Origin of the sequence: Congregibacter sp. (assembly GCF_047617445.1) — a bacterium.
Lineage (GTDB): Bacteria > Pseudomonadota > Gammaproteobacteria > Pseudomonadales > Halieaceae > Congregibacter.
Genome location: NZ_JBLGBE010000012.1, coordinates 1 through 56,246, shown reverse-complemented (window position 1 = coordinate 56,246; position 56,246 = coordinate 1). Strand labels below are relative to the sequence as shown.

Sequence of the window (56,246 nt, the reverse complement as noted above, 5' to 3'; positions counted from 1 at the left end):
ACTGACCTGCCAGGTAATGTCCAGGCCGATAGCGCTGATTTTTGGAACTGCGGCCGAGAACACCTGCGCTGCGGCGTGAGGATCCACGATGATGTTCCACTCTGTCGGACCCCAGGGCGTTGGATAACCAGAGTACTTGCCACCCATGATGACCAGCTCTGCCAGTAGCCCTGGAATCTCGGGATCACGGCTAAAGAGCGTTGCTATGTTGGTCAGGGGTCCTATCGCCAATAGAGTGATTTCCTGAGGGTGCGCGCGAATTGTTGCCCGCAGAAAGTCTATGGCCTGGTCATTGGCGAACTGAGGCTGCGAACCCTTGAGACGCCGCGTTTGTGGCGCTTCGGTCTGCATGGACTCGACAACTAGAGGCGACTCTATTCCGGCATAGATAGGCACGTCGATTCCGGCTGTGCGACAAAGCGCTGCAGCCAGTTGAGCGCGTCCCTGGGCATCTCCCGTCACCGTAGTAATGCCCAGCAGTTCGCAGCGGGGCTGGCGCAGCAGATAAGCCAGCGCTACCGCGTCATCGATGTCGCTGCCAATATCGGTGTCTAGAAGAATCTTACGATGACCGCTGTCCACGGCCACAGACCCCGCAGACGAACTGAATCCGCTTAATAGGGGCAGCAGTAAGCTGGCGTGAGTGAACTGACGTCGTCTTAGCGCCATCTCAGCGAAATACCCTCCAGGTTTTAGTCGACTTAAAGCACGGCTAATAAAAGTCAGTAACGGTGATTTCTATTGCAGCAGTATAGCGGCGGCTCCTTTTCAGGAAAAAGAGTTAAGCTATTCTTGTACAGTGCCTATACCAAATAAGAGGGGTTTCCCATGTGTGGACTAATGAACGGCAAGAGTGTGCCATTACCTGCGGCCAAAGCGTTTGCGCTTGCGATGTTGATCACCGCCATGGCGGGAGCGACTGCGACTGCCGCTCAAGACAGACCGGAACCTGGAGAAGAGGGGATTGCGTCGGCGCTGGCGGCAGGCTTCGCACCACCCAAACTGGCACCGCTTCGAGGTGATGAAGCTCAGGGCCCTTTTGATCGATTAATCATTCAAAACGCGATGCTGGTTGTGGGTGACGGGGCGCCGCCGAGAGGACCCGTGACCATCGAGGTTCGTGGGGACCGTATTTACTCTATTGGCGGGGGACATTCGACCGATGCTGAGATTGCCGGCGCCGAGGTCATCGACGTTAAAGGTGGCTATGTACTGCCAGGCTTTGTGGATGCGCATACGCATCTTGGAACCCCCGGGCACGCGCAGGCCGGGGCACTTACGGACTCAGAGTACGTTCTGAAGTTGTGGCTGGCACATGGCGTGACGACCGTTCGGGATGTGGGCGCTGTGATGGGCCTGGGTTGGACACTCAAACACCGGGAGCTCGCCGCGGCAGGAGAAATCAGCGCGCCGAGGATGCGCGTTCATGCGATGTTTCCGCCCTCGACCGCTACGGCGGACGAGGCTCGAGACTGGGTCAAGGCGGTGCGCAAGCGCGGTGCCGACGGGGTGAAGTTTCGGGGCGCGCGCGCGGAACCCTTTGCCGCTGCCATGGAAGAAGCCAAGCGTCTGGGCATGAAAACCTCTTATCACCATGCGCAGTTATCAGTGGTACAGACCAACGTACTTGATAGTGCGCGTTTGGGCTTGGACAGCATGGAGCACTGGTACGGACTCCCGGAGGCGATGTTTGAAGATCGCGTGATTCAGGGCTACCCCCATGATTACAACTACAGCAATGAGCAGGATCGTTTTGGAGAGGCGGGGCGTTTGTGGATGCAGGCGGCAGCACCGGGCTCTGAAACATGGCAGAGAACGATTTCAGAGCTTGTGGATTTGGACTTTACGCTGTCACCGACGTTCACCATCTATGAAGCTAATCGGGATCTGATGCGAGCGCGTAACGCTGATTGGATGGACGACTATGTACCGTCCTATATGGCGCGGGCTTTTGATGCGAACCCGGACATTCATGGGTCCTACTTCTTCGATTGGACGACCCAGCGAGAAATCGATTGGAAACAGAATTTTGGTCGCTGGATGGAGTTTGTAAATGATTACAAGAATGCGGGCGGGCGTGTGGTGGTGGGCTCGGATGCTGGCTTTATTTACAAAGTGTATGGATTTGCTTATATCCGGGAGTTTGAACTGCTTCAAGAGGCTGGCTTTCATCCTCTTGAGGTGATCAAGGCGGCGACACTGGATGGGGCAGAACTTTTGGGTTTGGATCAGGAGATTGGCAGCGTCGAAGTGGGCAAAAAGGCCGATCTTGTGATCATGGACGAGAATCCTTTAGCCAACTTTAAGTTACTGTATGGCACGGGGCATAGGCGACTAAACCTTGAGACAGGATCTGTGGAGCGCGTAGGAGGTGTTCGATACACCGTGCGCGACGGCATCGTGTTTGATGCCAAGATGCTCCTGGAGGACGTTCGTGAGTTGGTCGCTGCAGAAAAAAGTGGACGCTAGCGGATTTTTGTCGTCCGACAGATAAGGGCTTTTGTTACGTAGAAGCTTAAATCCCGCTTACTACGGAGTTTTGCTATGTGTTCGACTCGTGTTCATGCCGCCCTGATGATGGTGCCCTTGATGTTTCTGGGCGCCTGTACAACCACCGATGAAGTCATCATCGACCGAAAAGGTGTAGACATGGCGCGCTATGCAGCAGACAAGGCAGAGTGCGAAGTGTATGCCGACGAAGTACGTACGGGTGAAAAGGCCGCTCGGGGCGCTGCATCCGGTGCGGTCGTTGGCGGCGCTGTGGGGGCCATCGTGAGAGATAGCAGCGAAGGTGCGCTGCAAGGCGCTGGCGTTGGCGCCGTCACGGGCGGCGCTCGGGGTATTTCCCAAGGCGAGCGCGACAAGGTCCGCGTGGTAAAGCGCTGCCTCAGCGGGCGGGGCTATCGCGTACTTAACTAGTCGCGTTCAAAGAGCTTTTTAAACAGTTTTCCTGCCTCGTCTGTGGCTTTACGTTTGATTTCGCCCTCGGCCAGATCTTTGATGATTTCACTGGTATTAACGCCACACCAACTCGCCGGGTCGCCAGCTAGGTTGCCCTTGCACTCAACCGGCCAGCGTAAATCGGCGTAGCGCTCGTTGATTCTGCAGGCAGGATCGAGCTCGCCCAGTGCGGATGACAGCTGGGCTCGGAAACTTGCGCGAAGATCCTGGGACTCAATGCTCAAGGTACCGTTGCCCTGTAGTCCCACGGCGGCCAGCTGGGCAGTTAAGGGGTCTAGCGTCGCTATGCCGTTGGCTAGCTGGACCTGGGCCTCCAGTGCATCAAAGCGGGTATCTACCGGGAACTCAGCGCTCAGTGAGTCTTGATTCACCAAGGCAACGCCCTGGCAGAACATCTTCTCCATAGCGATTCCTTCCAGAGTGATGTCCTGAGTGGTAAAGCTAATCGGCCCTGTGAGGGACTGGCTTAGGGTGTTACTAGTCTTGCCGGCTCCATTGAGCGACCACTCCAGATTCGCGGCGCCTCGGGCCTGCATGCCAAGCTCCATAGCTGACACTGCTTGGGCAATGTCCAGTCCCGTGACACCGCCTTGGGTGCTAAGGGTGGCGAGATTGTAGCGACCGTTAAACACCGCCTTAAAAGCAATATCGCCACCATGCACCTGGGCCGAAACCGGGTTCAAGGTGGCGACGCCGTCGACGATACGCAAAGAAGCGCTGACGTCGATGAGTTCATGTGCGTCGAGCACCACCTTGTCGATTTGCAGTTTGGCTCGGGTGTCGATCATGCGTATGGCATGCAAGGGTAAAGGCATGTCGGGCCCTGATTCTTCAGTGCTATCGGCGATTTCCGCACCCGCCTCGGGCCCGGCCAGCACCAGCAGGGCAGGATTGAGTTCGGTGAGCGCCAGGTTTGCATCAATCTGAGGGCTTTCAAAACTCGCGTAGCGGACGGTGCCGCTGCCTGTTAGCTCGCCAGTCTTCAATTCGAGACTAAGATCGGCGATCTGGGTATCCAGCGCGACTTCGCCACTCAAGCCCAGCGTGAGGGGAGCGGCGGTGGCGCCGGTGACCCGAACATTCAGGCTATCGAGGCTGAGGGTTTCCGCATCCAGATCTGTTCTGAACTCCCCTGCCAGAGCGATCTCTATAGGCGGGGCATCAGTGTTTGAGGGGATCACGATGTCTATAGTTAAAGGTACGGCACGACCGTCGAGATTCAGGTCACTTGCCGTGAGCTGTCGAAGCTGTAGTTCGCTAATGGGCGTGCCGGCGCTATCTACGGTGATTACGCGAATGTTTCGCAAAGAAATTTCGCCGACTTCCAGTGCCAGGGGGGCCGCCACCACGCTAGCGGCAGCTTCTGCCTGAGCTTTGACCCGGGCCTGAGCTCGCAGGGTATAGAACTGGTCCAGCTCGGATTCACTGAGCTTTGAGGTGCCCATGGCGGCAACTTTTGCGGCTTCCTCATCGGCGGCTTCGGTGGTGAGCGTCAAACCGTCAACCTTAATACTGTCTATTTCGACGCTGCTACGAAACAAAGGCATCAGCGCCACCCCTGCGGATAGGGATTCTGCAACTACCCGCGTTTGACTATCAGGAATCTCAAGAATAACGTCGCTGGCCGCGAGAGCCAACTTGGGGAATAGCGAGAAAGATACGTCGCCATTAACTTCCAATTCAACCCCGCTCTCCGCTTTGAGTTTCACCGCTACGATATCGACCAGTGCTTGTTCGTCCAAAAACAGTGGTACAAGCACCGCCGCTAAAATCAGCAGAACAACAGGAATTCCTAGCACCCAAAGAATGACGCGCATGACTTAGATCCTTAGCTTAAAAAATGCAGTGAACTTGAGCCTAGCAGAGACCTAGTCGGATCGTTAGTTATGCTTTTCTGTACTCGCCTAGAGCGTAAAGGCCGGTTCGCAGACGATCATCTGATGTCGACCTGTCTTCGTCAGTCGCGGCGGCGGTACTATCCCGCATCGGCTGTTCCAGCCTTGCGAACTGTGCTTACCCGATCTGGCTAAGCTATTACAGCGGGCACGTAGCTTCTGGCCCCGTGCTGTTTTCCCAGACGCGGATTGGCCGGTTTATCCGCAAAGCCTCGATTGATGAATTACCCCAGTTATGGAATGTGTGGGTAGGTGAGATGTCTTTTGATGAGCAGGTTCAACTCGATATTCGTGACATCCATAAACGTTCTTTATGGCTGGATATCCGCTTGTTGTTCGCGACGGTGCCTGCCGATCTGTTGGCCCGAGGGGCTTACTAAGCTTTGATCTCCCGCCACTGCTAGGCGGGCGGCCAATGAGGGTTAGCCGGAGAGTCTTTCAGCCTGGCGGCATCCACAACACATCGCCGTGACTGCGATACGCCCCTGGATGGGCAATACTGCAGAAGTTGTAGCCAGCGCGAAGGTCGTGGTGATTTGCACTTCACTGAGGCAGCGACAGACATTCTCGGCGATGTTGCTACTCGGGACTCCCGGGTGCGGCGTACGCTGTCCCCACTATTGTTCCGCCCTGGTTTTTTGAGCGCAGAGTTTAATGCGGGCGGGCGCATGCGTTACATGCCGCCATTTCGACTGTACATCGACGACACTCGAATCAACAGAGGCTCCGGATGCTCGATCAGTCGTCCAGGATGCCTTGAAAAGAAAGTTGGCAGCGAAACAAGCCGCTGGCGATGAAGAAGCGGTCCGTGTCATTCAGGAGCTGGAATCGGCCATAGATCCAGATGCAGACGCTGATGGATTTAACATTAGCCTGCTGGACGGTGGGCCACCCTGGATGTAGGAACTTGAAAAGCGCATCAAAGCGAATGCGTTACAAGTCAAAGAGGACCCTAGAGGCTACCTTGATGATCTCCGGGCGCATCTGCCGCAGGCTATGTTCGTCATGCTGCCCTTGTTTGCTCTATTGTTAAAGCTGGCCTACTACTTTTCGCCCTACCACTACTTACAGCATCTGGTCTTTGCGCTGCATTACCACACCTTTGTTTACCTTCTCTATTTGATTTCTACGGCGGTTGAGAAAATTAGCTGGGACGTAGACGGCTTGTTTTCACTGTTACTGATTGTTTATCCGCCTTTGGCACCGCGCCGCTGTTATGGCAGTAGCTGGGGTGGTGCTATCGGCAAATCGTTGTTGCTGCTGCTGAGCTACGGAATCGCCTTGTTTATGGGCATGGTGGCCCCCGCTGTCGCAGTGTTGGCGGCTATGTAGCGCCCCAGCAGCGCTTCTCAATGTGGCACGACAGGAGACGTAGTGGTAGGCGAAGAGGCAAAAGGATTCGCAATACTCTCGCCGCTAAAACCGTCCAGGAGCACGCGCTCACTGCTGCGCAATGATCGAATGGCGATGCGATAGGTGTCTCGATCAAAAACTAGCGGGCTGCCTCGTTTAGCTGCCTGACGAGCGCGATCTCGACGCTCATAGGTCCCTAAATACGACCAGTGATGCAGCAGGTGAAACTGCCGTCGCGGCTGGATCGCACTGCCTTGACCGCTGTAGTTGCTCGAGCGCTCGTGCTCTTCTGCCAGCAGAATAGGGCCTGCAAAGGGCCAGGCAGCGATACGTTGTTGCTCAAGCGCAGCGAGCAGGCGAGAGTTATGATCCGTGGCGCTTTCTTTGCCCGCACAGCCGCCGCTGCAGCGTCCGATCTGATGTTGAAAGCAAGCGCCTTGTCCGCGCTCGGCCCCCAGAATGCGTAAACACAGGGAATATTCCCGGGCAAGATTTCGCAGAGCATCGTCTATATGACGACGGGAGCGAAACAAGCCAAACACCGACTCGAAGCGCTCGCCGGCGGGACAAAAGTCACTGGGGAAGATCTGTAAAAATCCATCGACATTTTCCTGGAGGCGCTGCGTCCAAAGCTTGCGGCTCCGGCGCTGCCGCCGGTTGTACAGCGGTGCCTCGGCTTTGATCGCTGCATTTTCGATGAGCAAAGCACCAATCTCTCCAGCGGTAAGTTGGCAATCGACACGATCGACTGCCGCCATCATGCGTTGCTGACGCCCGGGCTCCCGAGCATCGGCAAAGTGACTGTTTAGACGAGTGCCGATGTTGACACTTTTACCGATGTACAGCAGAGCATTAGCTTCGCTGTAGAAACGATACACCCCGGGACAGCGGGGGGCTGCATCTAACGCCTCTCCGTTGCAGCTAAATCGCGTTTTCTGACGATCGATGAGCATGACTTTTACGGTCTTTTCTTTCTTAAGGCCTTATGATGCAGGAATTCCTCTGGCGGAGAAGAGGCCGAGTCGCCTGCGTCCACATTTTGTCAGTATGGTCGCAGATTGAAGTCTTTTTCCTGCCGATTTAGAGACAAATTTTGAGTCTAATCGCGGCACACTGTCGTTTTACGCGGCATGTAATAGGTGGATTCCATGAAGGCAACGCTTAAAGACCTGCGGTCTCTGCAGCTTGATCGTATTGTTGTCGAGTCTGTGGATCTCAGCCTGTACATCGCCCATGCGGATGTACAGGGAGAGCGGCGGTTGATTGTGGGTGGCGACGGCAAGTCGCTAAAGACGCGCAACCTTTTGGATATGAAGTCCGCGTTGTCCAGTTTGCGTAATGTGGAGATGGTGCTCATTCAGCGCAGCGCCTACGACGAGATGGTGGGTCAGTCCTTCGCGCCCACTGACAATGCGATGGAAATCATACTGGCACCGGGATTTGAAAGTCTGCCCGCCTGGCAGCACTGAGGCCATTGCTGAGCCTCAAGGCGACTGGTCGCCCACGCGCTTAGTCCTGAGGGTATTGGCGAAGAGTCAGCGTACTGCCGCGCTGGGTAAATTCAATGTATTTGAGAAAGCTCATACCCAGCAGCACCTCTTGCATCTGTAGACCCGGCGTAATCGACGCTTCTACGTTTTGTAGGCGGATATCTCCCACAGCCACTTCCTGAAGTCTCGTCAGATAGCTGCGGGTACTTCCATTGGCCGTGTTTGTGAGTATTGCTCGCCCGCGGGGAAGCGATAGGCGTTCCGCAAGCGCTGCAGGTATAGCAACACCGGTAGCGCCGGTGTCGAGGAGAAAAACGACGTCTTCGCCATTAATCGTACCTGCGCTAACGTAGTGGCCCATGCGATTTCGGCGCAGCTCCACCTCTCGCACGCCCTCGGCGGTCACTGCCGTATCAACGCTGCGATTGGGGTTGCGCTGTCGATCCAGTACATCTCCGAAATACAGCATTAGCAGCGCCATTACTGCCAGCCAGGCAAAGACCTGCATTGTGCGACCCATGCGTCGACTCTCATGCTTTTGATCATTCACCGGGACCTACTACCTCTTGAGTGTGTTTGGATTGTTACGTGTCCAGTACAACATAGACCAGAGTACTCGCGCATAGTTGCCGTCCCGCAATTGTCTTTCGGCTGGTATGATCAGCCACGAACTGTTCGACACGATGCATAATAAAAACCAGCCGCGCATCCCGCGAAAAAAAAGGGCGTCCCTATGACAAGCCAGCTCTGGCAGAATTTGAAAACGAGCGAGCGCGTCATCGCGGTACTGGATGTCGCCCATGGTGTCGAGCAGAACGAGCTCGAACAGTTTTTGCGCAACTCAGTTGTCGAGCATGCTATTGGCGCTGAGATTCTCGAGTGCGTGCTACCCATTGTGCGCGATCGTGAGAATCCTGCGGTCACGGCCTTGTTGCCGCTACTCGATTTGCCCGGCGATACGCTGGTGCTTCCCTTGCGCGTAGTATGGCGAACGTCGTTACAAGAAAAAAGCGCCCGACCTCGCCCCCGGGATCTGCTTTTTGGTAACCCTCGACGACCGGGTCCATCCCGGGCACGACGCATACTGCGTCAGCATCCTGAGCGAGTGGTATGTATCGCGGGGGAGCCGGCGACCATCGATCAATTGCGAGATCGCTTACAGCAACTTCAGGGCACCGACGTGGATACCAGCGCTCTGGCGTCTTTTGTCGCGGGACAGGCAGGGCTGGCCTTGGATGTGGCGGAGCGCCGTTTACAAGGCAGTCGCTACAAAGTGCCTCGCCGGGTTGCAAACATCCTGTTGGCTAGTACGAAGTTTCGCTCTGCGGTAGAGCTGGTTTCTGCAGAGACCGGTCGTGGTATGGACGACCTCATGCACGAGTCCGAGGAGATTATGCGCGAGCTTATCTCCCGACCTCAGCCGTTTTGGCTCGATGTGATGGCGCAACTGAATCACTGGGTTATGCGCCTTGGCTACGACGCCGACGTAGTGATCGACCAAGAGGGTCTTGAGCGAGTTCGCCAATGGTCTCGAGAGTACCCCACAGCGTTGCTGTGGACGCACAAGACTCACGTAGATGGCTTTGCGGTTAACGCGATGTGCGCCGATAACGACTTTCCGGCACCCCATATTCTCGGTGGGGTAAATATGGCCTTCGCGGGCTTGGGATTTGTTGCCAAGCGTGCCGGGGCGATTTTTATTCGCCGCAGCTTTCAGGATGACTTGCTCTACAAAGCGGTGTTACGTCAGTACATCGGTTACCTGATGGAGAAGCGCTTTCCTTTGTCCTGGGCTTTCGAAGGCACCCGCTCCCGGGTCGGAAAATTGATGCCGCCGCGCTATGGCCTGCTTAAGTACGTTATGGATGCTGCGCATGCTACGGGTGCTGAGAACTTGCATTTCATTCCAATCTCCATCAGCTATGACATGATCGGAGACGTCAAGGATTACGCCGCCATGGAGTCCGGGGGAACCAAAAGACCCGAGAGTCTGCGTTGGTTTATCGGCTATTTGCGCGGCTTGCGTCAGCCCATGGGTAAAATTTACTTCAATTTTGGCGAGCCGGTAGTACTCCCGGAGGCACCGTCCCCCGACGACCCCAGAGAATTGCAGCGCGTGGCATTTGCTGTCGGCGTAGCGGTTAACAAAGTCTCTCCCATCACACTGCCATCGGTTATCAGTATGGTGCTTTTAGGTTCAGCGCCTCGAGCGCTGACCACTGATGAGTTGCGTTCCGAGGTTGTGGCGCTAACGGACTGGGCACGCAAGCGAGGTATTACTCTCACCCGCGACCTTGATGAGCAGGATCCTACGCAGGTTTCTGATCTTACGGGCAAAATGATCGCTAGCGGGTTGCTCACGCGTTATGACGATGGCCCGGAGCAGGTGTACACCATTGCCGCTGAGCAGCATGGCGTCGCCAGCTACTACCGCAATATGGTGATTCATTACTTCCTGAATAAGTCCATTATTGAGTTGGTGCTGGTGAATATGACGCAGCTTGAGCAGACTGGCAGTGATGCCTTTTGGGAAGAGGCGGAGCGCCTCCGGGACTACTTTAAATTTGAGTTTTTCTACGCGCCCAAGGAAGAGTTTCGTCGCGATGTTAGTGAGGAACTATCTCGATATCAGCCTGCCTGGGAGGCGGCGCTGGATGAGCCCGGTGCACCGTTGGCGATTTTCGCACGGCTTCAGCCGCGCATGGCACACGCTGTGTTGCTGCCTTTTGTTGAGGCCTATCGTGTGGTCGCCGACGTCGTCGCAAGACAGCCTTCGGATGATCCGCTGAGCGAGAAAGATTGCGTGCAAAAGTCGCTAGCTTACGGCCGCCAGGCCTACCTCCAGCGGCGGATTAGCTCTGAGGCATCTATTGGCAAGGTACTGTTTGGTAACGCCTATCGGCTTTTGGACAACCTCGATCTGATCAACGGTGAAGGCGGCGACCTTGCGGAGCGTCGTTTACAATTGGCGCAGAACTTCCGTGAATTGCAGCGCCGTATCGAGCGCGTTCGAGCCGCTGCACTGCCCTGATCATCGCACAAACAACCAAGGTCTAAACGTATGCACCAGCTTAGTCCACAGGATGCACAGTTTCTCTATGCAGAGACCGAGCACAACCTTACCCATGTGACCAGTGTTGCGATCTACGACCCGTCGACGGTTCCCGGTGGAGAGACAGTGCGCTACACCGATATCATCGCTCATACAAGAGAGCGACTTGCCTACAATCCGGTGTTTTCCCGTCGTCTCTTGCGGCTTCCTTTAGAGATCGACTATCCCTATTGGGTCGAGGACGAGTACTTCGACCTTGAATACCACATGCAGCATGGTCGCTTGCCGGAGCCGGGCGATTGGCGGCAGTTTTGTATTCATATGGCTCGCTATCACAGCCGACCTCTTGATATGAACCGTCCACCTTGGGAAATGTTCGTTGTCGAAGGCTTGGATCACGTCGACGGACTGCCTAAAGGTTGCTACGCCATCGCGACAAAAATCCACCATGCCGCGGTCGATGGTGCGTCTCTAATGAAGTTCTTTTCGAGTATGGCTGACGGTGACAATCTGGGTACGCCACTGGTGCCGCTAGAGGAGGTGGTCGTGGGCTCCGGCGAAATCCCCGCAATGCCCGCGCTGATTTCCCGCGCATTCAGGAACAATTTTCGTTCACCGCTACGCATTGCCGAGACCGTCATGCGGGCTGCGCCGAGTCTAGTGCAGGCCGCACAAGACTCCGTTGCAAAACGCGATGAAGACAAACATCCGGTGCCACCCACGCGCTTTAACGTGGATCTATCCCCGCACAAAATGTTCGATGCCCGGGTAGTAGCCCTGGATGATCTCAAACGTATCCGCCAGCTGCAGCCAGGCGTGACGATTAACGATGTTGTGCTGGCGATTTGCGCCGGAGCCTTGCGCCGTTATCTTTCTCATCATGGCGAATTGCCTGATGAGTCCATCATTGCCTGGGTGCCCATCAATGCGCGACCTCGCGGTAGCGATGGCAATGATTTACCCGGGAACAACATTTCGGCCATGACCACGCCGATCTTCACCGATGAGACGGATCCTCTTAAGCGGCTCCAGCGAATCCAGCAGTCCACGCGAGCCAGTAAAGAAGCACGCTCAGGTATTTCGGCGCGTCTCATGACCGATGTGACCCGGCATGTGCCTGCGGCCACGCAGGTATTAGCCAGTCGTCTGCTTTTACGCAGCGGCGTGGCTGCCAAAATGTGTAACTTGTTTATCTCGAATGTGCCGGGACCACAGATCCCCATGTATATGAACGGCGCGAGAATGGTTCGCAGTGTGGCCCTTGCGCCGCTCGCCGATGGCATGGGGCTGTTTATAGGCACGCCGAGCTACGATGGACAGATGAGTTTCAACGTTATTTCGACCCGGGAATTGCTGCCGGATATCGAATTTTTTATGGATTGCATTGAAGCTTCGCTCGCTGAACTGCTGGGGCTGCTTGATGCAAAGCCGGCAAAATCGCCTAAAAAAGCTGCCACTAAAACAGCCGTCAAATCGCCACGGGCAAAAGCAAGGCCTAAGACAAAAGCCCGACCAAAGACAAAAGCTAAATAGGGTCTTCTAGGCTTAAGCATTGTTTCTTGAGCTAGCTCAAGAAAACCCCACATAGCGTTGTGATCGTCTGTTCACGCGGTAGTCAGTGCGTATGCTGAAGTATTCCAATGTTTGGATATGGCCATGCACCAGGACGAGTTTTCTCTGGCGATAACTGGCTCTGGCGGAGCCGGGGTGATGTCCGTGGGCGAGTTGCTGTTGCAAGCCTGGGCAGAGGCGGGCGGTCGGGGCCTGCTGCGCAAAGCATTTGGCCCGCAAATTCGTGGTGGTGAGGCCGTGGCGCTGCTCAAACTGACCTCGCATCAGCGCTATACCGCGGCTTCGACGCATAACTTGCTTCTAGCATTCGATTGGAAAAACGTCAGTCGTTTTGGCGATGAGATTAGTCTCGAGGCAGACAGCATCGTCCGCTGTGAAACCACGGCCAATATGCCGGAGTCGCTGCTCGCGCTGGAGCCGAAGATCATTTCGCTCCCCTTCAATGAGCTGGCCCGGAATGCGCATCCGGAAGGCCGAGTGAACATGTTGGCACTGGGTATTTTGGGCGCCTTGCTGGGTATTCCCGTTGAGACACTCAAGTCCCTGGCGACACATAAACTTGCCGATAAAGCCGAGGATTACCGAGATGCCGCGGTGGCCTGTATTGATGCGGGTGTTCTCGCTGCGCCGGACCTTGCTCTGGCTCTCCCTGCGGCTAATGTAGAAAAGGGTTGGTACATTAGTGGAAATCAGGCAGCGGCCTACGGCGCGCTGCACGGGGGCGTGCGTTTTGTGGCGGCCTATCCCAACACCCCTGCGTCTGATGTGCTGGAATATTTGGCGATACCCCTGGAACGATTAGGCGGTGCGCTGGTTCAGGCCGAAGATGAGTTGGCAGCTATTAATAGCGCTCTGGGCGAAGCCTACGGCGGAGTGCCAGCTTTTACTGCGACCTCGGGGCCCGGTGTGGCTTTGATGAGCGAGAGTATCGGCCTGGCGGTGGCCAGTGAGACGCCGGTAACGGTTCTGGACGTCATGTGCGGAGGCCCTTCTAAAGGGATTCCCACAAAGTCTGAGCAGAGCGACTTGAACATCGCGCTTTATGGACTGCATGGTGATGCGCCGCACCTTGTATTGGCGCCTTTGTCCATTTCGGACTGCGTGTTCACTTGTGCCTGGTCCGTACAGCTTGCACAGCGATTACAGACAGCAGCGATTGTTCTTTCAGATCAGTTTTTAGGCCAGTCCACCGCCATCGTTGATCCGCCCCGAGGGCTGCAAGAAAGGGATCCGCTTCCGCCTGACCCGCAGACAGACCACTATCTGCGTTATGCACTTGTCGATAACGGAGTCTCTCCTCAGTCTGTCCCGGGAGATAAGGATCAATGCTTTACCGCCGATGGTCTTGAGCACAATGAGCGCGGCACGCCCAGCGCCGGAGCCCTGAATCACCAGCGACAGTTGGATAAGCGCGCTTGCAAGCTCACGGCGTTAGATCCCGGGGATGACTGGGAGGAGACTCATGGCAAGGGTAGTGTGGCACTCATTTGTTTTGGTTCCGCCGCTGCGTCCGTGGTCACCGCTTACGATCACCTACTGTCCGCAGGCATTGCTTGTCGGGTCATAGCGCTTCGTCTGCTGGCACCGTTGCCGGTTGAGCAGCTTTTAGACGCATTGGATGGATGTGTTCGGATCATTGTTATCGAGCAGAATCACGGGGCCCAGCTGCTGCACTATCTTCGAGGACATTTGGAGTTTTCGGGTACGTTCCACAGTGTCGCTACCCCCGGTCCTGTGCCCCTCGCGCCGGCGACGATTGTCGCGGCCGTCGACAATGTTCTCGATGATTAATGAATTGCTAACGATTAAACCCCGGGACTACAAATCCGATATTAAACCTATCTGGTGTACTGGCTGCGGCCATTTCTCGGTGCTCAATGCAATCACCAAGGCCGCTGCCGCCTGTGGCCTTGCCAAAGATGACACTGTGCTTGTGTCGGGCATCGGTTGCTCTTCGCGTCTTCCGGCTTACATCGACAGCTATGGTTTTCATGGTGTGCATGGCCGGGGCCTGGCGGTCGCCCAGGGCCTTAAGGTGGCGCGTCCAGATCTTACGGTGATTGCTATTGGAGGAGATGGCGATGGGTTTTTCATTGGTGGTAACCATTTTATGCATGCCTGTCGAAGGAACGTAAACATTACTTACATCGCCATGGACAATGAGGTCTACGGCATGACCAAAGGCCAGGCTTCTCCGACAAGCCCGCGAGATTGGACCGGCAGCAAGCTCACACCGCATGGACCGGGAGCGCGTCCGTTTAAGCCGGCGGCTATGGCGCTGGCATCCGGTGCACCCTGGATAGCGCGAGGCTACTCAGGTAACTCTAATCAAATCGCGAGACTGTTGGCAGAGGCGCTTGCTTTTCCAGGCTTCAGCTTTCTTCATGTCTTGTCCCAGTGCATCACTTTTTGTCCGCAGCAGACTGACTGGAAGGCGATTGTGACTGACTTTGAGCAGGAGCCCTTGAGTCGTGCGGACGAGGCGGCGGCACTGCTTTTGTCCGAGGATGGCTTTAAGACGGGACTGCTCTATTATGAGCCGCGATCTATCTGGCCAAGCGAGGCAGCGCCGACAGAGAATGCTAAGCTGGTACTTGATGATTTAGCTTCGGCATATCAGCGATGATGACAGACGAATTCGTGACCTTTCTTGCCTATTCCACGGAGTTGGAGCAGGAGTCCCAGGAGCGTTATCTGGAAATAGCCGAGTCTATGGAGACTCATGGTAATGAGGAGGTCGTCAGGTTCTTTCATCGCATGGCCGATGAGGCTGGGAGTCACCTGGCTGAGGTCAGTCTGCTTTGTGAGGGGGTAGAGCTTCCTCAAATTAAGGCCTGGGAATTTAAATGGCCCGATGCCGAGCCGCCGGAAACTACCAGCTACGAGGCTCTGCATTACCGCATGAGTCTGCACGATGCGATGGCTCTCGCTTTAGCGAACGAGCGCGCTGTAGAACAGTTTTATCGTGATTACGCGCATAACAGCACTGCCCCCGAGGTTATTAGCACGGCGAATGGGTTTGCCGAAGAAGAAAAATCCCACGCCCAGGCTTTGGAGTTAATACTTGAAGACGTGCCGGAAGTGAGTGAGCTTGCCCGTGATGAAGATGACCCACCCATGATGCCGGAGTAGGTGCAAGCCCATGTTTGACAGTCGTGCCCGATCACAGTTTCTTGTCGCATCCCAATGTAGTCGCGTCGGCGCGCTGATGCTCGCGATGTGTCTATGTTTGCCCGCGCTTGCCTGGTCACAGAACTTGCGACTGACGCTTGCGGCCCAGCCGCCCACCAGCGGCCAGATCAGCACCCGGGACGCGGGCAATCTGAGTTTGACGGTGATGTCCGGAAGCCGCGTGAGTTTTGCAAAAGCCAGTGGTCGGGACTATCAGCTCCAGGCTAGCGGAGGACTTTTCTGGACCCAGGTGCAGGAGCTTCCAAGGGACGCGGATATTGTGGCCTTGGCGCCTACTGTTAAAGAAGATGGCAGCATCGAAGTGCTTGTCGACGTGTCGCGAAAGGCGGCCGACCGTGCGCAGAGCTACAGTTCGACCTTACTTGCCCAGCCCGGGGAGTGGGTGCAACTCTTGGGCCCTGCGACGCAACAACCTCGCGGTATCAAGGTGTACGGTACCCAAACGGTCTCTGAGGATTCTCTGTTTTTATTGGTAGAACAGTACTGAACTGAACTGATCTGGCCGGTAACGGTGTTGGCCCGCAATCTAGATGGAAGCTCTGAATTGGCAGGGCGCTGCGTTTTTCCACATTTCTAAATGTCAGCGAGAATGCGGACAGCCGAATTTGCACAATGTAAAACGTCGATAGCGGACAGTAGATAAGTTGATGGAAGACTTGCGCAATTCAGGTCTTGTTAAATTGAGTAACAAGACGCTTTCGGATCTTCCAGAAACGGTCTCTCGTCCGCCCTGGCATTATCGATACAACACGTCGGGTGGCCTTCGACGGTTCCTCCCGACATCCGGGGTTCGTACTACCGATTCTCCGTGATGCACTGAAGAGCGGCTTTTCCATTGAGGGCCTGGCGCTCGTTGAGGCCTTGTGGGCGAGGATGTGCTAGGGCACTTGCGAAGACGGCACATCGATTGATGTCTAACGATCCAGTCTGGGGCTCACTGGTCGCTACAGCCGAATTGGCACGCCAGAATCCCCGCGCATGGATAGAACAAAAACACATCTATGGCGATCTTGTCGGCCAGGCAGATTTTGTTAGAACGTTTGAGCGTTGTTTGAGGCTGATCTGGCAGTGCGGCGTCGAATCAGCGCTTGCCGAATATGGTGGTGTCTCTTTCGAGAAGCTTTATCGATGTGTCGATAAGTTAACTCGCCCAGACCGATGAACTCGGGCGAGAATTTGTGTGGTTTATAGGTTGTTATGGGCCAATTTTTAAAATTCCGGCCCGTTAAGTGGCCCATGCCCGATAGGGGTAAGGTGAGATTATCCACAACAGAACTATGGGGCTAACTACATGACTGGACTGAAATCCAAACAAGCTGCAGCGAGTGCCATCGTTGCCGATATGACCCTGGAAGAGAAAGCCCGCTTCTGCTCCGGCGAAGACTTCTGGCACCTAGAGAGCCTGGAGCGCCATGGCATACCCGCCGCACAGGTGTGCGATGGCCCCCATGGTCTGCGCAAGCAGATAGGGCACGCGGACCACCTGGGTATGAATGAAAGCGCACCCGCCACCTGCTTCCCCACCGCGTGTGCGCTGGCTTCCTCCTGGGATGTCGCGTTGCTCGAAGAAATCGGCGCGGCCCTGGGTGAAGAGTGCAGAGCGGAAAATGTCACCGTGCTCCTGGGTCCTGGCGTCAACATCAAACGTCATCCCTGCTGTGGCCGGAATTTCGAGTATTTCTCGGAAGATCCGCTGCTTACAGGCAAGCTGGCCGCGGCGCTCATCAATGGCGTGCAGTCTAAAAACGTCGGCACGAGCCTCAAGCATTTCGCCGCCAACAATCAGGAATACGGGCGCATGTATATCGACGCCATTGTCGATGAACGCACGCTGCGGGAGATATATCTACGCGGCTTCGAGATTGCCATCCGCGAAAGCCAGCCCTGGACGCTTATGAGCGCGTACAACCGCGTCAATGGCACTTTCTGTAGCGAGCATGGCTGGCTACTCAACAAAGTCCTGCGCGATGAATGGGGCTTTGAAGGACTGGTGCTGACGGATTGGGGTGCCATGAATGATCGCGTAGCAGGCGTCAGACACGGGCTGGACCTGGAGATGCCCGGCGGTGATCCCGGAAATGACCAGCGCGTGCTGCACGCCGTACAAAACGGGGACCTTGCGGAGACCGACCTGGACCGTATCGTTCAAAGGACTATCGCCCTGGGACTGTTGGGCGCCGATCTCGAGCGCACCGAGGACAGCGCAGACCTGACGGCGCATCACGCCCTGGCCCACCGGGCAGCCTGCGAGAGCGCAGTACTCCTGAAGAACGACGGAGACGCCCTGCCCTTGGCTGCGGAGCAACACATCGCCGTGATTGGCGCTTTTGCCAAACACCCGCGCTACCAGGGCGCGGGCAGCTCGCAAGTGAATCCCGTCAGACTCGATAACGCTTGGGACGCGATTCATTCACTGGTCCACCACGAACCTGTGTATGCCGCCGGCTACGATCCCAAGACCAGCGCGCTGGACGATGGACTCATCGACGAGGCCGTTTGCGCAGCGGACGGCGCCCAGGTGGCTGTGGTTTTCGCCGGTCTTCCCGGCATCTACGAATCGGAAGGCTTTGATCGCGAGCACATGGAGCTTCCGCAACAGCAGCAAAATCTTATTACCGCCGTCAGCCGCGCCAACCCGAATACCATAGTTGTTCTTTGTAATGGGGCGCCCGTAGCCATGCCCTGGGTCGACGCCCCGCAAGCCATCCTCGAAGCCTACCTGCCGGGACAGGCTGGCGGAGGGGCTATTGCGGATGTTTTGTTCGGACATGCCAATCCCGGCGGTAAGCTGGCAGAGACCTTTCCTCGGACCCGCGAAGACACAGCCTCAGACGCCAACTTTCCCGGCCACGAGCGTCAGGTGCTGTATCGGGAAGGCCTTTTCGTCGGTTATCGCTATTTCGATAGTGCCAGCTTGCCGGTGCTGTTTCCCTTTGGTCATGGCTTGAGCTACACCACTTTTGCATACGCCGATGCCCGACTCGCCGCGGACGATCAGAGCGTCAGTATCACCATCACTAACATTGGCTCTGTTGCCGGATCAGAGGTAGTGCAGCTGTACGTGCACGCCTTGGCTAGCCCGGTTTACAAACCCGAACAGGAATTGAAAGCTTTCCAGAAAGTCTTCCTCGAACCCGGTGAGCAATGCACGCTTACGCTGAAGCTCGAAGCACAGGACTTTGCCTACTACGATATCGGCCATGCCCGCTGGATTAACCCAGGTGGTGATTTTGAGCTACGCATCGGCGCTTCCAGCCGGGACATCAGGGCGACGGTGGCCGTCAAACAGACCCCATCCGCCACCCCCAGCGCAGCGGCCACGGCACCACAACCTGTGCCAGGCCCCATGGATGACGAAACATTCACGGCATTGCTGAATAAACCCATCCCGACACCTGAACCGGTCCGGCCATTCCACCTCAATTCGTCGCTCGAGGAAGTGGGTAGCACCTGGCTTGGCGCACGCATCAAACCCCGGGTCATGGCTATCGTCCTTGGCGACGGGTCTATGCATGACGGCGATGAAACCCTCGACAAAATGTTTGAGCAAATGGCAAGTACGATGCCGGTGCGCTCGCTGATCACCTTCAGCGGTGGGAGCATAAGTCATCGACAAGTGGACATGCTCTTGGCATTACTGAACCACCAGTATCTGCGCGCGTTCAGGCTCTGGCTGAGCGGCCGTCAACGCCTCTCCAGCTCTGCAGTCGTGGACTGAAGATCGACCGCGGCTAGCTGTTTTCCCATCGATCGGCACTGCGTTCTAAACGTTCGCAGGCCTCTTCAAGTCGCTCGGTGAGTAACTCCGCCGGGGTCTTGGTGGGATGACTATCGCTCAGGCCCGCCCATAGTGGTTCCAGCAAGGCGTCCACATAGGCATCAAGGCCTTCGGTGCCGTGGCGGTACATGTGCGTGCGTAGTCCGTACTCCAAGGTGCCAAAAAAGAGGTCCCGCAGGGGACGAGTTTCCAGATCCTTGCGCAGATCGCCTCGCTCTATGCCCTCCCGAACTACCCGGTCCAGGTGGCCGACGTAACTGCGGTTGAGATCCCGAAGCGGCGATTGTTTAGCCTGTCCCAAAATCTCCAGATCAACGCCGACGTAGACCTGCAGTAGGCGCATCATCAGGGCATTGTCCGCCGCCAATGATGAGACATGATGAATCGCAAGAGCGCGCAAACGACCTCGAGTGTCCATGACTGTGTCGAGTATTTCTGCGGCCCGGGGATTCAGTACTTCGTTATAAAAGCGATTAAGGATGCCGAGCATGAGCTCGTTTTTACTACCAAAGTAATGAAACACTGTGCCTTCGGAGACGCCAGCCGCTGCGGCGATTTTGCGTGTCGAGGTAGCGTGAAATCCGGCGGTGGCAAACAGCTTGGTTGCCGCATCGAGAATGCCGCGCTCGCGTTCTTCCAGGCGCTCCCTGGATCGGCGTCGTGCATTGTCAGTCATGGATTTTCTCGTCAGCGATCATAGCAGCGCCATAGTGGGTCGATATGTGGAGGTAAATATAGCATTGAGCAACACTTGATAAATATTGAGTATTGCATAATATCGTGATCCCTTAGTAACGGGGTTTGGGTTGTTATGGCAGTGAATAGTAAAATCCGCATCGGTGGCGCATCAGGGTATTGGGGAGATGCCGCACTGGCGACACCGCAGCTTTTAGCGTCCGGCGAGCTCGACTATATCGTCTATGACTACCTGGCCGAAGTCACCATGTCGATTATGGCGCGAGCCCGCGTCGCAGATCCGAGCAAGGGTTACGCCACGGATTTCGTGAGCGCCGCCATGGCTCCGAATCTGGCTCAAATAGCCTCTCAAGGTGTAAAGGTGCTGGCTAATGCCGGCGGGGTGAATCCCCGGGCCTGTGCCGAGGCTCTGCGTACGGTGATCGCGGATCAGGGACTAAACCTGCGTGTTGCCGTAGTTTTGGGTGATGACCTCTCGGCGCGGGCCGCTGAATTTAGTGATGTGCCCGAGATGTTCTCTGGCGATGCCTTTCCTGACACCTCGCGTGTTGCGAGCATTAACGCTTATCTTGGCGCCTTCCCTATTGCTGCCGCCCTCGATGCGGGTGCCGATATTGTGATCACCGGCCGCTGTGTCGACAGTGCCGTGACTTTGGGCGCCTGTATCCATGCATTTGATTGGCAGCGCGACGACTTTGATCGCCTCGCTCAGGGTAGTTTGGCGGGACACATCCTCGAATGCGGCACCCAGGCGACCGGCGGTAACTTCACGGACTGGGAAGACATCATTGATTCTCTGGGGTCAGCGGGTTATCCCATCGCCGAGCTCAGCGCGAGCGGAGACTTTACCGTGGGCAAGCCATCGGGGACGGGTGGTTTGGTCAGCGTGGGTACTGTGGGCGAGCAGATGCTCTACGAGATTGGCGATCCGGGAGCTTATCTGCTGCCCGACGTTGTCTGTGACTTCACCCAGGTAAAGCTTGTGCAGGCAGCTCCGGATCAGGTCAGCGTAAGTGGCGCCCGAGGGCACGGCGCGCCGTCAACTTATAAGGTCAGCGCGACCTGGGCCGATGGCCATCGTGCAGGGCAGATCTGGACCATGGTTGGCCGTGATGCACACAAAAAAGCCGAACATCTGGCAGCAAGTGTTTTTGCCCGCACCGAAACAATGCTTGCACAGGCGGGTCTTGAGCCTTTGACTGAAACCAGTGTCGAAGTGATCGGCGTGGAATCACACTTTGGGGCTGCGGTTCGCTACTTCCGAAGTCGCGAGGTTGACGTGAAGCTGGCTGTGAAGCATGCCAGTCCCAAGGGCGTCGGTATCTTTCTCAAAGAGATGGTGGGGCTCGCGCTCACAGCTCCCCCGGGGCTCACTAGCTTTGCCGGGGCGCGGCCAAAGCCCACGCCGGTGGTGCGTTTGTTTTCTATGCTGATTCCCAAAGAGCAGCTGCAGATAGCCATTGAGCTTGATGGGCAGGCGCTTCCTGCGCCAGAGGCAGAGGTGGGCAACCCTACAGATCTTCCAGGCCCCGTGGCTGTCCCTGTTGCTTATGCCTCGGCGGAGGATGGCGTTCAGGTTTCCCTGGAGCTGCTGGCCTTTGGACGCAGCGGAGATAAGGGCGATAAAGCCAATATCGGGATCATGGCGCGGCACCCGGATTTTTTGCCATGGATTGCTGCCAAGCTGATTCCCGAGGAAGTCGCAAACTACTTTGCGCACTTTCTTGCGCCCGGGCAGTCCACGCCGGTTGAGCGCTTTTATCTGCCGGGCAGTCATGCACTGAATTTTCTTCTCCACGACGTGTTGGGTGGAGGCGGCACGGCCAGTTTGCGCGCCGACCCTCAAGGTAAGGGTTATGCGCAGCTCTTATTGACCGAGAAAGTCGTCATTCCCCGCGCACTTGCGCTGCAGCACCAAATACCCATTCCTGAATAACGCTCAGAGACCTACCTTATGGCATATCAGGCACAGCCTTTTCGTTCATCAATCAGCAACGCTAGCGAAGCATTTGCGCGCAATCGCAATGATCACCTTGAGCTCATCGAAAAGATGAACGCTATTCTTGAGCGCTCGCGCACTCTGTCCGATGGGGCGCGGCCACGCTTTGAAAGGCGCGGCCAACTTCTTCCCCGGGAGCGTCTGGCAAGGCTTCTGGATCCAGGGTCACCTTTTCTGGAGATCGGGAATATGGCGGGTTATCTCCTGGATGACACAAACGCCGAGACATCGGTTCCAGGTGCCACGCAGATTGCCGGGATCGGCTACGTGCAAGGCACCCGCTGCATGATTCAGGTCGATGATTCGGGGATCAACGCCGGTGCGATGACGCGAACATCAACCCGCAAAGGTTGTCGCATCATGGATATCGCGCTGCAGCAGAAACTGCCTTTTGTGCATCTGGTAGAAAGCGCGGGAGCGAATCTTCTTGAATACGAAGTGGAAATGTGGATGGCGGGAGGCGGCATTTTTGCCCGTCTGGCCAGACTGTCTGCCGCAGGACTGCCGGTACTCACAGTCCTCCATGGCGCATCCGCAGCAGGTGGGGCGTACATGCCGGGACTCAGTGATTACGTTGTGGGCGTGAAGGACAACGGCAAGGCCTATCTCGCGGGCCCCGCTCTACTAAAAGCTGCCACTGGTGAAGTTGCGGATGATGCTGAGCTTGGGGGCGCTGCCATGCATGCTCGCGTGACCGGCCTGGTGGAGTACCTGGCCGAGGACGATGCCCATGGATTGCAGTTATGCCGCGAAGTGATGGGTCGCATCAACTGGAACCGACGCTGCGCTCAGCCGCCAGCTACGGAGTTTGATGCGCCGGTTTTCCCCAGTGATGAGCTTCTGGGTGTTGTTCCAGTAGATTACCGTCAGCCTTACGATGCCCGGGAGGTGATTGCCCGATTAGTCGATGGTTCGAGTTTTACGGAGTTTAAGCCAGCCTACGGAATCACCTTGCTGTGCCTGCAGTCGAGCATACACGGCATGTCGGTTGGAATTGTCTGTAACAACGGCCCGATTGATCCCGACGGTGCCACAAAGGCCGCGCAGTTTATACAGCTCTGCGATCAGTCCGATACGCCTTTGTTGTTTGTGCAAAACATTACCGGCTACATGGTCGGGACCCAGTACGAGCACGCGGGCATGATCAAGCACGGTGCCAAAATGATTCAAGCGGTGACCAATGCCCGGGTGCCGCGCCTAACCTTGATGATTGGCGCGAGTTTCGGTGCAGGCAACTACGGGATGTGTGGTCAGGGTTACGATCCGGACTTCGTGTTTTCCTGGCCGAACATCCAGATCGGTGTCATGGGTGGTGAGCAGGCGGCAAAGACCATGTCCGAGGTGTTTCGTGCAGGTGCCGCGCGCAAGGGCCGTGATGTTGATGAAGCCATGCTCAGCGCTCAAGAAAAGAAGGTCATCGCTCACTACGACCGGCAGTCAGATGCTTTTTATACATCAGGCCGCATGTTGGATGATGGGTTGATAGATCCTCGGGACAGTCGCAAGGTCATTGCGATGGCCCTTCAGACCTGTTGGGAGGGGCGCCACCGCGAGGTCAGCCCCAATGCCTTCGGCGTGGCTCGAATGTGACCGTCCCAAGAATCTAACAAGGAAAACTCTATGCTTCCCGTCGTTGAAAACTTATTGCTGGAGCCGAAAGGCGACACACTGACCATATGGTTTAACCGCCCTGAGACGCGAAACGCCCTGTCAGGCGCTATGGCTGACGAGTTGGCAGCCGTACTCGAGATGCTTCCCGGCTCAGATTTTCGTTTTGTGGTGTTGCGCGGCAAAGGGGGCGCATTTTGCTCTGGCGGCGACTTAAAAATGTTTCGCAATGTTTTTCAGGAGGGTATGCCCCGGGAAGACATCGTCGCTTTTAACGCCGACTTTGGGCGGATGATGGTCGCGATTAAACAGCTGCCACAATTATTTGTTGTCGTGATCGAAGGCGCTGCCATGGCGGGCGGACTGGGGATCGCCTGCTTGGCCGATGTCGTGGTCACAACGGCAGACGCAAAGTTTGCGCTGACGGAGGTCACCTTAGGCATTCCTCCCGCGCAGATTACACCGGTGGTGATTAGCCGCATTGGCGCCTCTCAGGCACGCCGTTTGTTGCTGACCGCACAGCGTTTCGATGGTGTAGAGGCGCATCGCCTGGGTTTTGCACATTTTGTGGAACCTGATCTTGAGGCCTTGGAGTCGCGTTTGCAGTCGGTACTGCGTGATGCCCATCGGGGTGCCCCCGGCGCCATTCGGTTAACCAAACAAATCATTTCTGCCAGCGAGAGCCTTGAAGGTGCTGAACTGGTGCAGTTTGCTGCAGAGCGTTTTGCTGACGCCATGCTGGGCGATGAGGCGCGGGAAGGAATGCGGGCCTTCGCCGAAAAACGGCCAGCCCAATGGGGTTCCATGAAAAGTAGCGACACAGGGAGCACGAAATGAGTCGACTGTTTGATAGCGTATTGGTCGCTAACCGCGGCGAAATCGCGGTACGCGTGATACGCAGCGCTCAGGCAGCAGGCTATCGGACCATTGCCGTTTACTCGGAAGCCGACGTCGATGCTCCGCACGTGGCGCTCGCCGATGAGGCGGTGTTGATCGGTCCCGCTCCGGCAAAGGAATCCTATCTGGATCCTGCACGCATCCTTGATGCCGCTGCGCGCACTGGGGCAGAGGCGATTCACCCCGGCTATGGATTTCTTTCGGAGAACGCTGACTTTGCCGCGGCCTGCGTAGATGCGGGTTTGGTGTTTATCGGCCCCTCCGCCGAGGCTATCGAACTCATGGGCAATAAAGCGGCCGCGAAGCGCCGCATGCTCGACGCTGGTGTTCCCTGCATCCCCGGCTATCAATCTGAGGACCAGTCCGATGCCGCATTGCTCGCGGCTGCGAGTGACATCGGGGTGCCCATCATGGTCAAGGCCGCGGCGGGGGGCGGGGGGCGTGGTATGCGCTTAGTGAGTCATATGGACGACTTTTTGCCTGCGCTGGAAGCGGCTCGTTCGGAAGCCGAGAACGCATTTGGCAGCCGTGAGCTAATTTTAGAAAAAGCCGTGATGCAGCCAAGGCACGTCGAGATTCAGGTTTTTGGTGACTCCCAGGGCAACGTCATTCACTTGGGAGAGCGCGATTGTTCAGTGCAGCGGCGGCATCAGAAGGTCGTCGAAGAGGCTCCCTGTCCGGTTATGACGCCGGCTTTGCGCGCCGCGATGGGCGAGGCGGCAGTAGCTGCGGCCAAGAATATCGCCTACACGGGCGCGGGTACCGTAGAGTTTCTACTTGATACCGATCAGCAGTTCTATTTCCTCGAGATGAACACCCGGTTACAGGTAGAGCATCCCGTGACCGAACTCGTTACCGGTATCGACCTGGTTGATCTGCAGCTGCAAGTAGCTCAAGGGGCAGCGCTACCCTGTACTCAGGACGCGGTGAGTCTGCATGGGCATGCCATCGAGGTTCGACTCTACGCCGAGGACACGGTGAACAACTTCTTGCCAGCAAGCGGCCTTGCATTGGCTTGGGAGCCGCCCGAGGGGGAAGGGATACGCGTGGATCATGGGCTCTTTCCCGGGCAAATGGTATCGCCGTTTTACGATCCGATGGTCGCGAAGATCATCGCCTATGGTGAGGATCGTGACACAGCCCGGCGACGCCTGCTGCGAGCCCTTCGCCAAACCGTGCTCTTTGGTATCGCCACAAATCGTGAGTTTCTTATTGATGTGTTGGAGCGGGAGAGCTTTGCCAGCGGAGAGGCCACCACGGCTTTCATCGAAGAAGAGTTCCCCGAGGGCGTCCACCAATCTTTACCCCTAGAGCAAGAGCTGAGCGTCGCGGCGCTGCTGCAATATCTGGAGGGTGAAGAGAGCTCGCTCTACGAGCGGGTGTCTGACGATGCTTTGCTCTCTGGCACGTTTGGTGAGCGTGGAATCCCAAGCGTCTTCGCCTACAAGGTAGATGAAGAGCTGCAGACAGTGAGTGTTTTGACCAAGGGCTCGGACTGCTATGAGGTCTCGGTGGGTGGCACACAGCTGCAACTTGAACTGATAGGCAGCTCTCGGGAGGGTTACTTGCGTCTCGCGATAGACGGCATTCAGCAAGATGTCGCCTATTGTTTTGTAGGTCATTCCACCGTCGCGTTGCAATGGCACGGACGGGCGTTTGTATTGGCGAATGAGCTTGGCTTGTCGGCCACGGATCGCGATGCTGAGGGTTCGGGGGCGGTTCTTGCACCCATGCACGGTAATCTTTTGGCGTTGCGGGTCACCGCAGGGGCGACAGTGTTTCGAGGCGATGAGTTGGCTATCATAGAAGCGATGAAGATGGAGCACCGTCTACTGGCACAGGTTGATGGTGTTGTAAGCGCTATCTACGGCGTGGAAGGGGAGCAGATTGCAGCCGGCGCATTGGTGCTGGAGATCGAGCCCGCAGCGGAGTAACTCGGTGTTTACATCGCGGGGGACAGCCGTAAAAACCCAGTAATGCGCTTGGTCTTATACTTGACTAAAATAGTGGGGTATGAAACACTTCGAGGCTCTCGATAGACTCACGGGATTTTGCTTATGCGCCTAACTACTAAGGGACGATATGCCGTTACGGCTATGTTGGACCTCGCCTTGAATGAGGCGCGAGGACCTATCCGTTTGGCGGCTATTTCCGAGCGCCAAGGTATTTCATTGTCCTATCTCGAGCAGCTGTTCGCGCATCTTAGGCGACAGGATCTGGTGCGTAGCGTGCGCGGTCCTGGCGGCGGTTATCGTCTCAAGCGCGAGCCGGACGCCATTAGCGTTGCCGAAGTCATCGCTGCAGTGAATGAAGACACCGATGCGACAAGATGTGGGGGTAAAGGGGATTGCCATGATGGCGATACTTGTTTGACACACCACCTTTGGATGGATTTATCCGAGGGTATCAAGAGTTTTCTCACCGATATCAGTCTGGCAGACCTTGTTGCCCGGCGCGAGATTCGGGATATCTCCGAAAAGCAGATTATGCGGAATCAGGCTAAGGATGAGCTTGCCGGAATCCTTGTGCGCACAGCCTGAATTCGACGCTAGATCAGAAAGGAACACAGTATGTCTCAGGAAGTAATTGATAGCCGGATCGACAAGGAATACTCCGCTGGATTCGTCAGCGACATCGAGTCCGACACCTTGGCGCCAGGCCTTGATGAAGACGTTATTCGCTTCATTTCGGGCAAGAAAAATGAGCCGCAGTGGTTGCTGGAATGGCGCCTTGAGGCCTATCGCGATTGGCTGAAAATGGAAACGCCGGAATGGGCGCACGTCCATTATCCGCGCATCGATTACAAGGCACTGTCCTACTACTCAGCGCCCAAGAGTATGGAAGACGGCCCTAAGAGCCTCGATGAAGTCGATCCAGAGCTGATTGAAATTTACAACAAGCTGGGTATCCCCCTGCACGAACAGGAGATGCTCGCGGGCGTTGCCGTAGACGCAGTATTTGACTCCGTGTCCGTGGCGACGACGTTTCGCAGCAAGCTTGCTGAGGCCGGCGTGATTTTTTGCCCGATTTCGGAAGCGGTGCACGAGCACCCGGAGCTGGTGCGCAAGTACCTCGGTAGCGTTGTACCGCGGCGGGACAATTTTTATGCGGCGCTTAACAGTGCGGTGTTTAGTGATGGCTCCTTCGTCTACATACCAAAGGGTGTGCGTTGCCCTATGGAGCTTTCGACCTATTTTCGAATCAACGAAGCGAAGACAGGCCAGTTTGAACGGACCCTGATTATTGCCGATGAGGCGAGTCACGTGAGTTACCTCGAAGGTTGCACCGCGCCCATGCGTGATGAGAATCAGCTGCATGCGGCAGTGGTGGAACTTGTGGCTTTGGACGACTCAGAGATTAAATACTCGACGGTTCAGAACTGGTACCCCGGCGATGCGGAGGGTAAGGGTGGCATCTTCAACTTTGTTACCAAGCGCGGCGTAGCCCACACCAACAGCAAAATCTCCTGGACTCAGGTTGAAACAGGATCTGCGGTGACCTGGAAGTACCCCAGCTGCATCCTTCGCGGTGATAACAGTATTGGTGAGTTTTACTCCGTGGCGCTTACAAACAACATGCAGCAGGCGGATACCGGCACCAAGATGATCCATCTCGGGAAAAACACCCGATCAACGATCATTTCAAAGGGTATTTCTGCGGGAAAGAGTTCCAATGTCTATCGTGGATTGGTTCGCATGAGTCCTCGAGCCGAGGGTGCACGGAATTATACCCAGTGCGATTCGCTGCTCATTGGTGATCGTTGTGCGGCGCACACGTTCCCGTATATCGAGAGCAGAAACCCAAGCGCGGTGGTAGAGCACGAAGCTACGACATCGACGGTGAGCGATGACCAAATGTATTTGTGTCAGCAACGCGGCCTGGACGCAGAAAAAGCTGTGTCGATGATTGTGAATGGCTTTTGTAAGGAGGTGTTTCGGGAACTGCCCATGGAATTTGCCGTTGAGGCTGGAAAGTTGCTGGAAGTGAGCCTTGAAGGCTCGGTCGGATAACGCGATACAAAGTGGTGTCGCAGTAGGAGTAGTAAGAGCATGTTGAAGATCGAAAATCTGCACGCGCAGGTCGAAGGCAAGGAGATTCTCCGGGGCCTGAACCTTGAAGTGGGAGCAGGAGAAGTGCACGCCATCATGGGCCCTAATGGCTCCGGAAAGAGCACCCTGGGTCATGTGCTGGCAGGGCGTCCAGGTTACGAAGTGACCGCAGGCTCCGTAACTTTTAACGGCGAGGACCTTTTTGAGCTGGATACTGAAGAGCGGTCACGTGCTGGCCTGTTTTTGGCCTTCCAGTACCCGGTAGAGATTCCGGGAGTCAGTAACATGGAGTTTCTGAAGGCCTCCGTGGATGCCGTGCGCGAGCATCGAGGCTTGGAGGCGCTGGACGCCGTGAGCTTTATGAAGCGTGCACGAGAAGCCAGTAAGGCGGCTGATCTCCCGGCGGAATTTTTGAAGCGCGGAGTCAATGAAGGGTTCTCCGGAGGTGAAAAAAAGCGCAACGAGCTTATCCAGATGATGTTGCTTGAGCCCCGCTTATGCCTTCTTGACGAAACCGATAGTGGCTTGGATATTGATGCCCTGCAGGTTGTCGCCCGAGGTGTGAATGCAATGCGCAGCGAAGACCGTGCTTTTGTCTTGGTAACGCACTATCAGCGCCTGCTGGATTTTGTGGAACCGGATCGCGTCCACGTGTTATCCGAAGGGCGTATCGTGCGCTCGGGAGACAAGGAGTTGGCCTTGCACCTCGAAGACAAAGGCTACGCTTGGCTTGAGGATGAGGTCGCCTGATGTCTAGCTTTATGCAGCAACCGTTGGCTGAAGCCACACGGCGTATTCCCCACTGGTTACAGTCTGTTCAGGCTCGAGGCCTTTCATCGTGGGAAGGCGCTTCTATGCCTACCCGGCGCACGGAGAACTGGAAGTACACTGGACTTTCGGCGCTTCGTGACGACTATGAATTAGCCGATGCCGACACAACGCTTGCGGCCTTGCCAAAAACGCTGGAGGAGGGCTTTGGCGGCTCTAGACTGGTTTTCGTTGATGGTATTTATCAGCCGGCGCTGTCAAACACAGCGCATGCCAATGGTGTGCAAGTGTGCCGATTTGATGACGCGAGCGAAGCGCAGGCAGACAAGATCGCCGAGCACCTGAATACCTCTCTAGACGTAGAGAATCATCTGTTTGCGGCTCTGAATACGGCGACACTGCGTGATGGCGTGTTTGTCGAAATAGCAGCGAATGCATCGTCGGAATCTCCGGTCGAGTTTCTGTGGTTGGTGAGCGGCGCGACGGCACCGACAGCCATAAATCAGCGTTTACTGGTACTGGCAGAGGCAGGGTCACGTGCGACGATCGTCGAGCATTTCGTTTCTTTGGATGCCGCCAATGACAGTTTCTGCAACGGGATGACCGAGTTACTGCTGTCTCCCAATGCGCAGCTATACCACTATCGTATCCACGAAGAATCCGGAAATGCCGTGCATATTGGGGGTGTCCACGCCCGTTTAGATCGCGATGCGCGCTTAGAGAGTTTTCATCTTGCGCTGGGCAGTGTTCTCAAACGTTTTGACCTGGTTGTAAATCATGCAGGCCCAGGTGCCTACGCATCTCTCAATGGCGTTTATTTGCCGCGCGGTGATGAGCACATTGACTATCACAGCACCATTGAGCACGCCGTGCCACATTGCGACACGGATGAGGTGTTTCGAGGAATCATCGCTGACCGTGCAACGGCGGTATTCAATGGGCGAATCCATATTCACCCCGACGCTCAAAAAACTCGCGCAAAGTTGTCTAATAGAAACTTGCTCACCAGCGCGGAAGCGCAGATAAACAGCAAGCCTGAGCTCGAAATTTATGCTGACGATGTGCAGTGTGCCCACGGCGCGACCGTGGCCCAGATCGATGAGCTTGCGATGCATTACCTTCGAACGCGAGGCGTGTCTCGCGCAGAGGCTGAGGTGATGCTGAGCTTTGGATTCATCAATGAGCTGATCGAGGGCCTGAGGCTGGAGTCCTTGCGCAACTATCTGCGCCCGGTTCTAGCTTCGCGCTTTGCACGGAGTTCGGAGCTCTCGAGGGATCTGTTGTGAGCCCGCTAAAGGCTGGTGCGACGCCCGGCTTTGATGTTGAAAAAGTGCGGGCTGATTTCCCGATTCTTCGGGAAATGATCAAGGGCCAGCCGCTGGTGTATCTGGATAACGCGGCGACCACACAAAAGCCCGAGGCCGTCATTGAGGCTATCGCAAACTACTATCGCCACGACAATGCCAACGTGCATCGTGGTGTGCATACCTTGTCAGACCGGGCTACGCGTCACTTTGAAGATGCTCGGGAGAAGGTCGCGAGTTTTTTGAACAGCCCTTCTAGTCGTCAAGTTATTTGGACGCGAGGCACCACCGAGGCAATAAACCTCGTTGCTTATAGCTGGGGCATGAAGAATTTGAAGGCGGGGGACAGAGTGTTGGTCTCCTGGCTTGAACATCATTCAGACATCGTGCCCTGGCAGTTAGCCGCAGAGCGCGTGGGTGCGGAGGTTGTTCCTATTCCGGTAACATCGGCCGCAGAAATTGATCTTGAAGCCTTCGATGCCCTGCTTGATGAGCGCGTAAAGCTCGTAGCGGTGAATCACGTGTCTAACGCCATGGGTACCATCAATCCCGTGGCGGAGATATGCGCTCGAGCGCGAGCCATTGGCGCCGTCACGCTGGTAGACGGTGCGCAGGCGGTAGGTCACTGGGATGTGGATGTTCAGTCCCTGGGCTGTGATTTTTATTGTTTTTCCGGGCATAAGCTTTTTGCTCCGACGGGTATTGGCGCGCTCTGGGGCCGAGAGGAGCTACTTGAGGCTATGCCGCCCTTTATGGGGGGTGGCGAAATGATTGAAACGGTCAGCTTTGAAGGTACAACCTTTAATACGCTGCCCTTTAAATTCGAGGCAGGTACCCCCAATATCGCTGGGGCGGTAGGTTTGGCGGCAGCCATCGATTATTTATCGAACATTGATCGTACGGCCGCGGCGGAGCACGAAGATGCATTGCTCAGCGCGACCCTCGAAGCTGCTATGGAGATACCAGGATTACGGCGCATCGGTGCACCGACGCGTAGCGCGGGGATTTTTAGCTTCGTCCTGGATGGCTGCCATCCGTCGGACGTGGGTATGTTGCTTGATGAGCAAGGGATCGCGGTGCGCACCGGCCACCATTGCACACAACCGTTGATGGCGCATTTTGAGCTGCCCGGGACGGTGCGAGCCTCATTCTCGATGTACAACAACCGGGATGATGTGGATAGATTGATTGCAGGGTTGAAGAAGGCGCAATCCCTCTTTGGCCCTCGCTAGGCTGGCCTGTGCTTGTCTGGCGAATACGGGAGTAAAAGACAGTGAGTGTTGAAACGTTTGAATTTGAAGGGCCGCTGCGGGTTACCGCCGCGGCGTCGGAGCACTTTCGTAATAGTCTCGCTTCGGCAGGGAAAACGGCAGTGCGTATTAGTGTGCAAGAGAGTGGCTGCACCGGTTTTAAGTACGTGATGGAAGAGGTTGATAACGGCGAATCTGATGATGCGCAAATGGCTTTGGACAATGGCATACAGCTTTTTGTTGCCGCGGATGCTTTGGAGTTTCTCCGTGGCACCGAGCTCGACCTCAGTCGCGAGGGTATCAACAAGGTTTTGAAGTTTAATAATCCCAACGTGGTCGCTGAGTGCGGCTGCGGCGAAAGCTTCAGCGTAGCTTAGCGATGTCATCACAGGAAAGAACGCTGCTGACCGTGCGTCGGGAAGTACAGGGCCGCTTGGTACCTGTTGGGGACGCGGTGACGGTGCCAATGGACAGCTTTGTCACCCTCACGCAATCTCTAGGCGGTAACTACACCATTGTTCACAACGGCAACATGGTGCGTATTGATGGTACTGACGCCGATGCCCTGGGCCTTGAGGGCTTAACGCTGAGCTTTGAGCCACCCAGTGATGGACGTATCAGTGAAGAGCAAGCCTGGGAAGCGTTGCACACGGTGTTTGATCCAGAGATCCCTGTGGACCTTGTGAACCTTGGTCTTGTGTATCGCGTAGAGGTCGATCAAGAAGCTCAGTGTATTAACGTTGTCATGACGCTGACAGCGCCGGGTTGTGGCATGGGCCCCGTGTTGGTGGGTGATGTTGAACATCGCCTGCGCATGGTGCCGTTTGTCAAAGACGTTAGCGTAGAACTGGTATTCGATCCGCCTTGGAGCAAAGACATGATGTCCGAAGAGGCGCAGCTAGAAACCGGTATGTTTTATTGAGACGTTGTTTGTATGAGTGTTACTGAGTTGTTATGACCGCCCCCGTGAATCCTTTTGGTGCTTCTGTCACCGCCGACGATATCGTAGAGAATCTTGATTTTTTTGATAACTGGGAAGATCGCTATCGCTACATTATTGATCTGGGCCGGGAGCTGCCGGCTATGCCCGCGGAGCTGCGTAGTGACGAGCGATTAGTGCGCGGCTGTCAGAGTCAGGTTTGGATAGATGTAAGCGACGAGCAAGAACGCTTGCAGCTCAGCGTTGATAGCGATGCCTTTATTGTGAAAGGACTTTTGGCCATTGTGCTTGCGGCCTTGAACAACAAGTCACCGTCAGACGTTCTCGCATTTGACATCAATGCGTACTTCGAAGAGCTGGGTCTGATCCGCCATCTCTCGGCGACTCGAGGCAATGGCCTTCTGGCGATGGTAGCGAGAATTCGTGACGAAGCCGTTAAACGCAGTCAGCCACAGTAAAAGCCTCACTGCTCCGGTCCTCGGAGCCTCGCTGTGGCACTGACAAGTTGAGGTAGGCGGTAGTCCTTTGAGCGTCCGTCGAGTGCTTCTAATCGTGTGAGGGCGTCTTTGGAGATGCGCGAGCAGCTACAAAGGACTACCGCGTGTTTCGCCGACGTTTCGGTCCTCAGAGAAAGCCTGCGGACCGATAGTTGACGCTAAGCGCCGGCCTTGATCCCGCTAACCCGCGATGAACCACAAAAAAGCCGGGCATCAATGCCCGGCTTGTTAGAGAGCGAACGACCTGGCGTTCGCGATGATACTTAGGCAGCGTTCTGTTCCAGCAGACTGCTCTGGCCTAGACCTTCGATGGCGATTTTCCTAGGCTTCATCTCTTCGGGTACTTCGCGCTCTAAGGCGACATGCAAAAGCCCGTTCTCAAGCTTCGCAGACACTACTTTGACGTGTTCTGCGAGTTGAAACTTGCGCTCAAAGTCACGCGTCGCAATGCCTCGGTGTAAATAGTTACGGCTGTCGCTATCGCTTTGTTGTCGTCCGCTGATCACAAGGCCATTCTGCTCGCTGGTTATATCCAGCTCATCCTCGGTGAATCCGGCGACTGCCATAGTGATGCGGTAGTGGTTCTCTTCGACCTGCTCGATGTTATAGGGCGGGTAGCTGGGCTTGCTGTCGCGGGCTACCGAGTCCAATAACGTTGCCATGCGGTCGAAGCCGATGGCGGAGTGGTACAAAGGTGAAAAATCAATGGTGTTTCGCATAATCATATTCTCCCAATGAAGCAATATTGTTTAAACGGGCCTCCCAATTGAGCGCCCGTGTTACTTATTTGGGGACATGCTGTTGTTTTTTCAAGGGTTGGAAATTAACCGAGGGTGACTTGCACCTCGGCCGCTGCGTTGCAGGCTTTGCTTCGGGCGCTGTCGATATCGTCGCTGCAAGCTAGTGCAACGCCCATACGCCTGCGGCCCGCGATGGTGGGTTTGCCAAACAAGCGAAGCTCCGTATCCGGCCGAGCCAGCGCCGCGGCGAGGTTGCCGTATTGAATGTCTTCGGAGTGACCCTCAGGCAGGATCACTGCTGAGGCAGATGGGCCGCGCAGGCGAATTCCTGGAATCGGTAATCCCAGAAACGCACGAACATGTAATGCAAATTCTGATAAATCTTGAGAGATGAGCGTGACCATGCCAGTGTCATGTGGACGAGGAGACACTTCGCTGAAGTAAACCTCTGTTCCTTTGATAAAGAACTCAACACCGAATAGCCCTTTACCACCCAGAGCGCCGGTGACACGCGCCGCAATATCTTCACACTGTTGGAGGACCTCGGGGTCCATGGGGTGTGGCTGCCATGATTCGCGATAGTCACCATCTTCCTGACGATGACCGATAGGAGCGCAAAAGCTCACGCCTGCTATGTGCTGCACGGTGAGCAAAGTGATTTCGTAATCAAAGTCCACGAAGCCTTCGACGATGAGGCGGCCAGCTCCTGCGCGGCCTCCCTCCTGACCGATGTCCCAGGCAGATTGTATGTCTTGGGGTCCGCGTACAACGCTCTGCCCTTTGCCTGATGAGCTCATGATGGGCTTCACTACACAGGGTGTACCCATCGCTTGGATTGCCGTCGTGAAAGCTTCCCTGCTGTCCGCAAAACGGTAGGGTGATGTGATGATGTTCAGGGACTCCGCAACCAGTCGACGAATGCCTTCGCGATTCATGGTCAGCTGGGCGGCCCGAGCAGAGGGGACTACCTTAAATCCTTCGTCCTCGAGTTCTGCCAGGGTGTCCGTATTGATGGCTTCGATTTCCGGGACGACAAAGTCTGGCTTCTCTTTCTCGATAACCGCGCGCAGGCGTTCCCCATCCAACATGGAAAATACGTAGCTGCGATCTGCAACCTGCATCGCCGGTGCGTTTGGGTAGCGGTCACAGGCAATGACTTCCACGCCCAGGCGCTGGAGTTCAATGGCGACTTCTTTGCCAAGCTCACCGGCCCCACACAGAAGTACCCGGGTGGCTGAAGACGCGAAGGGTGTTCCAATTGTCGGCATGTGTCTGTTTACCTTATGTTTGCTAGTTGTTGGCCGTTACCAGCCAAACTGCACCCGGTAAGGATAGGCTGTTGTTTTGAAAATACGGTGCCAGTACCTCGGCTGCTGCGGCGTGAACGGCGTCTCGCGTAATGCTGTCTACGTCGGCCAGGAAGCGCCCCACCGGTCCGGTATTGACCATCTCCCTAGCGGTTGCCTCGAACCCGCCGCTGTCCTCCCAATCCATGCTGATGGTATGCGGTGTTACTACGATGTCGTTCCAGCCAGCGTCTCCAAGCAAAGAGGTGATGTACTCCGACTCTGCAAATGCGAAGGGTCCGGGGCTTCTCGGCTTGGGCGGCGGCGGCGAAGGTAGCACTGATAATGCGGCTTTCAGTGGAAGCGCGGTCCAGGGGTTGTTCGCCAGAGATTGCCAGCAAGCGAAAGCAAGCCGGCCCCGGGGTTGCATAGCACTGCGCAGATGGGTGAAGGCCTCGGTCGCGTCTTCGAAAAACATGACACCGAAACGCGAAAACAGCAGATCGAATTTCTGGTCGCCAAAATCATGGCATGACGCGTCGGCCTCGACAAAATTCACACCTTTACCGGCGTCGCCTAGACTCGCCAGTTCTTGTCTGGCGACCTCAAGGAGAGGGGCCGACACATCGACACCAAGTACCTCAGCGTGGGGTTCCAGCCTGGCGGCGAGCATCAATGTTTCACTTCCGCCGCCGCAGCCCACATCCAAAGCCGATTTGGCATCTTCAATGTTTGCGTGATCCATAAGTGCTTCGGCCACGGGTGCCAGCATGCGCGACATCAAGGCGTCCCGTTGGGCCCATTTGCGTCCCGCGTCGCCATTCCAGTAAGCAATTTGCTCGTCATTATTCACTGCAGGTTCTCCATTAGTTTGCTAAGTGTAAACCCAAGGGCGAAACAATTGAGACCCGAAGATCCCTGATGTATTGTGAGCAATCCTATTGGAAGAGACTTCACTCCCATGCGAACAATTTCTGCAATGTTTGCGCTGTTGGTGTTAGCCGCCTGCAGTGCCAGTAACGTACAGACCCCCATGGGCGGCACGAGTGCTGATGCACAGTTGTCGGCTTTGTATGAGCGAGAGTGGGAGTGGCGCCAAAATGAGTTTGGAAAGCAGCGTGACGACAGTGGCGCGTGGATAAAAAAGGCGGGTCTTGCCGATGTCGGTGCCACGGCGCAGAAGCAGCGTCTTACTTACTGGGAGGCAGCCTTGGAGGAGTTGAACACGATCTCTGTGGCACAGCTTAGTCATGAAGGGGCGATTAACGCCGCTGTTTTTCGGCAAATTATCGAGACCCTCGCGAACGATGCGCGCTATAAAACCTATGAAGCCCCCTTAAATTCAGACACTTTTTTCTGGGCAGGCTTACATCCGCAAAATGGTGGCTTTACTGACGCCGAAAGCTATCGGCGCTATTTGGGCAGGCTTCGAGATCTACCACGCTTCTTTGCTCAGCACAGTGCCAACATGCGCGCGGGCATGGCTCGGGGTTACACGGTGCCTGCAGTGAGTTTGAAAGGTCGTGACGAGTCTATCGAGGCCTATCTCCTCCCTGGGATCGATAACCCCTACTGGATACCGCTTGATGCATTGCCCGCCATGATGGATGAGAGCCAGCGAGACCGTTTGCAGGCTGAGGCTCGGGAGGTCATTGCTACGCAGGTGGTGCCGGCCTATACAGAGCTTCTGAAGTTTATGCGGGAAGAGTATTTACCGGGCGCTCGAACGACGCTTGCCGCTCGGGATTTGCCCGATGGCGAAGCGTTCTATCAGTCGCAGATTCGTGGGTTTACGACCCTTGATCTCACCGCGGAGCAGATTCATAACACGGGACTTGCGGAGGTTGAGCGACTGCGCGCGGAGATGGAACTGATTCTTGCAGAGCTGGATTACGACGGTGATATGGTGGAGTTCTTTCATTTCCTTCGCACGGACCCGCAGTTCTACGCCAAGACAGCCGACGAGCTCATGGGCTACTCGGCCTACGTTGCTAAAAGGATGGATGGCAAACTTGCTGAAGTGCTGGGATTTTTGCCGCGACGGCGCTTTGCGATCAATCCCGTACCTCCCGCGATTGCACCGATCTATACCGGCGGGCGCGGTGGTCTGAACGCCTGCCTCATGAATACCTATAACCTCTCTGCAAGGCCTCTATATACGCTCCCTGCGCTGACGCTGCACGAGTGTGCCCCGGGGCATGCCTTGCAAGCAGCAATCTCGCTTGAGGCACCGGGAGAGATACCGGAGTTTCGTGCCCAGAACTATTTTTCTGGCTATGGCGAAGGATGGGGGCTCTACACCGAATGGTTGGGAGGCCAGATTGGTATCTATCGGACACCCTATGAGCGCTTTGGGCAGTTGACCTATGAGATGTGGCGGGCCTGCCGTCTGGTGATAGATACGGGCTTGCATCAATACGGGTGGAGTCGGGAGCAGGCAATTGCCTATCTTCGCGATAACGCTGCCATGTCAGAGCACGAAATCACCACTGAGGTGGATCGTTATATTGCCTGGCCCGCACAAGCGCTGGCCTACAAGCTCGGAGAAATCCTGATTCGAGAGAAGCGTGCCCGGGCCGAAAGTGTGCTTGGCGCTGACTTCGATCAGCGGTACTTCCACGACAGCATCTTGGGACTACGCTCGGTACCTCTGACGGTACTGGCATCCGAGTTGGATGCCTGGATCGACGCTGGTGGTCCAAACCCCTACCCTGATATTCAGTAGTAGGGGCTGCGGTCGAGGCCCTTAAAGCAGGGCACGACCGGGAATGGCTTGCAATAACTGTTGTGTGTAAGCCTGCTGCGGCGAGTTGAATAAGGACTCGCCAGTCCCTTCTTCTACGATCTTGCCCTGGTACAACACGATGATTCTATCGGCTAGATGCTTCACTACTGCGAGGTCGTGGGAGACGAACAGCATGGTCAGTCCGTACTCGCGGCCAAGCTCTAACATCAGATCAAGAATCTGTGCCTGAATGGTTACATCAAGCGCAGACACGGGTTCGTCGGCAACAATAAACTCTGGTCGCGTGGCCAGAGCGCGGCCAATGGCAATGCGTTGCCGTTGGCCGCCGGAAAATTCATGGGGATACTTGCGGACAAAAGCCCGGGCCAGCCCGACGTCATCCATCAGTTTGAGGACGCCGTCGGCAACCGTGCGACGTGTTTCAATACCGTGAAGTAGTAGCGGTTCTGCCAGGGTATCGAATACCGTCATGCGGGGGTTTAGGGATGCAAAAGGGTCCTGAAAAATCATCTGCATACGCCGGCGCATCTTTTTTAGCGCTGGCCCATCGAGCGCCGTAACGTCGGTGTCACTGAAGGTCACCTGTCCCTCGCTCACCGGCACCAAACGCAGCAGGGATCGTCCGATAGTCGACTTTCCCGAACCCGACTCTCCCACCAGGCCAAGAATCTCACCCTTGTGGATATCGAAGCTTACGTCATCGACGGCTTTGACCGTTTCACCTCCGGGGACCTCAAACCAGGTCTTTAGATTACGCACTTGGATCAAGGGTTCAGCATCCTGCGACTGCGGTACCTTGGTACCGGCGGGAATGGCCGACAGCAGTTTCCTTGTGTAAGGGTGTTCGGCGTTACTGAAAATTGCAGCGCGGTCGCCGGACTCTACAATCTTGCCCTTTTGCATCACGCAAATGTCATCGGCGATGTCTGCCACCACAGCCAGATCGTGGCTAATAAAGATGACGCCGATATCGCGTTTGCGCTGCAGCTCGGCAATGAGCTGAAGGATCTGTGCCTGAATGGTGACATCCAGTGCTGTGGTGGGTTCGTCGGCAATCAAGAGCTTGGGCTCATTGATGAGCGCCATTGCGATCATCACCCGCTGTCGCATGCCGCCGGAAAACTCGTGAGGAAAACTGTCCACGGTGTTTTCTGGATCGCGGATACCCACTTCACCCAATAGCTCGATAGCTCTTGCCCGCGCCTCGGACTTGCTGGCTCCCCGGTGATACACGATGGGCTCGACCATCTGCTTGCCGATGGTCATGTAGGGGTTTAGGCAGGTCATGGGGTCCTGAAAGATCATGGCGATATCCCGTCCCCGGATCTTACGCAATGCTCGCTCCGAGCATTGCAGCAGGTCTTTGCCGTCAAATAGCGCCTGACCTCCATCGATTCTGCCCGGCGGCATGGGGATTAGCCCTAGCAGGCTGTAGCAGGCAACGGATTTACCCGAGCCTGATTCACCGATAATCGCCGTAATCTTGCCCGACTCGACGGTGAAGGAGATGTCATCTACCGCCTTGTTAACGCCATTGCGAGTGACAAAGCTCACCGCCAGATTCTTGACTTCAAGTAAAGCCATAACGCTTAGTCCTTTGAGCCGCGAACATCCAGCGCATCGCGCAGGCCATCGCCGAGAAAGTTAAGAGAGAAGAGCGTGACGGTCAGGGCCAGCCCCGGGAAGATGAGCAGCCAGGGATATTCCTCCATGGTCTCGGCGCCGTAAGAAATGAGCAGCCCCCAAGAGGTTTGAGGAGGCTGTACACCCAGACCCAAAAAGCTCAGGAAGGCCTCCAGGAGCATCACGCCGGGGATAGTCAGCGTGGTGTACACGATGATCGGTCCCAGCGCATTGGGAATCAGATGGCGACGGATAATCGCGCCTGGAGAGAGCCCCAGGGAGATTGCGGCTTCGACAAACTCTTGCTGGCGAAGCGATTGCACCTGCCCGCGCATGATCCTTGCCATGGTGAGCCATTCAACGGCCCCGATGGCCAAAAACAGCAGCAGCAGATTACGTCCGAACACGACCATCAAGAGAATAATAAAGATCATAAAGGGGAGGGCGTAGAGGATATCCACCAGCCGCATCATGACAGCGTCTACGCGACCACCGGCATAGCCTGCAATGGCGCCCCAGGTAATACCGATGACCAAGGCTACCGCAGTGGCAATAAAGCCTACCGCAAGAGAGATACGTCCGCCGTAGAGGATCTGCGTGAGCATATCGCGCCCGAAGATATCTGTTCCTAACCAGTGTGCCGCGGAGGGTGGCGTTGCACCCAAATCAAGGTCTTGCGCGTCATAAGCATAAGGCGCAATGAGGGGTGTGAGGAGCGCCAAAAAGACACATACCAGGAGCACGCACAGGCCAATAATGGCGAGGCGATTCTTACGCAGTCGTAACCAGGCGTCTTTCCACAGTGAGGTGCCTTCTTCTGCGCTGGCGATGTCCGATAGCACTTCGGTGTTCATGATGCGCCTCCGATTTGATGACGCAGTCGTGGATTCATCCAGGCGGCCATGATGTCGGACAGTAAATTGAATAAGACGATGAGCGCAGAGAGGAACACCGTGGTGCCAAGGATCATCGTGTAGTCGCGGTTAAATGCCGCTTGTACATAAAATCGGCCAAGGCCGGGTATCTGGAAGATTGTCTCCACCACAAATGAGCCGGCCAGAAGTCCTGCGAAGGCGGGTCCTAAAAAGGTGACGACGGGCATAAGCCCGCCACGCAAGGCGTGCTTCGTGACTACCTGCCATTCCGGCAGGCCTTTGGCGCGGGCTGTGCGGATGTAGTCCTGCGACAGAACCTCGAGCATGCCCGCTCGGGATAGCCTAGCTATATAGGCGGCATATCCGGCGCCGAGCGTAATGCTAGGTAAAATTTTGTCCCCGGGTATATCGCCCCAGCCGGACACCGGTAGCCACTCCAACTCGATGCCAAAAAACAGCACCAGTAAGGGGCCGAGGAGGAACGAGGGCATACAAATTCCGATCATAGCCAAACTCATGGGGATGTAGTCCTGCGCCGTGTTGGGCCGCAATGATGCGATGACTCCCGCCAGGCCGCCGATGAGTACCGCAACGAGTAAGGCATAGAATCCCAGTTCTGCCGTGACGGGCAGTCCCGCACCTATAAGCTCATTAACGCTTCTCCCCGGATATTTAAACGAGGGTCCGAATTCCCCAGAAGCAAGATCGCCAAGGTAGGCGGTGTATTGCTGAAAGAGCGGCAGGTCGAGTCGATACTGTTTTTCCAGGGCGGCTTTAACTTCGGGAATCACCGCTTTTTCACTGTCGAAGGGGCCCCCGGGCGCGACCCTGATGAGAAAGAAGGTCACCGTAATAACAGCCAGGAGGACCGGGATGGCCTGCAGTAATCGAATGCTGATAAATCGCCACATAACTTTTGTTTCCAGGGTCAGGGTTCCAGGTTCAGGGAGCTAAAGTTTGCCATGTCCACGCGGGTGCTTTTGGATCGAGCTCCACGTATTTGTAGTTTATATAGTCGATCTGATTCGACGGCATGCCTTTGACGCTCGGTTGCGCGAGACGTTTGACCTTGTAGGAATAGATGGGAATAAGCGGTGTATCTTCCAGCAGTATTCGCTCCGCTTCTCTGTAGAGAGTCATGATCTTGGCTTTGTCTTTTTCTGGACGAATCCTGTTGAAAATGATGTCGTCGAATTCGTTACTGGCAAAGCCACTGCGATTGGTAGGTCCGTTGCTGACCATACGGTCAAGAAAAGCACTCGGCACTATGTCCCCAATCCAGCCCATGCGCGCAATCTGATAGTCCCGGTTTTCGATGGTATCGAGATAGACCTTCCACTCCTGATTCGCAAGCGTGACATCGATGTTCAAATGTTGCTTCCACATCTGCTGTACGGCGACGGCGACACTGCGATGATTTTCGCTGGTGTTGTAGTTAAGCGTGATGGCAGGAAAACCCTTCCCATTGGGGAATCCGGCCTCGCTTAAGAGTCGCCGGGCTTCTACGGGATTAAACGCCAATACCTGGGGGTGTTCGTAGTCCGGCATACCCAAAGCGACATAGTTGGCCGAGGGCAGCACCGTATCTTGAAGTACCGTGCTTGCGAGGGTCTTTCGATCCACCGCCAGCGCGAGAGCTCGCCTGACCGATAGATTGTCCAAAGGCGGGCGCTTGTTGTTGAGTAGATAGTAGTAGGAACCCATGTAAGGCCCTTCCACCATGGGGCTTTCGGGCTGCTCGCGATATCCCTTCACCTTATTATTGGGCACCATGGAGGTACTGTGGAGTTGCCCGCTGCGGAACATCCTTTCTTCGGTGGTGGCGCTTTCTATAGGCCGGAACACCATGGCATTGAGCGCTACCTTGTCGTTGTCCCAGTAATAGGGATTACGTTTGACCTTAACAAAACGCTGCATTTTCCAGTCTTCGAGAGTAAAAGGTCCGTTACCCACAAAGTTCTCGGGTTTGGTCCAGGCTGAGTAGCGATCGGTCATCGCGCCGTGCGCTTCGATGGTGGCGCGATGGACCGGGGCCATGTAGACGTAGGCAAAGTTCAGTAAGGCAAAAGGGTCTGGGTATGCGAGCTCCACCCGCAGGGTATGCGGATCAATGACGCGGATCCCCACGACATCAGCATCATCAATCAGGCCTTTGCTGTACGCCTCCGCATTGCGGATCCCATAAAACACCTCTATCAAAAGGTTACCCATTGCCGGCGTGATGGCACGCATCCAGGACCAACGAAAATCCTCGGCCGTGATCGGTTCTCCGTTAGACCAGCGAGCGTCAGGATTGAGATAGAAGGTAATTTCGGTGCGGTCTTCACTGAACTCCCAGCGCTCGGCGACACCGGGCTCGACGGACAGATCGTAGGGATTATAGGTGATCAGGGCTTCATACAGCGCCCCAGCGATACGTGAGTCCGGGGAACTGCTGAGTACATGAGGGTCCAAAGACTGGGGCTCCGTGCCGTTGCCCAGGTAAAGCACGCCATCGCGATTTCCCTGTACCACCCGGGATTCTCCCGGGGAGCACCCCGCCAAACCTGCGACAAGTGCTGCAATAATCAGCGCGCCTGAGACCGGTGCGCAAAAGCGCATTACTCGCAGGGCTCTGCTGAGCTTGTGCGCTGGGGATCGAGCCAGACGTATCTAAGATTCAAGGAGTCCATGAGATTTGTCGGCATGCCGCACACACTATGCTGCATCAGGTGTTTGCTGGTGTAGGTGTAGAGGGGAATGATGGGCATCTGCTCCATGAGCATGGTTTCGGCTTTGTAGAAGGCCGCGTAGCGCTCTTCCCGGGTCTTGGCCTGGGGTGCGATTCTCTGTATCAGCTCATCATAGGCCGGGTCGGCATAACCTGTGTTGTTATTGCCCCCGCCGGTGAGAAACAAATCAAGAAAATTATTGGGGTCCACATAGTCCCCAATCCAACCGCGACGTGCGAGGTCGAAGTCCATATTCGTTACGGAGTCCAGATAGACCTTCCACTCCTGATTGGAGATGGTGATTTCGATGTTCAGTGCGTCTTTCCACATTTGCTGCAGCGCGACGGCGATCTTTCGGTGTGCTTCCTGCGTGTTGTACACAATCTCCATTCCCGGCCAGCCTTCGCCGTTGGGGTAGCCTGCTTCTGCAAGCAGTGCGCGTGCTTTGTCCAGGTCGAACTGGAAGGTCTTCGGTGGCTGATAGCCCAAGGTGCCCGGGGGTGTGATGCTGTAGGCAGATACCGCGGAATTTTGCATCACTGATCGCATTAGCGTATCGCGGTCTACGGCCATAGCCAGCGCGCGACGCACTCTGGCGTCATTCATCGGTGGGCGGAGCGTGTTCACCAGATAATAGTAAGTGCCCAGATAAGGCTCCTGGTAATAGGGGGAGTTCTCCATGGCCTGATAGGCGGGAATCTTGTCCATGGGGATCGTACCTGTGTAATGCAGCTGCCCCGCCCGAAAGCCGCGCTCCTCGGATACCGTGTTTTCTGTGGGGTAAAACACCACTTTGTTGAGCCGAACACGATCTTTATCCCAGTAGGTGTCGCTTTTACGCACGATGATGCGACGGTTGAGTAGCCATTCATCAAGAACGAAGGGCCCGTTGCTCACCATGTTCTCCACACGCGTCCATTTGGTAAAGCGATCGGTGAAGGCGCCGTGTTTTTCGATGGTGGGGCGATGCACGGCAAAGGTGCTGTAGTGATCCATCAACTGTAGAAAGTAGGGTGTCGTGTCGGTGAGGGTCACTACCAGTGTTTGAGGGTCCGGCGCTTTGACGCCAACATCAGCAAAGTCGTCAATTTCTCGAGTGAAGAATGCCTCGGCATTCTTAACCGGAAAGAGCATGTACGCGTAGAGATTTCCCATCTCTGGATGTAGCGCCCGCATCCAGCTCCAAACGTAGTCGTCGGCGGTGACCGGGTCGCCATTGGACCAGCGGGCTTCGGGATTGATATGAAAGGTGATGACGCGACCGTCTTCACTAAAGTCCCAGCTTTGTGCGACACCGGGCTCAGGTTCCAGCGTGTAGGGATTTTTGACCGCCAGACCTTCAAACAGCGCTCTGATCAAAATGTTCTCTGGGACACCTGTGACTACGTGGGGATCAAGTCCCTGGGGTTCGCTGCCATTGCCGTAATGCAGAACGCCCTCGCGATTGCCCTGCTCCACATTGGACTCTCCGCCATCGCAGGCTGTGAGCAGCATCGCCGAGAGCAACGGTAACAACATGACCCATTTGCGAGTCGAAGAATAAACGGCAGGCGAGGCGTGATAAATGCCGTGGAGGTGGGTTGTGCCAAACGATGGTATAAACAAGCTGTATTACCGCTTATTGTCTATCGATAATCGAGTATACGCAAAGCGTGGAGAGCTGCCCAATGACCGATCTCTATCTTGCGACCTGCTCTTTGCCGGCGTCACTAACCATTAAGAATTCGAGACGCCCATCTCCGAGAAGTACGCCGTGATCAATGCGCAGATCCGGGCCCAAAGCGTCATTGACCACTTTGCGATTGTGCGGATACAGCGTTGCCGGGGTTTGCGTTTGCACCGAGATAAGGTTGTCGCCCGCCATGCCCATATGCCGCAGGAGTTGTTCGGCACCGCGTTTGTGCAACATGAACCCGTGTCCACGACAGTCTGCGCTCACGTAGCGTCGTAGCAGACCAGCAAATGCTGAGAGCGCATGCTCATGGAGGTGGTTCAGAGTGTCCCAGAAGAACACGAGGTCATAACGATACGCACCCATAGAGGATAGCAATCCACTGAGCTCCAGCTGCATTTGCTGGGTTGACGGGGGGTCGTCCATGCGAGCTTCCAGGCCTGCGGACCATTCAAGCAGGCTATCGGCGGCATCCAGCACACATAAGCGGCAGGAGAACTGATTAAAAAACTCCAGACTGCCACTATTGGCGCGACCAAAATCCAGAATATTCAACGCACCCAAAGACGCCAGCCGCTTTTCGTCGAGCATTACCGGAAGCAATCGACTCGCGACGGTCGTCGGGGGATTATTGCGATCGGACTTTTTACCGAGTAGACCGACCACGGGATTTAATTACCCGGCCTTGTCGATACTGCGAACCTCGGGGGCTGCAGAAGACATCGGCTTGGCCGTGACCGCGGGCTTACTACCGCCCATATCGATGCTGCCTTTGAAGCGGCCGCCGTCTTCGAGCATGACTCGGGGAGAGCTGATGTTGCCTTGCACGTTGCCTGAAGCACAGATAACAACACGCTCGCTTCCGTCAACGTCACCTTTTACTTCGCCCTCTATGCGCACGGTTTTTGCGCTGATGTTGGCCTGAACTCGGCCGGATGTGCCTACGACCAGTTCATTGTCCGTCAGGGTGATAGTGCCCGTGACTTCGCCCTCGACCAGCAGATCTTCGCTGCTAATGATGTCGCCGTTGACTTTAACCTTTGATCCGATCACTGCGAGTACTCCCTCTGGGCGCTTTGCTATTGTGCTTGCTTTGTTGGCGACGGATTCCGTCTTGGAGGCGGCAGCAGGAGTTGGCTCCTGCTGCCGAGGCTTATTGGTTTTACGTTCAAACATGGTGTCGCTCTTGTGTTAAATCTAATGACCGCCCGGACAAGCCCTTGCTGCCGGCTGCAGGGCGATCATTAGTCTCATTAAACGAAAGTCGAATCCTAGTTCAAGCCTTAGCGCATCGCAATCTGCGTTGCGTGGTCATGACAAATCCCAGGCCCAACAATGTTAAACCAAGGCCTAGCGCTGCGTATACCGGCGAGGCCGTCTTGGGCATTGCAACGACCACTGCCTCTTCGATGGTGATCATTTCCTCATCACCATCAAAAGCGCCATCGTGCACGGCAAGAGCAAAGCGATCTTCAGGAATATAGACACTCAGTTCCTGTCCGGGGAATAGTTCGCTGGCCCGGTACTTCCGCCCATCAATGTCGGCTCGCCAGCTATTGTCGACGTTGATGCTTCGCTGAGCGCCCTGACTTCCGTCGGTGTGCTGTGGACGGAAAGTCAAACGGTTACCCCGAACTCGCGTTAACTCGATGGTGACTTTGGCATACATCTCGTCATTACGTGCATAAACACCCTGGCATGATAGGGCGATATCAGGGTTTGCCGCTATCACCTGCGCCGACCAAACTAGGTCGTCACAGGTGGGGGCGGGTTCTTGTGCCAATGTCTGGCCGCTCAGTGCAACGGCGATCGCTGCGCCTATGATGTGCTTTTTCAATTTTTATTGCTCCTTAGGAAGATTGGCCGGCGGTGAGGGGTGTCCGCGTCGGTGCGGCACGGACGAGAAAACGCTGGGGGGCGCTACCCGCAAAATAAAACGGATAGCAGGTAACGATAGTCAAACGTGGGCCCTCAGTTTCCTGTAGATAATGCAGTTCTTCAGGATCGATGATGCGTAAATCTTCGACAACAAAGCGCCGCTCCCCGTTGAGGGTGTCCAGAATCAGGCTGTCGCCGATAGCAACGTCCTTGAGTATTCGAAAATAACCATCTCGGTGCCCAGCAATACCGATGTGACCCGGTTCATGGGGGTAAGCCATGCCGTCGATGACTCCAGCACCTCGATCCATATTTAAATCACTGGCGCTGTTATAAACGGGAACCGACAATCCCAGCGACGGCGCCCGAAGTATTGCCAGCACAGGCGTATCTTCCGTTTCGATGGCACGTAAATAGGCATCCTTTCGAATGTCGGACCAAAGCTGCATATCGGGCATTGCATCGAGGGATTGAGCAGCGCGCACTTCGCTGCGCAAAAAAACCGTGACGGCAAATGCCAGCAACACGGCGGCACTGAGATAGCAGGCTAACTCCAGAATCGGCTTTGCAGAGCCTTCACGAAGCGGGTTAACTTGACGCACGGCTCGCCCTCTGGAAGCACTCTAAGGTCAGGCTCATACTAAAGGCGCCGGTAACTGCAGGTCTAATTGTGTATCCCATCGTTCTAAGTTAGTGCGGAGGTGGGGGAATCACAAGTTGTATCTTTAGGCTCAATGCCGCGACGGATTCGACTTTCTTCTGCGTATGACTGAGTGATATGCAAGATTTTCGGTGATTTGGAGCAACACTATGAAGAAAATACGGTTTGTTTTGTCCAGCGTTACGGCACTGTTGGCGTCGATGACATCGATGGCCCAACCGCAAGGGGGGATACTGAGTCTGGACTCGGACGGCGACGGTCAGATAAGTCGTGAAGAGTTTCAGCCAGCGAAGCACAGAGGTGGCCCCAAGATGTTTAAGCGCGCTGACGCCGACGGGGATGGGGAACTGACGCGAGATGAAATGTTAGCGGCGGTGGAAACTGCCGGAGAGCGCCAGGCGAAGATGCCACAGATGTTTGACGCCATGGATACCGACGGTAATGGCGTAGTAAGTCAGACAGAGGCCCAAGACCAGGCATTCCAACGCATGGATGCCAATGGCGATGGTTTTGTCAGCGAGGATGAAGCAAAAGCCATGCACGAGAAGCGAGGTCAGCGTCGCAAGTCTGATACTAGGCAAGACTCCGATCAGTCCTGAATGTAGTCTGTAAATTTAGGTTTTTATGGATCGAGAGCAAGAAGCACTGCTCGTCGGACGCGTCGCCAAGGGAGATCGGGCGGCGTTTGGTGTGCTGGTGGAGCAACACCAGCGCCCCCTGTCGAACTACGCTAGACGAATGTTATCGGACGTCAGTGGCGCGGACGACATTGTGCAGGAAACCTTTGTGCGCTTGTGGACTCGCGCCGGCAGTTTCAATAGCGCCACCGCTCGCCTCACAACCTGGCTGCACAACATTGCACATAATCTTTGCATCGATAGCTTTCGGCGCAATGCGCGCCTTGAGTTTACTGATGACGAAGCTCGGCTGGAGTCAGCAGACACGGGGCCCTACGCCGATTTTGAGGCGATGGAGAAAGCCGATCGTGTGCGCTTGGCGCTTCAAGGCCTCTCCGAGCGTCAGCGTAGTGCTTTATTGATGTGTCATTACCAGGGCTTATCCAATCGTGACGCCGCAAAAATCCTGGATGTATCGGTGGAAGCTCTTGAATCGCTGTTGGCAAGAGGAAGGCGTCGTTTGAAAGAGGAGTTACTAAGCAATGATGAGTCCTGAACGACTCCAGGAATTGCTGGATACCTATGGTGCCGCCGAAGAGCGGTGGCCGGAACATCAGCGGCAAGACATGCGCGCCTGTTTGGATGCCTTTCCAGAGATGCGGCGTCAGTTGTTTGAGGCCCGGGACCTCGATACGCTGCTAGACAGCTACATCCCCGCAGATGTTGATCTGGAGCAACGCATTTTCGATGCATTGCCTGTCTCGTTGCTCGACCGCCTTTTGAACTGGCTACTGCCCGAAGTCCCACAGTTCTGGTGGCGTCCGGCGATGGCGGCAGCGCTGCCCTTGGTGCTGGGGCTGGCGATTGGTATGGGGTCACATGACATCGTCCCTGCTGACCTGATGACAGATTGGGAGGCGCAAGAACGAAGCTTGCTACTGCCTGTGACCGGAGCGGATTGGTATGAATAGGAACACCGTATTAATTATGGCGCTGCTGCTGTCGTTGGCGGTGAATCTACTGATCGCAGGTTTTGTCATCGGGAAGAAGCGTGGTTCTGCTGTTGAGTCACCGCCGATGGCTTGGGCGGTTGAGCATCTGTCATCCGACACCCAGCGACGAGTGCGAGGACAGATGCGTGCTCAGCTGTCAGAGGTACGGCCCTTGCGCGAGGACATGCGTAAAGCCCAGGCCGCGGTGCGTAAAGCGGTGGCTACCCAGGACTATGACTCTAAGGCTTTGGAGTTGGCGCTAGAAAAATCCCGCGAAGTCAGCGAGCGCTACCAGGCTCTGATTCACAAGAACTTGGTGAAAGTGGCAGCAGAGTTGCCTCGCGAGCAACGTATTGCACTCGCCAGAGCAGCTTTGCAGCGAGGGCAGGACACAAAAATGCCGCCACGACCGCCGAAAAATATCCGGTGATCGGGACGGCTAAGCTCGCAGTGAACCTGGTGGTTTGCTCTAGAGTTCGATGTCTACAGAGTAGGAAACCACAACCTTGTACTGGTCGTTGTCATACCCGCCGTCAGCGGCTGGGCCGCTGACATTTGTGTCTGTGAACATGAACCCGAATCCGCCCTTTGAGAGGCTGATGTTGTAGTCGTAGTAGCCGCTATCAGAACCATTGAAGGCCTCGGCAAAATCGCCATCGTGGTAACCCATGTGCAAGCCAATTCCGATGCCGTCGCCAACTTCAAAGCCGTAGTCCGCAGACACGTAGTAGGTGCCGCCAGCGCCAAAGTCCTGCCCTGGTGCTTCGTCTGCCTCGGTGTTGGTAAGAACGTAGGCGGCTGCGCTGAATCCACCGATGCCCGCACGTAAGTACACCTCACCAAAGTCAAACTCGGCTTCTTTGTCGTAGTTGTAATACAGGTAGCCCACGTCCCAGCTCACACCGCCTGCGTCAAAGGCGTAACCGCCGTAGACATCGTGCTCGTAGGAATAAACGTCCGATGGACCGTAATTAACGTTAGATACCCAGGTACCTGCGTAGAAGCCGCTGTCTGAGGAGTAGTCGATGCCACCCTGAACGGCTGAATTGTTTTCGGTCTGTGTGAGTCCTCGCCAGATGTAGTTGTTGGTGACGGAGGCATTGGCGCTCAGTTCCCCGGCGTGTGTCGGCGCTGTAAATGCACAGCCTGCCAGTGCGGTCAGCGCGGCAAAACGCTTCAGATTTTGCATGTTTTGCATGGATACCCTCTCTACCCTAAAAGTTGTTTGTGGTGCACGGTGCGCGGTGCCTTTAGGGACCGCTTCACGTTCGCCCGAAACTGTATGAGCAAAAACCAGACCAGAATTGAGATATCCCCGCGTTTGGTGTCTTTATGTTCATTAAAGGGCTTGTTTAGCGGCAGACAGCGGGGCTTCAATGCTGTAGAAAGCTGCATCCTGGAGCGGCGCGCATCATTTTGGTGCGAAAGCTTCTGGATGTCTCTCAGTGCTTTCGGATCTGAAAAGCTTCGCTATACTCCTAGGTTTTACCTACCGGAAATTTCCTATGCGAACTGCTTTGACCCTTACCTTGAGTGCATTTTTCTTGCTGCCTGTGGCAAGTTTCGCTGATCCCTGCGCCGATGTGGTTGCCGATACTATTGCCGAAATGCGTGCTGGCGCCGACGGTTGGTGGAGTGATGACACTGAGAACCTCGTTCGTGCTGCCGCGGGTTCGGCCTGTATCAAAGCGCAGTCTGGACGCTATGGTGCGACTCACCAAAGCACAGTAGAAGAAATAGATGTAAGTACAGCCGGCCAAGGGTCAGATCAATCTGACAAGGCGGCTCACGCCGCTGCGACCGAAGCTGTTCAAGAGGACGATGACAGCTGGAGTGTTGGCGGGCTGACCTTTCGCAGCATGGCTGGCTCGCCCACGCAAAAGCCCTATGAGCGGCAGCGTCAGAGTAAAAAAGAAGAAGAGTAAAACTGGGCTGCTGATTTCCCGTAGTCAAACAGCCGTGTTAGTCCCAAAGCGCTACTGAATCCAGATGCCTATGTTGTTTTTTAGTGAGGCCGGCATCCGGGCGCTGCTCGCGCTTCTTACACTCGTTCTGCTTTCTGCTTGTGCGAGTGCACCACAGCCCTTGGCAGCCCTTAGCTGTGACGACGCTTACATCGCTCTGGAGGAGTTGGCGGTTCAGCGCGGTATTAGCCTGGGTGAGCCGCGGCGGGTTCATGGATTTCCTTCACTGGGGACTAATCGCGGCTTAGCGAGTTTTGATCCGGGATTGCTGACTCCGCGGCAGCGTGGGGATTGGCTGGCGCGCTTACAGGCTGCCGGCGTTGAGCGACGTCGCTTACTGAAAAATATGCTCCGCGATAGTGCTGTCCACAGACCGCTCCCGAGTGAACTGACCGGCTTTGATTTTCAGAGCTGCGACAGGCAGGACCCTATGGCTGTCGATGATCCTGTGTTGGATTGGGACGTTCTGGTGGATGCCTTAAAGGTTGATGATGACTATGTGACCTTCCGTCGGGCGCTGGGCTTGTACCCCCTGAGTTCGATCTTTGCGGGCTTGGGCATAGAGTCATTACAAAGCAGCATCCACGACAGCTATGCGCTGCCCTTGAACCAAATCCCCCGGTACGGTCGCTTACGTCGCTATTCACTGGCGTCTCCTGCGCAGACCGCTAAATCAAAGCAAAATCGTGCAGCGACACTGGATGGTATAGGTCGGGATAGTCTCGGGCTGCGACTTGATTTGGAATCAGCAGCTGCGCTGCGCGATCTTTTCGTGCGCCATGCGCCTACCGTTGAGATTGATGAGCTTGGCCCTTATGACATCCCTGGCGAACCCTATTTTGACGAGAACGGCTCTCCCGGCGTTGCCATTGAGTCGGCTTCTGCTTATCGCTACGCGAGCCTTATGCCTTTTGCAGGTGAGTTACATCTTCAGCTGAACTACGTGTTTTGGTTTGATCAACGACCGTCAACGGCTGCGATGGACAGTTTGTCGGGGGCATTGGATGGGCTCGTTTGGCGTGTGACCCTCGATAGCTCTGGCGAGGTTCTTTTGTATGACAGTATCCACCCCTGTGGATGCTACCAGCAGTTCTTTCTTAGCGATCGTGTGGAGGCGAGAGCCGAAAACGCCAAGCTTAGGGAGCCGCCGCTGATCCCTCAAAGGGCGCCGTCTACCGATGGCCCCGTGCTACGCATCAGCAGTGGTTCGCACTACCTTCAGCGGGTGTACGCCAGCTCATCTGAAGTTGCCGATGGAGTGGCGAATCGCAGCTATGAACTGGTTAATTACTCGGGTCTTTACTCGTTGGATTCCGTTGAAGGTCCCAGGAGCTTGTTTGATACCAACGGCATAGTGCCAGGCACTGAACGTGGTGAGCGCTTTTACCTGTGGCCCATGGGTATTCGTTCTCCCGGGGCTATGCGCGAACGTGGCCGTCAGCCGACGGCCTTTGTAGGTCGGCGTCACTTTGACGATGCCGATCTCTTTGACAAGCTCTTTAAACGGGTGCAGCGATAGCTGGCGAATTATGAGCGGTAAGCCTGTTTACCGCCCAGAACATCGTTACTGCGCCATTGACCCGGGGGGAAATCCCGCGAGAATTTCGTCAACGAATTCCTTGAGTGATTCATCGGGCTTGCGACGCATGCTGTCGGTAATGCGCTTGGTGGCAACGCCGTGCCACGCAGGTTTGTGTTCACTAACGTCATAAATGTCCAATGCCAGTGTTCCCTCAACATACTGTTGGACATCAACATTGGAGCCTCCGCCATATCCTCCGCCGTAGTACGGCGCCCCCCAGCCGCCCCACCCGCCATAGTAGGGTCGGTAGGGTTCGGGATAGCTATTGACCTTGATTTTGTCTCGAGCACCGACGGTGAAGCCAACTGCAAAATCCGCTGCTTCTGAGTCGGCCACCAAGATGAAACCTTTGGCATTCAGGTTATCCTCGGCCAGGCGCATGAGGCGGCCTTCAAGCAAAGGTGATCCCGGCGGTGAGCCTTCTGCGCGAATCATTGGATGGTCGCTAATGAATGCATAGGTTTTGTACCCGGAGAAATCGACGCTGCGATCGTAATCAATGACGGGAGGATTAGAGCTACAGCCAGCAACGGCGACAGCGATAGTGCTAATGAGCACCAAAAGAATTCTATTCATGAATACGATCTCTATTGTTGTTCCTGCAGAAATTGCAATGCGGCCACACACTATCACGCAGCGTCGATCACGAAAACGCGACATCACGTGTTTTCAAGCGAGGCAGTCTGGGCTAGGCTAACCTGATTAAGTCCTTAAAATCATAATAATGGATCGTTGCTTATGACTTCCGACATGAATATTGGTCAGTTTCTCGCGACTCGGGCACGAATGAGCCCCCAGCAAGAAATGCTTTACGACATTAAAGCAGAGCGGCGCTTTACTTTTGAGGAGTCCAATGCCCGGGCGAATCAACTATGCCATGCCCTATCGGGTATGGGGCTGGAGTCTGGCGACCGGGTGGCCGTGCTTGCCTACAACGGGCATCAGTTCGTGGAGAGTTTCTTTGGACCAGCCAAAGTCGGTCTGGTGATCATGCCCCTTAATTGGCGTCTCACCGCCGAGGAGTTGGCTTTTATTCTCAAAGACGGTGGTGCCAAAGCGCTGATTTTTGATGCCGACTTTAGGGCATTAGCGGAAGACTTACGTGCGCGTGGAGCTGTCGGCAGTGATGTCGAGCACTGGATAGCCATAGGGCCCGAGGCTCCGGACTTTGCGAGGCACTATGAGCGTTTGCTGGCACAGCAACCGGAGCATGAGCCCAAGGAGCTCGCGGTAGCCGAAGACAAGCTGTTCATCATGTATACCTCAGGCACGACGGGTTTGCCCAAAGGCGTGGTGCATACTCATGAGACGGTGTTCTGGGCGATCATCTCGATGGTTAACACCGGAGACATTCGTGGTACGGACCGTTACTTACTGCTATTGCCCCTGTTTCATGTGGGGGCGCTCGCGCCCATGATCGGCGCGGTTTACCGGGGCAATACCCTGGTCATTCTTCGCGACTTTGACCCTTTGAAGGTCTGGCAGTTGTTTGAGTCCGAGCGCATCAATACGACTCTCGCTGTTCCCGCAATGCTCAACTTTATGCTGCAAGTGTCGGGTCGGGAGAAGTACGACCACTCCAGCGTGCGCAATATTATCTGTGGCGCTGCGCCGGTACCCGTAGCGACGATTCACGCCTTCATCGATCTGGGTGTTGAGGTTCACCAGGTATATGGCCTGACGGAGAGCGGAGGGCCGGGCTGCTTAATTGTCGGAGAAGACTCTCTGGCCCACGTTGGATCTGCAGGCCGCGCGTTCTTCCACACCGAGGCGAAAATCGTCGATGGGCATGGCGACACTGTAGCCAATGGAGAGGCGGGAGAAATACTGCTGCGTGGGCGGCACATTATGAAAGAGTATTGGAATCGTCCCGACGCAACCGCAGAGACCGTTCAGGACGGCTGGCTGTACACCGGCGACATCGCCAGAATGGATGATGAAGGCTTCATTACCATTTGCGATCGTAAGAAAGACATGATCATTTCCGGTGGTGAGAACGTTTATCCGGCGGAGATCGAAAACGTGCTCATGCAGCATGATGGCGTGGCGGATGCAGCGGTCATCGGACTGCCCAGCGAGAAATGGGGCGAGAGTCCAATGGCGATTGTTATACGGGCCGACGCCTCTTTGGACGATGCATCAGTTTTGTCTTTTTGTCAGGGAAAACTGGCGCGCTTCAAGCAGCCGACAGCGGTTCGATTCGTCGATAGCATTCCTCGCAATCCTAGCGGTAAAATCCTCAAGCGGCTGCTTCGCGACACATACCTCAATGAGTGATCGAACTCGACCAGCGTAATTTGCACGACGCCGTAAAACCGTCCACTGAGTTAGTGATTTATGTCTGGACTTACCAAGCGTAGCTACGCCGCAGCTGTGGAGCTGCTTATGGCCGGTGATGATGATCTTGCTCAGATTATTGAACGCTTTGGCGTGCCTCCGTTTCTTACGCGCCCCAACGGGTTCGCGACGCTTGTGACTATTATTTTTGAGCAGCAAGTATCCCTCGCCTCGGCGAAGGCGACCTTCGACAAAGTCGCGTTACTACTACCCGAGTTTAGCGAGGAGGAGTACCTCAAATTGTCTGATGAAGCGCTACGTACTGCAGGGGTGAGTCGTCAAAAAATACGCTACACCCGGCTGGTTGCCCACGCGATTCTCGACGGGCACTTGCCTATTCGGTCCCTGACACGAAAATCGGATGCAGAAGTTCGAGAGTTGCTCACGGCGATCACGGGCGTGGGTAACTGGACGGCTGATGTTTACCTCATGCTGGCGCTGCGCCGACCTGATCTATGGCCCATTGGGGACCTTGCGTTGGTCAAGGCAGTCGTGACGGTGAAGGGTATCCGGGAGAAGCCGGACGCTCAGGGTCTGGAGGAATTGGGTGAGCGCTACCGACCCTACCGTAGCGTGGCCACACACATATTCTGGCGCCACTATCTACAGAGCTGATGTTTGATCGACTTGGTGCATTGCTGTGTGCTGGCTATGATGCGCTAAGTGCCTTCACGATTCATCGATATGTCTAATACACACAATTACTCATTTATTATCGGCCGCAGGAAACCCCTGTGCAAGTGCTCGATTTTTGCGTGGGCGCTTCTCCTCTGGGCGCTCTCATGCTCTACGGCGTTCGCGACGGTACTACGCCTTCATCCGCCCGATGACCGGCAGCTAAACTTTGCAGCACTGTCGACTATCGTTGAAGAAGAGACAGGTATTCGTCTGGAGCCAGATGCCAGTAACGTTGATGGCGATGATCCCATTGAGTCGCTGCTGGATGGTTCAGCGCAGCTGGCGATTGTTGAGAACACCAGGGCATTTCAGGCGGGCATACGTACCGTGTTGCCGCTCTATCAAAGTGTCGTGCACCTTGCCGCGAGAAAGGATCTAAGTATCGGCGAGTTGCGTGGCTCCGACCGCGCGCTGAAGCTGCAGATTGTTCACAATTCGCACACTGCTCGTCTTGTGCTCGATTTGCTGTTGGAGCGGGCATCAGATCTCCCCAAAGATTATGAAGTTTGGCAGCCAGGTGACCCCGGTCGTCCTGACGTGCTGTTTTACGTAGGCCCCATAAATCCTCAGAACACCAGCTGGT

The 56,246-nt window shown here is 55.6% G+C and carries 54 protein-coding genes and 1 pseudogene; 36 read left to right on the top strand and 19 right to left on the bottom strand.

Features of this window, described 5'->3' with window-relative positions:
- The coding region (locus tag ACI9KD_RS04975) for a nucleoside hydrolase (RefSeq protein ID WP_414980054.1) at positions 1 to 669 on the bottom strand (669 nt) is incomplete at its 3' end.
- 171 nt (positions 670 to 840) lie between these two features.
- On the opposite strand from ACI9KD_RS04975, the gene ACI9KD_RS04970 reads away from it, so the two are divergent.
- Both ACI9KD_RS04970 and ACI9KD_RS04965 read left to right on the top strand, forming a co-directional pair.
- On the top strand, positions 841 to 2,469 hold the full coding sequence (locus ACI9KD_RS04970) for an amidohydrolase family protein (protein ID WP_414980053.1): 1,629 nt from the start codon (positions 841 to 843) through the stop codon (positions 2,467 to 2,469).
- A 75-nt stretch (positions 2,470 to 2,544) separates the two neighbouring features.
- A complete protein-coding gene (locus ACI9KD_RS04965; protein ID WP_414980052.1) occupies positions 2,545 to 2,919 on the top strand; it encodes a YMGG-like glycine zipper-containing protein in 375 nt (124 codons plus the stop codon).
- Here ACI9KD_RS04965 and ACI9KD_RS04960 read toward each other — a convergent pair.
- Positions 2,916 to 4,778 carry an AsmA family protein gene (locus ACI9KD_RS04960; RefSeq protein ID WP_414980051.1) on the bottom strand — a complete coding sequence of 621 codons (1,863 nt, stop codon included), beginning with the start codon at positions 4,776 to 4,778 and terminating at the stop codon, positions 2,916 to 2,918. The two genes, ACI9KD_RS04965 and ACI9KD_RS04960, sit on opposite strands and share 4 nt — an antisense overlap.
- Before the next feature lie 245 nt (positions 4,779 to 5,023).
- Here ACI9KD_RS04960 and ACI9KD_RS04955 point away from each other — a divergent pair, with 245 nt between their 5' ends.
- The 4 genes from ACI9KD_RS04955 (at position 5,024) to ACI9KD_RS04940 (ending at position 6,188) form a co-directional block, all read left to right on the top strand.
- Positions 5,024 to 5,236, top strand: coding sequence for a sugar transferase (locus ACI9KD_RS04955; protein ID WP_414980050.1), 213 nt, complete (start codon positions 5,024 to 5,026; stop codon positions 5,234 to 5,236).
- A 216-nt stretch (positions 5,237 to 5,452) separates the two neighbouring features.
- Positions 5,453 to 5,653, top strand: coding sequence for a DUF3667 domain-containing protein (locus tag ACI9KD_RS04950; protein WP_414980055.1), 201 nt, complete (start codon positions 5,453 to 5,455; stop codon positions 5,651 to 5,653).
- Positions 5,625 to 5,759, top strand: coding sequence for a hypothetical protein (locus ACI9KD_RS04945; protein WP_414980049.1), 135 nt, complete (start codon positions 5,625 to 5,627; stop codon positions 5,757 to 5,759). Before ACI9KD_RS04950 ends, ACI9KD_RS04945 begins: the two co-directional genes overlap by 29 nt.
- Positions 5,760 to 5,861: 102 nt before the next feature.
- A complete protein-coding gene (locus ACI9KD_RS04940) occupies positions 5,862 to 6,188 on the top strand; it encodes a hypothetical protein (protein ID WP_414980048.1) in 327 nt (108 codons plus the stop codon).
- Between the two features lie 17 nt (positions 6,189 to 6,205).
- Here ACI9KD_RS04940 and ACI9KD_RS04935 read toward each other — a convergent pair whose 3' ends face one another.
- Entirely contained in the window at positions 6,206 to 7,162 is a 957-nt protein-coding gene (locus ACI9KD_RS04935; protein ID WP_414980047.1) for a GIY-YIG nuclease family protein, read from the bottom strand.
- Between the two features lie 195 nt (positions 7,163 to 7,357).
- Here ACI9KD_RS04935 and ACI9KD_RS04930 point away from each other — a divergent pair, with 195 nt between their 5' ends.
- A complete protein-coding gene (locus tag ACI9KD_RS04930; protein ID WP_414980046.1) occupies positions 7,358 to 7,678 on the top strand; it encodes a DUF6482 family protein in 321 nt (106 codons plus the stop codon).
- A 40-nt stretch (positions 7,679 to 7,718) separates the two neighbouring features.
- On the opposite strand, the gene ACI9KD_RS04925 is transcribed toward ACI9KD_RS04930, so the two are convergent.
- Positions 7,719 to 8,249, bottom strand: a complete 531-nt coding sequence (locus ACI9KD_RS04925) for a TIGR02281 family clan AA aspartic protease (protein ID WP_414980045.1) — start codon at positions 8,247 to 8,249, stop codon at positions 7,719 to 7,721.
- Between the two features lie 183 nt (positions 8,250 to 8,432).
- On the opposite strand from ACI9KD_RS04925, the gene ACI9KD_RS04920 reads away from it, so the two are divergent.
- From ACI9KD_RS04920 to ACI9KD_RS04890, 7 genes are all read left to right on the top strand, one after another.
- On the top strand, positions 8,433 to 10,730 hold the full coding sequence (locus ACI9KD_RS04920) for a glycerol-3-phosphate 1-O-acyltransferase (protein WP_414980044.1): 2,298 nt from the start codon (positions 8,433 to 8,435) through the stop codon (positions 10,728 to 10,730).
- Positions 10,731 to 10,760: 30 nt separating this feature from the next.
- On the top strand, positions 10,761 to 12,284 hold the full coding sequence (locus ACI9KD_RS04915; protein WP_414980043.1) for a wax ester/triacylglycerol synthase family O-acyltransferase: 1,524 nt from the start codon (positions 10,761 to 10,763) through the stop codon (positions 12,282 to 12,284).
- A 123-nt stretch (positions 12,285 to 12,407) separates the two neighbouring features.
- Positions 12,408 to 14,114, top strand: coding sequence for a 2-oxoacid:acceptor oxidoreductase family protein (locus ACI9KD_RS04910; protein ID WP_414980042.1), 1,707 nt, complete (start codon positions 12,408 to 12,410; stop codon positions 14,112 to 14,114).
- Entirely contained in the window at positions 14,107 to 14,949 is an 843-nt protein-coding gene (locus tag ACI9KD_RS04905; protein WP_414980041.1) for a thiamine pyrophosphate-dependent enzyme, read from the top strand. Before ACI9KD_RS04910 ends, ACI9KD_RS04905 begins: the two co-directional genes overlap by 8 nt.
- The gene (locus ACI9KD_RS04900; RefSeq protein WP_414980040.1) at positions 14,946 to 15,455 is read left to right on the top strand and encodes a ferritin-like domain-containing protein; all 510 of its coding nucleotides are present in this window, start codon (positions 14,946 to 14,948) and stop codon (positions 15,453 to 15,455) included. Before ACI9KD_RS04905 ends, ACI9KD_RS04900 begins: the two co-directional genes overlap by 4 nt.
- A 10-nt stretch (positions 15,456 to 15,465) precedes the next feature.
- The gene (locus tag ACI9KD_RS04895; protein WP_414980039.1) at positions 15,466 to 16,002 is read left to right on the top strand and encodes a hypothetical protein; all 537 of its coding nucleotides are present in this window, start codon (positions 15,466 to 15,468) and stop codon (positions 16,000 to 16,002) included.
- Between the two features lie 804 nt (positions 16,003 to 16,806).
- Positions 16,807 to 19,233: a glycoside hydrolase family 3 C-terminal domain-containing protein gene (locus tag ACI9KD_RS04890; protein ID WP_414980038.1), complete on the top strand. Its 2,427-nt coding sequence runs from the start codon at positions 16,807 to 16,809 to the stop codon at positions 19,231 to 19,233.
- Positions 19,234 to 19,246: 13 nt separating this feature from the next.
- Here the strand turns inward: ACI9KD_RS04890 and ACI9KD_RS04885 are convergent, their stop codons facing one another.
- Positions 19,247 to 19,969 (bottom strand): TetR/AcrR family transcriptional regulator, encoded by a 723-nt coding sequence (locus ACI9KD_RS04885; RefSeq protein WP_414980037.1) that lies wholly within the window; start codon positions 19,967 to 19,969, stop codon positions 19,247 to 19,249.
- A 135-nt stretch (positions 19,970 to 20,104) separates the two neighbouring features.
- Here ACI9KD_RS04885 and ACI9KD_RS04880 point away from each other — a divergent pair, with 135 nt between their 5' ends.
- From ACI9KD_RS04880 to ACI9KD_RS04825, 12 genes are all read left to right on the top strand, one after another.
- The gene (locus ACI9KD_RS04880; protein ID WP_414980036.1) at positions 20,105 to 21,925 is read left to right on the top strand and encodes an acyclic terpene utilization AtuA family protein; all 1,821 of its coding nucleotides are present in this window, start codon (positions 20,105 to 20,107) and stop codon (positions 21,923 to 21,925) included.
- 18 nt (positions 21,926 to 21,943) lie between these two features.
- The gene (locus tag ACI9KD_RS04875) at positions 21,944 to 23,578 is read left to right on the top strand and encodes an acyl-CoA carboxylase subunit beta (RefSeq protein ID WP_414980035.1); all 1,635 of its coding nucleotides are present in this window, start codon (positions 21,944 to 21,946) and stop codon (positions 23,576 to 23,578) included.
- Between the two features lie 30 nt (positions 23,579 to 23,608).
- Positions 23,609 to 24,433 (top strand): enoyl-CoA hydratase/isomerase family protein, encoded by an 825-nt coding sequence (locus ACI9KD_RS04870; protein ID WP_414980034.1) that lies wholly within the window; start codon positions 23,609 to 23,611, stop codon positions 24,431 to 24,433.
- Positions 24,430 to 26,427 (top strand): acetyl-CoA carboxylase biotin carboxylase subunit, encoded by a 1,998-nt coding sequence (locus ACI9KD_RS04865; protein WP_414980033.1) that lies wholly within the window; start codon positions 24,430 to 24,432, stop codon positions 26,425 to 26,427. The genes ACI9KD_RS04870 and ACI9KD_RS04865 overlap by 4 nt, the downstream gene beginning before the upstream one ends.
- 123 nt (positions 26,428 to 26,550) lie before the next feature.
- Positions 26,551 to 27,033, top strand: a complete 483-nt coding sequence (locus tag ACI9KD_RS04860; protein ID WP_414980032.1) for an Rrf2 family transcriptional regulator — start codon at positions 26,551 to 26,553, stop codon at positions 27,031 to 27,033.
- A 30-nt stretch (positions 27,034 to 27,063) separates the two neighbouring features.
- The gene (gene sufB, locus ACI9KD_RS04855; RefSeq protein WP_414980031.1) at positions 27,064 to 28,503 is read left to right on the top strand and encodes a Fe-S cluster assembly protein SufB; all 1,440 of its coding nucleotides are present in this window, start codon (positions 27,064 to 27,066) and stop codon (positions 28,501 to 28,503) included.
- Positions 28,504 to 28,542: 39 nt separating this feature from the next.
- On the top strand, positions 28,543 to 29,292 hold the full coding sequence (gene sufC, locus ACI9KD_RS04850; RefSeq protein ID WP_414980030.1) for a Fe-S cluster assembly ATPase SufC: 750 nt from the start codon (positions 28,543 to 28,545) through the stop codon (positions 29,290 to 29,292).
- Positions 29,292 to 30,596: a Fe-S cluster assembly protein SufD gene (sufD, locus tag ACI9KD_RS04845; RefSeq protein WP_414980029.1), complete on the top strand. Its 1,305-nt coding sequence runs from the start codon at positions 29,292 to 29,294 to the stop codon at positions 30,594 to 30,596. The genes sufC and sufD overlap by 1 nt, the downstream gene beginning before the upstream one ends.
- Complete coding sequence (locus ACI9KD_RS04840; RefSeq protein ID WP_414980028.1) at positions 30,593 to 31,846, top strand: aminotransferase class V-fold PLP-dependent enzyme; 1,254 nt, start codon at positions 30,593 to 30,595, stop codon at positions 31,844 to 31,846. Before sufD ends, ACI9KD_RS04840 begins: the two co-directional genes overlap by 4 nt.
- A 41-nt stretch (positions 31,847 to 31,887) precedes the next feature.
- The gene (locus tag ACI9KD_RS04835; RefSeq protein ID WP_414980027.1) at positions 31,888 to 32,241 is read left to right on the top strand and encodes a HesB/IscA family protein; all 354 of its coding nucleotides are present in this window, start codon (positions 31,888 to 31,890) and stop codon (positions 32,239 to 32,241) included.
- 2 nt (positions 32,242 to 32,243) lie between these two features.
- The gene (sufT, locus tag ACI9KD_RS04830; RefSeq protein ID WP_414980026.1) at positions 32,244 to 32,786 is read left to right on the top strand and encodes a putative Fe-S cluster assembly protein SufT; all 543 of its coding nucleotides are present in this window, start codon (positions 32,244 to 32,246) and stop codon (positions 32,784 to 32,786) included.
- Positions 32,787 to 32,818: 32 nt separating this feature from the next.
- On the top strand, positions 32,819 to 33,262 hold the full coding sequence (locus tag ACI9KD_RS04825; protein ID WP_414980025.1) for a SufE family protein: 444 nt from the start codon (positions 32,819 to 32,821) through the stop codon (positions 33,260 to 33,262).
- Between the two features lie 302 nt (positions 33,263 to 33,564).
- Here the strand turns inward: ACI9KD_RS04825 and ACI9KD_RS04820 are convergent, their stop codons facing one another.
- The 3 genes from ACI9KD_RS04820 to ACI9KD_RS04810 all read right to left on the bottom strand — a co-directional run bounded on the left by ACI9KD_RS04820 (position 33,565) and on the right by ACI9KD_RS04810 (position 36,180).
- Positions 33,565 to 34,020 carry an Hsp20 family protein gene (locus tag ACI9KD_RS04820; protein ID WP_414980024.1) on the bottom strand — a complete coding sequence of 152 codons (456 nt, stop codon included), beginning with the start codon at positions 34,018 to 34,020 and terminating at the stop codon, positions 33,565 to 33,567.
- A gap of 104 nt (positions 34,021 to 34,124) precedes the next feature.
- Positions 34,125 to 35,309, bottom strand: a complete 1,185-nt coding sequence (gene purT / locus ACI9KD_RS04815) for a formate-dependent phosphoribosylglycinamide formyltransferase (protein WP_414980023.1) — start codon at positions 35,307 to 35,309, stop codon at positions 34,125 to 34,127.
- A 22-nt stretch (positions 35,310 to 35,331) separates the two neighbouring features.
- Positions 35,332 to 36,180 (bottom strand): class I SAM-dependent methyltransferase, encoded by an 849-nt coding sequence (locus ACI9KD_RS04810; protein WP_414980022.1) that lies wholly within the window; start codon positions 36,178 to 36,180, stop codon positions 35,332 to 35,334.
- Positions 36,181 to 36,288: 108 nt separating this feature from the next.
- Between ACI9KD_RS04810 and ACI9KD_RS04805 the strand changes: the two genes are divergently transcribed.
- The gene (locus tag ACI9KD_RS04805; protein ID WP_414980021.1) at positions 36,289 to 38,052 is read left to right on the top strand and encodes a DUF885 domain-containing protein; all 1,764 of its coding nucleotides are present in this window, start codon (positions 36,289 to 36,291) and stop codon (positions 38,050 to 38,052) included.
- A gap of 21 nt (positions 38,053 to 38,073) precedes the next feature.
- On the opposite strand, the gene ACI9KD_RS04800 is transcribed toward ACI9KD_RS04805, so the two are convergent.
- The 9 genes from ACI9KD_RS04800 to ACI9KD_RS04760 form a co-directional block, all read right to left on the bottom strand.
- On the bottom strand, positions 38,074 to 39,657 hold the full coding sequence (locus tag ACI9KD_RS04800; protein WP_414980020.1) for an ABC transporter ATP-binding protein: 1,584 nt from the start codon (positions 39,655 to 39,657) through the stop codon (positions 38,074 to 38,076).
- Positions 39,658 to 39,662: 5 nt separating this feature from the next.
- Positions 39,663 to 40,550, bottom strand: a complete 888-nt coding sequence (locus tag ACI9KD_RS04795) for an ABC transporter permease (protein WP_414980019.1) — start codon at positions 40,548 to 40,550, stop codon at positions 39,663 to 39,665.
- Positions 40,547 to 41,482 (bottom strand): ABC transporter permease, encoded by a 936-nt coding sequence (locus ACI9KD_RS04790; protein ID WP_414980018.1) that lies wholly within the window; start codon positions 41,480 to 41,482, stop codon positions 40,547 to 40,549. The genes ACI9KD_RS04795 and ACI9KD_RS04790 overlap by 4 nt, the downstream gene beginning before the upstream one ends.
- Positions 41,483 to 41,513: 31 nt before the next feature.
- The gene (locus ACI9KD_RS04785; RefSeq protein WP_414980017.1) at positions 41,514 to 43,172 is read right to left on the bottom strand and encodes a peptide ABC transporter substrate-binding protein; all 1,659 of its coding nucleotides are present in this window, start codon (positions 43,170 to 43,172) and stop codon (positions 41,514 to 41,516) included.
- Positions 43,172 to 44,800 carry a peptide ABC transporter substrate-binding protein gene (locus ACI9KD_RS04780; RefSeq protein WP_414980016.1) on the bottom strand — a complete coding sequence of 543 codons (1,629 nt, stop codon included), beginning with the start codon at positions 44,798 to 44,800 and terminating at the stop codon, positions 43,172 to 43,174. The genes ACI9KD_RS04785 and ACI9KD_RS04780 overlap by 1 nt, the downstream gene beginning before the upstream one ends.
- Before the next feature lie 160 nt (positions 44,801 to 44,960).
- Positions 44,961 to 45,620 carry a hypothetical protein gene (locus ACI9KD_RS04775; protein WP_414980015.1) on the bottom strand — a complete coding sequence of 220 codons (660 nt, stop codon included), beginning with the start codon at positions 45,618 to 45,620 and terminating at the stop codon, positions 44,961 to 44,963.
- A 9-nt stretch (positions 45,621 to 45,629) separates the two neighbouring features.
- A complete protein-coding gene (locus ACI9KD_RS04770) occupies positions 45,630 to 46,130 on the bottom strand; it encodes a bactofilin family protein (protein ID WP_414980014.1) in 501 nt (166 codons plus the stop codon).
- A 100-nt stretch (positions 46,131 to 46,230) separates the two neighbouring features.
- On the bottom strand, positions 46,231 to 46,791 hold the full coding sequence (locus ACI9KD_RS04765; RefSeq protein ID WP_414980013.1) for a hypothetical protein: 561 nt from the start codon (positions 46,789 to 46,791) through the stop codon (positions 46,231 to 46,233).
- Between the two features lie 13 nt (positions 46,792 to 46,804).
- A complete protein-coding gene (locus tag ACI9KD_RS04760) occupies positions 46,805 to 47,434 on the bottom strand; it encodes a class D sortase (protein ID WP_414980012.1) in 630 nt (209 codons plus the stop codon).
- 208 nt (positions 47,435 to 47,642) lie between these two features.
- Between ACI9KD_RS04760 and ACI9KD_RS04755 the strand changes: the two genes are divergently transcribed.
- From ACI9KD_RS04755 to ACI9KD_RS04740, 4 genes are read left to right on the top strand one after another with little or no spacing between them, the layout of a single operon-like run.
- Positions 47,643 to 48,092 (top strand): EF-hand domain-containing protein, encoded by a 450-nt coding sequence (locus ACI9KD_RS04755; protein WP_414980011.1) that lies wholly within the window; start codon positions 47,643 to 47,645, stop codon positions 48,090 to 48,092.
- 25 nt (positions 48,093 to 48,117) lie between these two features.
- Complete coding sequence (locus ACI9KD_RS04750; protein WP_414980010.1) at positions 48,118 to 48,666, top strand: sigma-70 family RNA polymerase sigma factor; 549 nt, start codon at positions 48,118 to 48,120, stop codon at positions 48,664 to 48,666.
- Positions 48,653 to 49,081 carry a hypothetical protein gene (locus ACI9KD_RS04745; protein ID WP_414980009.1) on the top strand — a complete coding sequence of 143 codons (429 nt, stop codon included), beginning with the start codon at positions 48,653 to 48,655 and terminating at the stop codon, positions 49,079 to 49,081. The genes ACI9KD_RS04750 and ACI9KD_RS04745 overlap by 14 nt, the downstream gene beginning before the upstream one ends.
- A complete protein-coding gene (locus tag ACI9KD_RS04740; protein WP_414980008.1) occupies positions 49,074 to 49,532 on the top strand; it encodes a periplasmic heavy metal sensor in 459 nt (152 codons plus the stop codon). Before ACI9KD_RS04745 ends, ACI9KD_RS04740 begins: the two co-directional genes overlap by 8 nt.
- 39 nt (positions 49,533 to 49,571) lie before the next feature.
- Here ACI9KD_RS04740 and ACI9KD_RS04735 read toward each other — a convergent pair whose 3' ends face one another.
- Positions 49,572 to 50,300, bottom strand: a complete 729-nt coding sequence (locus tag ACI9KD_RS04735) for a TorF family putative porin (protein ID WP_414980007.1) — start codon at positions 50,298 to 50,300, stop codon at positions 49,572 to 49,574.
- Between the two features lie 307 nt (positions 50,301 to 50,607).
- On the opposite strand from ACI9KD_RS04735, the gene ACI9KD_RS04730 reads away from it, so the two are divergent.
- Together ACI9KD_RS04730 and ACI9KD_RS04725 are read left to right on the top strand one after the other, a co-directional pair.
- Positions 50,608 to 51,027 (top strand): hypothetical protein, encoded by a 420-nt coding sequence (locus tag ACI9KD_RS04730; protein ID WP_414980006.1) that lies wholly within the window; start codon positions 50,608 to 50,610, stop codon positions 51,025 to 51,027.
- Positions 51,028 to 51,097: 70 nt separating this feature from the next.
- Positions 51,098 to 52,585, top strand: coding sequence for a hypothetical protein (locus ACI9KD_RS04725; protein WP_414980005.1), 1,488 nt, complete (start codon positions 51,098 to 51,100; stop codon positions 52,583 to 52,585).
- A 45-nt stretch (positions 52,586 to 52,630) separates the two neighbouring features.
- On the opposite strand, the gene ACI9KD_RS04720 is transcribed toward ACI9KD_RS04725, so the two are convergent.
- Entirely contained in the window at positions 52,631 to 53,224 is a 594-nt protein-coding gene (locus tag ACI9KD_RS04720) for a DUF4136 domain-containing protein (RefSeq protein ID WP_414980004.1), read from the bottom strand.
- 162 nt (positions 53,225 to 53,386) lie between these two features.
- Between ACI9KD_RS04720 and ACI9KD_RS04715 the strand changes: the two genes are divergently transcribed.
- From ACI9KD_RS04715 to ACI9KD_RS04705, 3 genes and pseudogenes are all read left to right on the top strand, one after another.
- Complete coding sequence (locus ACI9KD_RS04715; RefSeq protein ID WP_414980003.1) at positions 53,387 to 54,925, top strand: long-chain-fatty-acid--CoA ligase; 1,539 nt, start codon at positions 53,387 to 53,389, stop codon at positions 54,923 to 54,925.
- A gap of 60 nt (positions 54,926 to 54,985) precedes the next feature.
- Positions 54,986 to 55,600, top strand: a complete 615-nt coding sequence (locus tag ACI9KD_RS04710) for a DNA-3-methyladenine glycosylase family protein (RefSeq protein ID WP_414980002.1) — start codon at positions 54,986 to 54,988, stop codon at positions 55,598 to 55,600.
- Between the two features lie 69 nt (positions 55,601 to 55,669).
- Positions 55,670 to 56,246, top strand: a pseudogene (locus ACI9KD_RS04705) (hypothetical protein); the annotation flags it as partial.

Excerpts from the sequence above, each read along its gene's own strand:
- ACI9KD_RS04720 (WP_414980004.1), bottom strand. The coding sequence starts at position 53,224 with ATGAATAGAATTCTTTTGGTGCTCATTAGCACTATCGCTGTCGCCGTT.
- ACI9KD_RS04965 (WP_414980052.1), top strand. The coding sequence starts at position 2,545 with ATGTGTTCGACTCGTGTTCATGCCGCCCTGATGATGGTGCCCTTGATG.
- ACI9KD_RS04935 (WP_414980047.1), bottom strand. The coding sequence starts at position 7,162 with ATGCTCATCGATCGTCAGAAAACGCGATTTAGCTGCAACGGAGAGGCG.
- ACI9KD_RS04730 (WP_414980006.1), top strand. The coding sequence starts at position 50,608 with ATGCGAACTGCTTTGACCCTTACCTTGAGTGCATTTTTCTTGCTGCCT.
- ACI9KD_RS04895 (WP_414980039.1), top strand. The coding sequence starts at position 15,466 with ATGTTTGACAGTCGTGCCCGATCACAGTTTCTTGTCGCATCCCAATGT.
- ACI9KD_RS04865 (WP_414980033.1), top strand. The coding sequence starts at position 24,430 with ATGAGTCGACTGTTTGATAGCGTATTGGTCGCTAACCGCGGCGAAATC.
- ACI9KD_RS04820 (WP_414980024.1), bottom strand. The coding sequence starts at position 34,020 with ATGCGAAACACCATTGATTTTTCACCTTTGTACCACTCCGCCATCGGC.
- ACI9KD_RS04905 (WP_414980041.1), top strand. The coding sequence starts at position 14,107 with ATGATTAATGAATTGCTAACGATTAAACCCCGGGACTACAAATCCGAT.
- sufB (WP_414980031.1), top strand. The coding sequence starts at position 27,064 with ATGTCTCAGGAAGTAATTGATAGCCGGATCGACAAGGAATACTCCGCT.
- ACI9KD_RS04740 (WP_414980008.1), top strand. The coding sequence starts at position 49,074 with ATGAATAGGAACACCGTATTAATTATGGCGCTGCTGCTGTCGTTGGCG.
- ACI9KD_RS04755 (WP_414980011.1), top strand. The coding sequence starts at position 47,643 with ATGAAGAAAATACGGTTTGTTTTGTCCAGCGTTACGGCACTGTTGGCG.
- ACI9KD_RS04735 (WP_414980007.1), bottom strand. The coding sequence starts at position 50,300 with ATGCAAAACATGCAAAATCTGAAGCGTTTTGCCGCGCTGACCGCACTG.
- ACI9KD_RS04750 (WP_414980010.1), top strand. The coding sequence starts at position 48,118 with ATGGATCGAGAGCAAGAAGCACTGCTCGTCGGACGCGTCGCCAAGGGA.
- ACI9KD_RS04770 (WP_414980014.1), bottom strand. The coding sequence starts at position 46,130 with ATGTTTGAACGTAAAACCAATAAGCCTCGGCAGCAGGAGCCAACTCCT.
- ACI9KD_RS04930 (WP_414980046.1), top strand. The coding sequence starts at position 7,358 with ATGAAGGCAACGCTTAAAGACCTGCGGTCTCTGCAGCTTGATCGTATT.
- ACI9KD_RS04915 (WP_414980043.1), top strand. The coding sequence starts at position 10,761 with ATGCACCAGCTTAGTCCACAGGATGCACAGTTTCTCTATGCAGAGACC.
- ACI9KD_RS04960 (WP_414980051.1), bottom strand. The coding sequence starts at position 4,778 with ATGCGCGTCATTCTTTGGGTGCTAGGAATTCCTGTTGTTCTGCTGATT.
- ACI9KD_RS04795 (WP_414980019.1), bottom strand. The coding sequence starts at position 40,550 with ATGAACACCGAAGTGCTATCGGACATCGCCAGCGCAGAAGAAGGCACC.
- ACI9KD_RS04710 (WP_414980002.1), top strand. The coding sequence starts at position 54,986 with ATGTCTGGACTTACCAAGCGTAGCTACGCCGCAGCTGTGGAGCTGCTT.
- ACI9KD_RS04790 (WP_414980018.1), bottom strand. The coding sequence starts at position 41,482 with ATGTGGCGATTTATCAGCATTCGATTACTGCAGGCCATCCCGGTCCTC.
- ACI9KD_RS04900 (WP_414980040.1), top strand. The coding sequence starts at position 14,946 with ATGATGACAGACGAATTCGTGACCTTTCTTGCCTATTCCACGGAGTTG.
- sufC (WP_414980030.1), top strand. The coding sequence starts at position 28,543 with ATGTTGAAGATCGAAAATCTGCACGCGCAGGTCGAAGGCAAGGAGATT.
- ACI9KD_RS04745 (WP_414980009.1), top strand. The coding sequence starts at position 48,653 with ATGATGAGTCCTGAACGACTCCAGGAATTGCTGGATACCTATGGTGCC.
- ACI9KD_RS04800 (WP_414980020.1), bottom strand. The coding sequence starts at position 39,657 with ATGGCTTTACTTGAAGTCAAGAATCTGGCGGTGAGCTTTGTCACTCGC.
- ACI9KD_RS04870 (WP_414980034.1), top strand. The coding sequence starts at position 23,609 with ATGCTTCCCGTCGTTGAAAACTTATTGCTGGAGCCGAAAGGCGACACA.
- ACI9KD_RS04920 (WP_414980044.1), top strand. The coding sequence starts at position 8,433 with ATGACAAGCCAGCTCTGGCAGAATTTGAAAACGAGCGAGCGCGTCATC.
- ACI9KD_RS04805 (WP_414980021.1), top strand. The coding sequence starts at position 36,289 with ATGCGAACAATTTCTGCAATGTTTGCGCTGTTGGTGTTAGCCGCCTGC.
- ACI9KD_RS04940 (WP_414980048.1), top strand. The coding sequence starts at position 5,862 with ATGCTGCCCTTGTTTGCTCTATTGTTAAAGCTGGCCTACTACTTTTCG.
- ACI9KD_RS04785 (WP_414980017.1), bottom strand. The coding sequence starts at position 43,172 with ATGCGCTTTTGCGCACCGGTCTCAGGCGCGCTGATTATTGCAGCACTT.
- ACI9KD_RS04860 (WP_414980032.1), top strand. The coding sequence starts at position 26,551 with ATGCGCCTAACTACTAAGGGACGATATGCCGTTACGGCTATGTTGGAC.
- ACI9KD_RS04780 (WP_414980016.1), bottom strand. The coding sequence starts at position 44,800 with ATGTTGTTACCGTTGCTCTCGGCGATGCTGCTCACAGCCTGCGATGGC.
- ACI9KD_RS04725 (WP_414980005.1), top strand. The coding sequence starts at position 51,098 with ATGTTGTTTTTTAGTGAGGCCGGCATCCGGGCGCTGCTCGCGCTTCTT.
- ACI9KD_RS04890 (WP_414980038.1), top strand. The coding sequence starts at position 16,807 with ATGACTGGACTGAAATCCAAACAAGCTGCAGCGAGTGCCATCGTTGCC.
- ACI9KD_RS04715 (WP_414980003.1), top strand. The coding sequence starts at position 53,387 with ATGACTTCCGACATGAATATTGGTCAGTTTCTCGCGACTCGGGCACGA.
- purT (WP_414980023.1), bottom strand. The coding sequence starts at position 35,309 with ATGCCGACAATTGGAACACCCTTCGCGTCTTCAGCCACCCGGGTACTT.
- ACI9KD_RS04825 (WP_414980025.1), top strand. The coding sequence starts at position 32,819 with ATGACCGCCCCCGTGAATCCTTTTGGTGCTTCTGTCACCGCCGACGAT.
- sufD (WP_414980029.1), top strand. The coding sequence starts at position 29,292 with ATGTCTAGCTTTATGCAGCAACCGTTGGCTGAAGCCACACGGCGTATT.
- ACI9KD_RS04880 (WP_414980036.1), top strand. The coding sequence starts at position 20,105 with ATGGCAGTGAATAGTAAAATCCGCATCGGTGGCGCATCAGGGTATTGG.
- ACI9KD_RS04970 (WP_414980053.1), top strand. The coding sequence starts at position 841 with ATGAACGGCAAGAGTGTGCCATTACCTGCGGCCAAAGCGTTTGCGCTT.
- sufT (WP_414980026.1), top strand. The coding sequence starts at position 32,244 with ATGTCATCACAGGAAAGAACGCTGCTGACCGTGCGTCGGGAAGTACAG.
- ACI9KD_RS04885 (WP_414980037.1), bottom strand. The coding sequence starts at position 19,969 with ATGACTGACAATGCACGACGCCGATCCAGGGAGCGCCTGGAAGAACGC.
- ACI9KD_RS04910 (WP_414980042.1), top strand. The coding sequence starts at position 12,408 with ATGCACCAGGACGAGTTTTCTCTGGCGATAACTGGCTCTGGCGGAGCC.
- ACI9KD_RS04875 (WP_414980035.1), top strand. The coding sequence starts at position 21,944 with ATGGCATATCAGGCACAGCCTTTTCGTTCATCAATCAGCAACGCTAGC.